The 55,231-nt window shown below is 61.6% G+C and carries 63 protein-coding genes (1 of these 63 cut by a window edge); 53 read left to right on the plus strand and 10 right to left on the minus strand.

Annotated features, from left to right (window positions below; translation table 11 throughout):
• Nucleotides 1-111: 111 nt before the first annotated feature.
• The 42 genes from rplK (at nt 112) to FB597_RS15795 (ending at nt 34,263) form a co-directional block, all read left to right on the plus strand.
• Nucleotides 112-543: a 50S ribosomal protein L11 gene (gene rplK / locus FB597_RS15590; RefSeq protein WP_007875265.1), complete on the plus strand. Its 432-nt coding sequence runs from the start codon at nt 112-114 to the stop codon at nt 541-543.
• Entirely contained in the window at nt 543-1,238 is a 696-nt protein-coding gene (gene rplA, locus FB597_RS15595) for a 50S ribosomal protein L1 (protein WP_141917760.1), read from the plus strand. Before rplK ends, rplA begins: the two co-directional genes overlap by 1 nt.
• 322 nt (nt 1,239-1,560) lie before the next feature.
• A complete protein-coding gene (rplJ, locus tag FB597_RS15600) occupies nt 1,561-2,058 on the plus strand; it encodes a 50S ribosomal protein L10 (RefSeq protein ID WP_141917763.1) in 498 nt (165 codons plus the stop codon).
• 95 nt (nt 2,059-2,153) lie between these two features.
• Nucleotides 2,154-2,534, plus strand: a complete 381-nt coding sequence (rplL, locus tag FB597_RS15605) for a 50S ribosomal protein L7/L12 (protein ID WP_141917766.1) — start codon at nt 2,154-2,156, stop codon at nt 2,532-2,534.
• A 274-nt stretch (nt 2,535-2,808) separates the two neighbouring features.
• Nucleotides 2,809-6,912, plus strand: a complete 4,104-nt coding sequence (gene rpoB / locus FB597_RS15610; protein ID WP_141917769.1) for a DNA-directed RNA polymerase subunit beta — start codon at nt 2,809-2,811, stop codon at nt 6,910-6,912.
• 249 nt (nt 6,913-7,161) lie between these two features.
• Nucleotides 7,162-11,409 (plus strand): DNA-directed RNA polymerase subunit beta', encoded by a 4,248-nt coding sequence (gene rpoC / locus FB597_RS15615; protein WP_144770025.1) that lies wholly within the window; start codon nt 7,162-7,164, stop codon nt 11,407-11,409.
• Nucleotides 11,410-11,828: 419 nt separating this feature from the next.
• Nucleotides 11,829-12,212 carry a 30S ribosomal protein S12 gene (gene rpsL / locus FB597_RS15620; RefSeq protein WP_008113040.1) on the plus strand — a complete coding sequence of 128 codons (384 nt, stop codon included), beginning with the start codon at nt 11,829-11,831 and terminating at the stop codon, nt 12,210-12,212.
• A gap of 155 nt (nt 12,213-12,367) precedes the next feature.
• On the plus strand, nt 12,368-12,838 hold the full coding sequence (rpsG, locus tag FB597_RS15625) for a 30S ribosomal protein S7 (RefSeq protein WP_079217283.1): 471 nt from the start codon (nt 12,368-12,370) through the stop codon (nt 12,836-12,838).
• A gap of 126 nt (nt 12,839-12,964) precedes the next feature.
• Nucleotides 12,965-15,070 carry an elongation factor G gene (fusA, locus tag FB597_RS15630; protein ID WP_141917775.1) on the plus strand — a complete coding sequence of 702 codons (2,106 nt, stop codon included), beginning with the start codon at nt 12,965-12,967 and terminating at the stop codon, nt 15,068-15,070.
• A gap of 94 nt (nt 15,071-15,164) precedes the next feature.
• The gene (gene tuf / locus FB597_RS15635; RefSeq protein ID WP_141917755.1) at nt 15,165-16,355 is read left to right on the plus strand and encodes an elongation factor Tu; all 1,191 of its coding nucleotides are present in this window, start codon (nt 15,165-15,167) and stop codon (nt 16,353-16,355) included.
• Between the two features lie 81 nt (nt 16,356-16,436).
• Entirely contained in the window at nt 16,437-16,754 is a 318-nt protein-coding gene (gene rpsJ, locus FB597_RS15640; RefSeq protein WP_006464935.1) for a 30S ribosomal protein S10, read from the plus strand.
• A 151-nt stretch (nt 16,755-16,905) separates the two neighbouring features.
• Complete coding sequence (rplC, locus tag FB597_RS15645) at nt 16,906-17,574, plus strand: 50S ribosomal protein L3 (RefSeq protein ID WP_186442796.1); 669 nt, start codon at nt 16,906-16,908, stop codon at nt 17,572-17,574.
• A gap of 3 nt (nt 17,575-17,577) precedes the next feature.
• Entirely contained in the window at nt 17,578-18,198 is a 621-nt protein-coding gene (rplD, locus tag FB597_RS15650; protein ID WP_050469959.1) for a 50S ribosomal protein L4, read from the plus strand.
• The gene (gene rplW, locus FB597_RS15655; RefSeq protein ID WP_050469957.1) at nt 18,195-18,512 is read left to right on the plus strand and encodes a 50S ribosomal protein L23; all 318 of its coding nucleotides are present in this window, start codon (nt 18,195-18,197) and stop codon (nt 18,510-18,512) included. The genes rplD and rplW overlap by 4 nt, the downstream gene beginning before the upstream one ends.
• The gene (gene rplB, locus FB597_RS15660) at nt 18,512-19,339 is read left to right on the plus strand and encodes a 50S ribosomal protein L2 (RefSeq protein ID WP_141917780.1); all 828 of its coding nucleotides are present in this window, start codon (nt 18,512-18,514) and stop codon (nt 19,337-19,339) included. Before rplW ends, rplB begins: the two co-directional genes overlap by 1 nt.
• 10 nt (nt 19,340-19,349) lie before the next feature.
• A complete protein-coding gene (gene rpsS, locus FB597_RS15665) occupies nt 19,350-19,625 on the plus strand; it encodes a 30S ribosomal protein S19 (protein ID WP_050461705.1) in 276 nt (91 codons plus the stop codon).
• A 6-nt stretch (nt 19,626-19,631) separates the two neighbouring features.
• Nucleotides 19,632-19,964 (plus strand): 50S ribosomal protein L22, encoded by a 333-nt coding sequence (rplV, locus tag FB597_RS15670; RefSeq protein ID WP_174525383.1) that lies wholly within the window; start codon nt 19,632-19,634, stop codon nt 19,962-19,964.
• Nucleotides 19,965-19,973: 9 nt separating this feature from the next.
• Nucleotides 19,974-20,789 carry a 30S ribosomal protein S3 gene (gene rpsC / locus FB597_RS15675; RefSeq protein ID WP_141917783.1) on the plus strand — a complete coding sequence of 272 codons (816 nt, stop codon included), beginning with the start codon at nt 19,974-19,976 and terminating at the stop codon, nt 20,787-20,789.
• Nucleotides 20,790-20,791: 2 nt separating this feature from the next.
• The gene (rplP, locus tag FB597_RS15680; protein WP_050469952.1) at nt 20,792-21,211 is read left to right on the plus strand and encodes a 50S ribosomal protein L16; all 420 of its coding nucleotides are present in this window, start codon (nt 20,792-20,794) and stop codon (nt 21,209-21,211) included.
• Between the two features lie 13 nt (nt 21,212-21,224).
• The gene (gene rpmC, locus FB597_RS15685) at nt 21,225-21,419 is read left to right on the plus strand and encodes a 50S ribosomal protein L29 (RefSeq protein WP_141917787.1); all 195 of its coding nucleotides are present in this window, start codon (nt 21,225-21,227) and stop codon (nt 21,417-21,419) included.
• Nucleotides 21,416-21,688, plus strand: a complete 273-nt coding sequence (rpsQ, locus tag FB597_RS15690; RefSeq protein WP_141917789.1) for a 30S ribosomal protein S17 — start codon at nt 21,416-21,418, stop codon at nt 21,686-21,688. Before rpmC ends, rpsQ begins: the two co-directional genes overlap by 4 nt.
• A gap of 195 nt (nt 21,689-21,883) precedes the next feature.
• A complete protein-coding gene (rplN, locus tag FB597_RS15695) occupies nt 21,884-22,252 on the plus strand; it encodes a 50S ribosomal protein L14 (RefSeq protein WP_006464924.1) in 369 nt (122 codons plus the stop codon).
• Nucleotides 22,253-22,261: 9 nt separating this feature from the next.
• Complete coding sequence (gene rplX, locus FB597_RS15700) at nt 22,262-22,576, plus strand: 50S ribosomal protein L24 (RefSeq protein WP_050469945.1); 315 nt, start codon at nt 22,262-22,264, stop codon at nt 22,574-22,576.
• Nucleotides 22,577-22,581: 5 nt separating this feature from the next.
• Nucleotides 22,582-23,121: a 50S ribosomal protein L5 gene (rplE, locus tag FB597_RS15705; protein ID WP_141917792.1), complete on the plus strand. Its 540-nt coding sequence runs from the start codon at nt 22,582-22,584 to the stop codon at nt 23,119-23,121.
• 7 nt (nt 23,122-23,128) lie between these two features.
• Entirely contained in the window at nt 23,129-23,434 is a 306-nt protein-coding gene (rpsN, locus tag FB597_RS15710; protein WP_050469942.1) for a 30S ribosomal protein S14, read from the plus strand.
• Between the two features lie 14 nt (nt 23,435-23,448).
• On the plus strand, nt 23,449-23,844 hold the full coding sequence (gene rpsH / locus FB597_RS15715) for a 30S ribosomal protein S8 (protein ID WP_079217272.1): 396 nt from the start codon (nt 23,449-23,451) through the stop codon (nt 23,842-23,844).
• A 10-nt stretch (nt 23,845-23,854) separates the two neighbouring features.
• On the plus strand, nt 23,855-24,388 hold the full coding sequence (gene rplF / locus FB597_RS15720) for a 50S ribosomal protein L6 (protein ID WP_141917794.1): 534 nt from the start codon (nt 23,855-23,857) through the stop codon (nt 24,386-24,388).
• Nucleotides 24,389-24,400: 12 nt separating this feature from the next.
• The gene (rplR, locus tag FB597_RS15725; RefSeq protein ID WP_050469965.1) at nt 24,401-24,763 is read left to right on the plus strand and encodes a 50S ribosomal protein L18; all 363 of its coding nucleotides are present in this window, start codon (nt 24,401-24,403) and stop codon (nt 24,761-24,763) included.
• 11 nt (nt 24,764-24,774) lie between these two features.
• A complete protein-coding gene (rpsE, locus tag FB597_RS15730; RefSeq protein WP_141917796.1) occupies nt 24,775-25,293 on the plus strand; it encodes a 30S ribosomal protein S5 in 519 nt (172 codons plus the stop codon).
• 10 nt (nt 25,294-25,303) lie between these two features.
• Complete coding sequence (gene rpmD, locus FB597_RS15735; RefSeq protein WP_050469963.1) at nt 25,304-25,483, plus strand: 50S ribosomal protein L30; 180 nt, start codon at nt 25,304-25,306, stop codon at nt 25,481-25,483.
• Between the two features lie 26 nt (nt 25,484-25,509).
• Entirely contained in the window at nt 25,510-25,944 is a 435-nt protein-coding gene (gene rplO / locus FB597_RS15740; RefSeq protein ID WP_141917799.1) for a 50S ribosomal protein L15, read from the plus strand.
• A 19-nt stretch (nt 25,945-25,963) separates the two neighbouring features.
• Nucleotides 25,964-27,295, plus strand: a complete 1,332-nt coding sequence (secY, locus tag FB597_RS15745) for a preprotein translocase subunit SecY (RefSeq protein ID WP_144770027.1) — start codon at nt 25,964-25,966, stop codon at nt 27,293-27,295.
• A gap of 31 nt (nt 27,296-27,326) precedes the next feature.
• The gene (infA, locus tag FB597_RS15750) at nt 27,327-27,545 is read left to right on the plus strand and encodes a translation initiation factor IF-1 (RefSeq protein WP_005663428.1); all 219 of its coding nucleotides are present in this window, start codon (nt 27,327-27,329) and stop codon (nt 27,543-27,545) included.
• 39 nt (nt 27,546-27,584) lie between these two features.
• A complete protein-coding gene (gene rpmJ / locus FB597_RS15755; RefSeq protein WP_006464913.1) occupies nt 27,585-27,698 on the plus strand; it encodes a 50S ribosomal protein L36 in 114 nt (37 codons plus the stop codon).
• 28 nt (nt 27,699-27,726) lie between these two features.
• Nucleotides 27,727-28,092, plus strand: coding sequence for a 30S ribosomal protein S13 (rpsM, locus tag FB597_RS15760; RefSeq protein ID WP_040501720.1), 366 nt, complete (start codon nt 27,727-27,729; stop codon nt 28,090-28,092).
• Between the two features lie 43 nt (nt 28,093-28,135).
• A complete protein-coding gene (gene rpsK / locus FB597_RS15765) occupies nt 28,136-28,540 on the plus strand; it encodes a 30S ribosomal protein S11 (protein WP_050469922.1) in 405 nt (134 codons plus the stop codon).
• Nucleotides 28,541-28,740: 200 nt separating this feature from the next.
• Complete coding sequence (gene rpsD, locus FB597_RS15770) at nt 28,741-29,364, plus strand: 30S ribosomal protein S4 (protein ID WP_141917803.1); 624 nt, start codon at nt 28,741-28,743, stop codon at nt 29,362-29,364.
• 105 nt (nt 29,365-29,469) lie between these two features.
• A complete protein-coding gene (gene rpoA, locus FB597_RS15775) occupies nt 29,470-30,447 on the plus strand; it encodes a DNA-directed RNA polymerase subunit alpha (RefSeq protein WP_050469919.1) in 978 nt (325 codons plus the stop codon).
• Nucleotides 30,448-30,621: 174 nt separating this feature from the next.
• Nucleotides 30,622-31,017 (plus strand): 50S ribosomal protein L17, encoded by a 396-nt coding sequence (rplQ, locus tag FB597_RS15780; RefSeq protein ID WP_050469917.1) that lies wholly within the window; start codon nt 30,622-30,624, stop codon nt 31,015-31,017.
• Between the two features lie 259 nt (nt 31,018-31,276).
• Entirely contained in the window at nt 31,277-31,624 is a 348-nt protein-coding gene (cutA, locus tag FB597_RS15785; protein ID WP_144770028.1) for a divalent-cation tolerance protein CutA, read from the plus strand.
• 60 nt (nt 31,625-31,684) lie between these two features.
• Nucleotides 31,685-33,490 (plus strand): protein-disulfide reductase DsbD, encoded by a 1,806-nt coding sequence (dsbD, locus tag FB597_RS15790; protein WP_144770029.1) that lies wholly within the window; start codon nt 31,685-31,687, stop codon nt 33,488-33,490.
• 134 nt (nt 33,491-33,624) lie between these two features.
• Nucleotides 33,625-34,263 carry a peroxiredoxin gene (locus FB597_RS15795; protein WP_144770030.1) on the plus strand — a complete coding sequence of 213 codons (639 nt, stop codon included), beginning with the start codon at nt 33,625-33,627 and terminating at the stop codon, nt 34,261-34,263.
• Nucleotides 34,264-34,561: 298 nt separating this feature from the next.
• On the opposite strand, the gene FB597_RS15800 is transcribed toward FB597_RS15795, so the two are convergent.
• Nucleotides 34,562-35,512, minus strand: a complete 951-nt coding sequence (locus FB597_RS15800; protein WP_141917809.1) for a LysR family transcriptional regulator — start codon at nt 35,510-35,512, stop codon at nt 34,562-34,564.
• 209 nt (nt 35,513-35,721) lie between these two features.
• Between FB597_RS15800 and FB597_RS15805 the strand changes: the two genes are divergently transcribed.
• The 3 genes from FB597_RS15805 to FB597_RS15815 all read left to right on the plus strand — a co-directional run bounded on the left by FB597_RS15805 (nt 35,722) and on the right by FB597_RS15815 (nt 39,945).
• A complete protein-coding gene (locus tag FB597_RS15805) occupies nt 35,722-36,861 on the plus strand; it encodes an iron-containing alcohol dehydrogenase (RefSeq protein WP_144770031.1) in 1,140 nt (379 codons plus the stop codon).
• A gap of 139 nt (nt 36,862-37,000) precedes the next feature.
• Complete coding sequence (locus FB597_RS15810; protein ID WP_144770032.1) at nt 37,001-38,590, plus strand: aldehyde dehydrogenase (NADP(+)); 1,590 nt, start codon at nt 37,001-37,003, stop codon at nt 38,588-38,590.
• Nucleotides 38,591-38,736: 146 nt separating this feature from the next.
• Nucleotides 38,737-39,945, plus strand: coding sequence for an ABC transporter substrate-binding protein (locus tag FB597_RS15815; protein WP_144770033.1), 1,209 nt, complete (start codon nt 38,737-38,739; stop codon nt 39,943-39,945).
• A gap of 144 nt (nt 39,946-40,089) precedes the next feature.
• Here FB597_RS15815 and FB597_RS15820 read toward each other — a convergent pair whose 3' ends face one another.
• The 4 genes from FB597_RS15820 to yihA form a co-directional block, all read right to left on the minus strand.
• The gene (locus tag FB597_RS15820; RefSeq protein ID WP_141917821.1) at nt 40,090-40,551 is read right to left on the minus strand and encodes a carboxymuconolactone decarboxylase family protein; all 462 of its coding nucleotides are present in this window, start codon (nt 40,549-40,551) and stop codon (nt 40,090-40,092) included.
• Between the two features lie 117 nt (nt 40,552-40,668).
• Entirely contained in the window at nt 40,669-41,643 is a 975-nt protein-coding gene (sigJ, locus tag FB597_RS15825) for an RNA polymerase sigma factor SigJ (RefSeq protein ID WP_144770034.1), read from the minus strand.
• 16 nt (nt 41,644-41,659) lie between these two features.
• Nucleotides 41,660-42,685 (minus strand): porphobilinogen synthase, encoded by a 1,026-nt coding sequence (hemB, locus tag FB597_RS15830; RefSeq protein WP_144770035.1) that lies wholly within the window; start codon nt 42,683-42,685, stop codon nt 41,660-41,662.
• Nucleotides 42,686-43,001: 316 nt separating this feature from the next.
• On the minus strand, nt 43,002-43,706 hold the full coding sequence (gene yihA / locus FB597_RS15835) for a ribosome biogenesis GTP-binding protein YihA/YsxC (protein WP_144770036.1): 705 nt from the start codon (nt 43,704-43,706) through the stop codon (nt 43,002-43,004).
• Nucleotides 43,707-43,918: 212 nt separating this feature from the next.
• Between yihA and FB597_RS15840 the strand changes: the two genes are divergently transcribed.
• From FB597_RS15840 to FB597_RS15865, 6 genes are all read left to right on the plus strand, one after another.
• Nucleotides 43,919-44,581, plus strand: coding sequence for a cytochrome c (locus FB597_RS15840; RefSeq protein WP_141917832.1), 663 nt, complete (start codon nt 43,919-43,921; stop codon nt 44,579-44,581).
• Between the two features lie 378 nt (nt 44,582-44,959).
• Entirely contained in the window at nt 44,960-47,110 is a 2,151-nt protein-coding gene (locus tag FB597_RS15845) for a cytochrome c biogenesis protein ResB (RefSeq protein ID WP_144770037.1), read from the plus strand.
• Between the two features lie 152 nt (nt 47,111-47,262).
• The gene (gene ccsB, locus FB597_RS15850; RefSeq protein ID WP_141917838.1) at nt 47,263-48,420 is read left to right on the plus strand and encodes a c-type cytochrome biogenesis protein CcsB; all 1,158 of its coding nucleotides are present in this window, start codon (nt 47,263-47,265) and stop codon (nt 48,418-48,420) included.
• Nucleotide 48,421: 1 nt separating this feature from the next.
• Complete coding sequence (locus FB597_RS15855) at nt 48,422-49,072, plus strand: HAD family phosphatase (protein ID WP_141917841.1); 651 nt, start codon at nt 48,422-48,424, stop codon at nt 49,070-49,072.
• A gap of 88 nt (nt 49,073-49,160) precedes the next feature.
• Nucleotides 49,161-49,751 (plus strand): GNAT family N-acetyltransferase, encoded by a 591-nt coding sequence (locus FB597_RS15860; protein ID WP_144770038.1) that lies wholly within the window; start codon nt 49,161-49,163, stop codon nt 49,749-49,751.
• A gap of 441 nt (nt 49,752-50,192) precedes the next feature.
• On the plus strand, nt 50,193-50,453 hold the full coding sequence (locus FB597_RS15865) for a hypothetical protein (protein ID WP_141917846.1): 261 nt from the start codon (nt 50,193-50,195) through the stop codon (nt 50,451-50,453).
• A gap of 67 nt (nt 50,454-50,520) precedes the next feature.
• Here the strand turns inward: FB597_RS15865 and FB597_RS15870 are convergent, their stop codons facing one another.
• From FB597_RS15870 to FB597_RS15890, 5 genes are all read right to left on the minus strand, one after another.
• Entirely contained in the window at nt 50,521-51,525 is a 1,005-nt protein-coding gene (locus tag FB597_RS15870; protein WP_144770039.1) for an NAD(P)H-dependent glycerol-3-phosphate dehydrogenase, read from the minus strand.
• A gap of 65 nt (nt 51,526-51,590) precedes the next feature.
• On the minus strand, nt 51,591-52,043 hold the full coding sequence (locus tag FB597_RS15875; RefSeq protein WP_144770040.1) for an SH3 domain-containing protein: 453 nt from the start codon (nt 52,041-52,043) through the stop codon (nt 51,591-51,593).
• A 103-nt stretch (nt 52,044-52,146) separates the two neighbouring features.
• Nucleotides 52,147-52,641, minus strand: a complete 495-nt coding sequence (secB, locus tag FB597_RS15880) for a protein-export chaperone SecB (RefSeq protein ID WP_144770041.1) — start codon at nt 52,639-52,641, stop codon at nt 52,147-52,149.
• 53 nt (nt 52,642-52,694) lie between these two features.
• Nucleotides 52,695-52,955, minus strand: coding sequence for a glutaredoxin 3 (grxC, locus tag FB597_RS15885; protein WP_144770042.1), 261 nt, complete (start codon nt 52,953-52,955; stop codon nt 52,695-52,697).
• A complete protein-coding gene (locus tag FB597_RS15890) occupies nt 52,952-53,365 on the minus strand; it encodes a rhodanese-like domain-containing protein (RefSeq protein WP_144770043.1) in 414 nt (137 codons plus the stop codon). The genes grxC and FB597_RS15890 overlap by 4 nt, the downstream gene beginning before the upstream one ends.
• A gap of 177 nt (nt 53,366-53,542) precedes the next feature.
• On the opposite strand from FB597_RS15890, the gene gpmA reads away from it, so the two are divergent.
• A complete protein-coding gene (gene gpmA, locus FB597_RS15895) occupies nt 53,543-54,289 on the plus strand; it encodes a 2,3-diphosphoglycerate-dependent phosphoglycerate mutase (protein WP_144770044.1) in 747 nt (248 codons plus the stop codon).
• 89 nt (nt 54,290-54,378) lie between these two features.
• Nucleotides 54,379-55,231, plus strand: partial view of a murein hydrolase activator EnvC gene (locus FB597_RS15900; RefSeq protein ID WP_370454706.1) — the 5' portion only. The gene runs 533 nt beyond the window's last position; only the first 853 of its 1,386 coding nucleotides appear in the window; the start codon lies at nt 54,379-54,381; its stop codon lies off the right edge, out of view.

Here is a 55,231-nt window from a genome sequence, read left to right on the forward strand (position 1 = left end):
GCGCGTCGCACGGGTATCCCCGTTCGGCCAATCCGGCAAGCCGAGGAGCCACAGTAAAGAGCCGCAAGGCGAATGAACAGGCGCTAAAACTCAATCAACACAGGAGCCGTCATGGCAAAGAAGATTATCGGTTTTATCAAGCTGCAAGTGCCAGCTGGTAAAGCAAACCCCTCCCCCCCGATCGGTCCGGCGCTGGGTCAGCGCGGTCTGAACATCATGGAATTCTGCAAGGCGTTCAACGCGCAGACGCAAGGCGTCGAGCCGGGCCTGCCGATTCCGGTCGTGATCACCGCCTTCGCGGACAAGTCCTTCACTTTCGTGATGAAGACGCCGCCGGCGACCATCCTGATCAAGAAGGCTGCCGGTATCCAGAAGGGTTCGGCCAAGCCGCACACCGACAAGGTCGGCAAGATCACCCGCAAGCAAGCGGAAGAGATCGCAACCCAGAAGAAGCCGGATCTGACCGCTGCTGATCTGGAAGCTGCAGTGCGTACCATCGCTGGTTCCGCACGTTCGATGGGCATCACGGTGGAGGGTCTGTAATGGCTAAGGTATCCAAGCGCGTCAAGGCGATCAAGGACAAGATCGATCGCACCAAGGCTTATCCGTTCGATAACGCCGTTTCCCTGATCAAGGAATTCGCCACTGCGAAATTCAATGAATCGATCGACGTTTCCGTCCAGCTGGGCGTGGACGCCAAGAAGTCGGACCAAGTCGTTCGCGGTTCCGTCGTTCTGCCTGCCGGCACCGGCAAGACCGTGCGCGTGGCCGTGTTCGCCTCGGGCGACAAGGCTGAGGCCGCCAAGGCCGCCGGCGCTGACGTGGTCGGCATGGAAGATCTGGCAGAGCGCGTGAAGGCCGGCGACATGCCGTTCGACATCGTGATCGCTTCGCCCGACACCATGCGTATCGTCGGTACCCTGGGCCAGATCCTGGGCCCGCGCGGCCTGATGCCGAACCCGAAGGTCGGCACCGTGACCCCGGACGTCGCCACCGCCGTCAAGAACGCCAAGGCTGGTCAAGTGCAATACCGTACCGACAAGGCTGGCATCATCCACGCCACTATCGGCCGCAAGTCGTTCTCCGACGCCGATCTGAAGGCCAACCTGCTGGCCCTGATCGATGCGCTGAACAAGGCCAAGCCGGCCAGCAGCAAGGGTATCTACCTGCGCAAGATCGCTCTGTCGTCCACCATGGGCGCCGGCGTGCGCGTTGACCAGGCTTCCCTGGCTGCTTAAGAAGGAATCAAGTCCCCGTTTCCGTCAGGGAGCGGGGCGCATCTTTGGGCTGTAGCGGTTGAAGTCTGGCCGCTGCAGGCAATCAAAGACCGTTGGGCGGACGCCGGGCTGGATTGCCGGAAGAAGTTAAACAGAGCGCATGCGAATGCAATCGACCCAGCGCAGATGGTGAACCCGAACAAGTTTTGTAGTCTCAGGCCGCATTTTCTTCGCACTATGCTGCAATGAACTCCTAAACCTCGGACGCCGTGTTCGAACCGGTGTAAGGCAAGCAGGCATCTCCGCCTGTGTCATGGCCGAGCACTATTTTTGGAGGTTGATCTTGAGTCTCAATCTGAATGACAAGAAGGCCGTCGTCGCCGAAGTTTCCGCAAAGGTTGCAACTGCGCAAACTATCGTCGTGGCCGAATACCGTGGCATCCAGGTTGGTTCCTTGACGCAACTGCGCGCACAAGCGCGTGCCCAAGGCGTGTACCTGCGCGTGTTGAAAAACACGCTGGCTCGTCGCGCCGTTGAAGGCACTCAGTTTGCCGACCTCGCCCCACAACTGACCGGTCCGCTGATCTATTCGATCTCGGAAGATGCCGTTGCCGCTGCCAAAGTCGTCGCCGACTTTGCCAAGTCCAACGACAAGCTGGTTGTGAAGGCGGGTAACTACGCAGGCAAGCAGCTCGACAAGGCTGCCGTGACCGCGTTGGCAAACATCCCAAGCCGCGAAGTTCTGCTGGCCCAGTTGCTGGGCATGATGCAGGCTCCGGTGTCGGGCTTCGCGCGTGGCCTGGCTGCCCTGGCAGCCAAGAAGGAAGCCGAAGCCGCATGATGCGCGGCCGCCTGATGGCGGCTGTCTCTGCAGTTTCGACGTTCCGCGTCACTACCAATCTGATGTTATTACCGAAATAAATTTAGGAGTTTCAAATGGCAATTAGCAAAGAAGATATCCTGGAAGCCGTAGGCGCGCTGTCCGTGATGGAACTGAATGACCTGGTCAAGGCATTCGAAGAGAAGTTTGGTGTTTCCGCTGCGGCGATGGCCGTTGCCGGTCCTGCTGGCGGCGCTGCTGGCGGCGCTGCTGCTGCTGAAGAGCAAACCGAGTTCACCGTTGTTCTGGCCGAAGTCGGCGCGAACAAGGTTGGCGTCATCAAGGCAGTCCGCGAAATCACCGGTCTGGGCCTGAAGGAAGCCAAGGACCTGGTCGACGGCGCACCGAAGCCGCTGAAGGAAGGCATCGCCAAGGCCGACGCCGAAGCAGCCAAGAAGAAGCTGGAAGAAGCTGGCGCCAAGGCAGAACTGAAGTAATTTCTGCTTGCCAACCAAGGCGAGTTGTTACGCCGGAGTCAAAGTGCAGAATCCCTTGAAAAAGGGATTCGGCTTTGGCTCCTTTGTCGTTTCTTATTTTTGTTCGATTTTGATGCGCTGCAATCTTCCGTTGCCCGGAATATTAAGCGCGATTCGGGCAAAAACCAAGGGTTGACACTTGAAGATTTGAGATACCGGTTTCCAGTGCCTCCGGGCCGCACGGTGCGAATCGAGTCTTGAACTATCTATCCTTCCTGTCACTCACGGAGTGTCCATGCACTACTCATTTACTGAGAAGAAGCGCATTCGCAAGTCCTTCGCGAAGCGCGCAAACGTCCACAACGTTCCGTTTCTGCTTGCGACTCAAATCGAGTCGTACCAGACGTTCCTGCAGTCCGACGCTTTACCGTCGAGCCGTAAGAACGAAGGCCTGCAATCTGCCTTCACCTCGATTTTCCCCATCGTTTCGCACAATGGTTTTGCGCGTCTTGAATTCCTGTCGTATGTGCTGGGCGCTCCCCCGTTCGACGTCAAGGAATGCCAGCAGCGCGGCCTGACGTTCGCTTCGCCGTTGCGTGCCAAGGTGCGCCTGGTGATCCTGGACCGTGAATCGCCGACCAAGCCGGTCGTCAAGGAAATGAAGGAACAGGAAGTCTACATGGGCGAACTGCCCCTGATGACCACCACCGGTTCCTTCGTCATCAACGGCACCGAGCGCGTGATCGTGTCCCAGCTGCACCGTTCGCCGGGCGTGTTCTTCGAACACGACCGCGGCAAGACGCACTCGTCGGGCAAGCTGCTGTTCTCGGCGCGCATCATTCCTTACCGCGGCTCCTGGCTGGACTTCGAATTCGATCCGAAGGACATCCTGTTCTTCCGCGTCGACCGTCGCCGCAAGATGCCGGTCACGATCCTGCTCAAGGCCATCGGCATGACGTCCGAGCAGATCCTGGCGAACTTCTTCGTGTTCGACAACTTCAACCTGCACGCCGAAGGCGCCGACATGGAGTTCGTCTCCGAGCGCCTGCGCGGTGAAGTCGCGCGTTTCGACATCACCGACAAGTCGGGCAAGGTGATGGTGGCCAAGGACAAGCGCATCAATGCCAAGCATGTGCGCGACATCGAAGCCGCCGGCATCAAGCACATCTCGGTTCCCGAGGACTACCTGCTGGGCCGCGTGCTGGCCAAGAACATCGTCGACGGCGACACCGGCGAAGTCATCGCCAGCGCCAATGACGAACTGACCGAAGAACTGCTGGCCAAGCTGCGCGAAGCCAACATCTCGGCCATCCAGACGCTGTACACCAACGACCTCGACCAGGGCGGCTACATCTCGCAGACCCTGCGCACCGACGACACCGCCGACCAGACCGCTGCCCGTGTTGCGATCTATCGCATGATGCGTCCTGGCGAACCGCCGACCGAAGAATCGGTGGAAGCGCTGTTCAACGGCCTGTTCTACAGCGAAGACCGCTACGACCTGTCGGCCGTGGGCCGCATGAAGTTCAACCGTCGCGTCGGCCGCGACGAGCTGACCGGCACCATGACCCTGTCCAACGAGGACATCCTGGCGGTCATCAAGATCCTGGTCGAACTGCGTAACGGCCGCGGCGAAGTCGACGACATCGATCACCTGGGCAACCGCCGCGTGCGTTGCGTGGGCGAACTGGCGGAAAACCAGTTCCGCGCCGGCCTGGTGCGCGTCGAGCGCGCCGTCAAGGAACGCCTCGGCCAGGCCGAAGCGGACAACCTGATGCCGCACGACCTGATCAACTCCAAGCCGATTTCGGCCGCGATCCGCGAATTCTTCGGTTCGTCGCAGCTGTCGCAGTTCATGGACCAGACCAACCCGCTGTCGGAAATCACGCACAAGCGCCGCGTTTCCGCCCTGGGCCCTGGCGGCCTGACCCGCGAACGCGCCGGCTTCGAAGTGCGCGACGTGCACCCGACCCACTACGGCCGCGTGTGCCCGATCGAAACGCCGGAAGGCCCGAACATCGGCCTGATCAACTCGCTGGCGCTGTACGCCCGCCTGAACGAATACGGCTTCCTGGAAACCCCGTACCGCAAGGTCGAGAACAGCCAGGTGACCAACCAGATCGACTACCTGTCGGCCATCGAAGAAGGCCGTTATGTGATCGCCCAGGCCAACGCCACCATCACCGACGGCAAGCTGTCCGACGAACTGGTGTCGGCGCGTGAAGCCGGCGAAACCATCCTGGTCTCGCCGGAACGCGTGCAGTACATGGACGTGGCCCCGGGCCAGGTGGTGTCGGTGGCGGCCTCGCTGATCCCGTTCCTCGAGCACGACGATGCGAACCGCGCGCTGATGGGCGCCAACATGCAGCGCCAGGCCGTGCCTTGCCTGCGTCCGGAAAAGCCGCTGGTCGGCACCGGCATCGAGCGTACCGTGGCGGTTGACTCGGGCACGACCGTGCAGGCGCTGCGCGGCGGCGTGGTCGACTACGTCGACGCCGGCCGTGTGGTGATCCGCGTCAACGACGACGAGGCGCAAGCCGGCGAAGTCGGCGTGGACATCTACAACCTGATCAAGTACACCCGTTCCAACCAGAACACCAACATCAACCAGCGTCCGATCGTCAAGGTCGGCGACCGCGTCGCCAAGCACGACGTCATCGCCGACGGCGCATCGACCGACCTGGGCGAACTGGCGCTGGGCCAGAACATGCTGGTGGCGTTCATGCCGTGGAACGGCTACAACTTCGAAGACTCGATCCTGATCTCCGAGAAGGTCGTGGCCGATGACCGCTACACCTCGATCCACATCGAGGAACTGTCGGTAGTCGCGCGCGACACCAAGCTGGGCGCGGAAGAAATCACCCGCGACATCTCGAACCTGGCCGAGAACCAGCTGGCGCGCCTGGACGAGTCCGGCATCACCTACATCGGCGCTGAAGTCGAGGCGGGCGATACCCTGGTCGGCAAGGTCACCCCGAAGGGCGAGACCCAGCTGACGCCGGAAGAGAAGCTGCTGCGCGCGATCTTCGGCGAAAAGGCTTCGGACGTGAAGGACACCTCGCTGCGCGTGCCCTCGGGCATGGTCGGCACCGTCATCGACGTGCAGGTGTTCACCCGCGAAGGCATCCAGCGCGACAAGCGCGCCCAGCAGATCATCGACGATGAACTCAAGCGCTACCGCCTGGACCTGAACGACCAGCTGCGTATCGTGGAAGGCGACGCCTTCCAGCGTCTGGAGCGCCTGCTGATCGGCAAGGTCGCCAACGGCGGCCCGAAGAAGCTGGTCAAGGGCACCAAGCTGACCAAGGAATACCTGGACGACCTGGACAAGTACCACTGGTTCGACATCCGTCCGGCCGACGATGACCTGGCCAACGCGCTGGAAGCGATCAAGGAATCGATCGCCGAGAAGCGCCACCAGTTCGACCTGGCCTTCGAAGAGAAGCGCAAGAAGCTGACCCAGGGCGACGAACTGCCGCCAGGCGTGCAGAAGATGGTCAAGGTCTACCTGGCCGTGAAGCGTCGCCTGCAGCCCGGCGACAAGATGGCGGGCCGTCACGGCAACAAGGGTGTGGTGTCGCGCATCCTGCCGATCGAAGACATGCCGCACATGGCCGACGGTACTCCCGCCGACATCGTGCTCAACCCGCTGGGCGTGCCGTCGCGTATGAACGTCGGCCAGGTGCTGGAAGTGCACCTGGGCTGGGCAGCCAAGGGCCTGGGCCTGCGCCTGGGCGAGATGGTGCAGGCGCAAGCCAAGGTCGCGGAACTGCGCAAGTTCCTGACCACCATCTACAACGAGTCGGGCAAGAAGGAAGAGCTGGACAAGTTCAGCGACGATGAAATCCTGGAGCTGGTGTCCAACCTGAAGAAGGGCGTTCCGTTCGCCACGCCGGTGTTCGACGGCGCGCACGAGAAGGAAACCCGCCGCATGCTCGATCTGGCCTATCCGGACCCGATCGCCAAGCAGCTGGGCATGACGCCGTCGAAGAACCAGGTCACCATGTACGACGGCCGTACCGGCGAAGCTTTCGAGCGCACCGTCACCGTCGGCTACATGCACTACCTGAAGCTGCACCACCTGGTCGACGACAAGATGCACGCCCGTTCCACCGGCCCGTACTCGCTGGTGACCCAGCAGCCGCTGGGCGGCAAGGCGCAGTTCGGCGGCCAGCGTTTCGGCGAAATGGAAGTGTGGGCGCTGGAAGCCTACGGCGCGTCCTACGTGCTGCAGGAAATGCTGACCGTGAAGTCCGACGACGTGAACGGCCGTACCAAGGTCTACGAGAACCTGGTCAAGGGCGACCACGTGATCGACGCCGGCATGCCGGAATCCTTCAACGTGCTGGTGAAGGAAATCCGCTCGCTGGGTATCGACATCGACCTGGAACGCGAATGACCTGATGCGCAGGAGGGGCGCCGCGGCTGATGCCGTCGCGCCCCGCCGGTGCGTCGGCAGGCAGTCAAGAATTCAAGCAATACCAGTAATCCAAGAAGTCTCAGTTGTAGGCCGTGGACGCCTGTCCCGGTATCGGTGGAACCGCAGGGCGCAAGGCCCGCCGGCTCGCCCGCCGATGCGAACAGGGTTAAGCAGGACGAAACGGCCAATCGATGGACTAGCGTTTTTCACGCCAACCTGGAGTGATACATGAAAGCACTGCTCGATCTATTCAAGCAAGTTCAGCAAAACGAACAATTCGACGCCATCAAGATCGGCCTGGCGTCGCCCGAGAAAATCCGTTCGTGGTCCTACGGCGAAGTCAAGAAGCCGGAAACCATCAACTACCGTACCTTCAAGCCGGAGCGCGACGGCCTGTTCTGCGCCAAGATCTTTGGCCCGATCAAGGACTACGAATGCCTGTGCGGCAAGTACAAGCGCCTCAAGCACCGCGGCGTCATCTGCGAAAAGTGCGGCGTTGAAGTCACGCTGGCCAAGGTGCGCCGTGAGCGCATGGGCCACATCGAGCTGGCCTCGCCGACCGCCCACATCTGGTTCCTGAAGTCGCTGCCGTCCCGCCTGGGTATGGTGCTGGACATGACCCTGCGCGACATCGAACGCGTGCTGTACTTCGAAGCCTACGTCGTGACCGATCCCGGCATGACCCCGCTGAAGAAGTGCCAGATCATGTCCGAAGACGACTACGCCGCCAAGTACGAAGAGTACGGCGACGATTTCGTCGCGTTCATGGGCGCCGAAGGCATCCGCGAACTGTTGCGCTCGATCGATATCGACCGCGACGCGGAAACCCTGCGCCAGGAACTGAAGGAATCCAAGTCCGAAGCCAAGATCAAGAAGTACGCCAAGCGCCTGAAGGTGCTGGAGGCGTTCCAGCGCTCGGGCATCAAGCCCGACTGGATGATCATGGAAGTGCTGCCGGTGCTGCCGCCGGAACTGCGTCCGCTGGTGCCACTGGACGGCGGCCGCTTCGCGACCTCCGACCTGAACGACCTGTACCGCCGCGTCATCAACCGTAACAACCGCCTCAAGCGCCTGATGGAACTGCGCGCACCTGAAATCATTACGCGCAACGAAAAGCGCATGCTGCAGGAAGCGGTCGATTCGCTGCTGGACAACGGCCGTCGCGGCAAGGCGATGACCGGCGCCAACAAGCGTCCGCTGAAGTCGCTGGCTGAAATGATCAAGGGCAAGGGCGGCCGTTTCCGTCAAAACCTGCTGGGCAAGCGCGTCGACTACTCGGGCCGTTCGGTCATCGTGGTGGGTCCGCAACTGAAGCTGCACCAGTGCGGCCTGCCCAAGCTGATGGCGCTGGAACTGTTCAAGCCGTTCATCTTCAACAAGCTGGAACTGATGGGTCTGTCGACCACCATCAAGGCCGCCAAGAAGCTGGTGGAAGCGCAAGAGCCGGTGGTCTGGGACATCCTGGAAGAAGTCATCCGCGAACACCCGGTCATGCTCAACCGCGCGCCGACGCTGCACCGCCTGGGCATCCAGGCGTTCGAGCCGGTGCTGATCGAAGGCAAGGCGATCCAGCTGCACCCGCTGGTTTGCGCGGCGTTCAACGCCGACTTCGACGGCGACCAGATGGCCGTCCACGTGCCGCTGTCGATCGAAGCGCAGATGGAAGCCCGCACCCTGATGCTGGCCTCCAACAACATCCTGTTCCCGTCCAACGGCGAACCGTCGATCGTGCCGTCGCAGGATATCGTGCTGGGTCTGTATTACGCGACCCGCGAAGCCATCAACGGCAAGAACGAAGGCATGATGTTCCCGGACGTGTCGGAAGTCATCCGCGCGTACGACAACAAGGAAGTCGAGCTGGCCACCCGCATCACCGTGCGTATCGTCGAGCATCCGAAGGATCCGGCGACCGGCGAGTTCGTCAAGACCATCAAGCGCTACGAGACCACCGTCGGCCGCGCCATCCTGTCCGAGATCCTGCCCAAGGGCCTGCCGTTCTCGGTGCTCAACCGCGCGCTGAAGAAGAAGGAAATCTCGAAGCTGATCAACACGTCGTTCCGCAAGTGCGGCCTGCGCGCCACCGTGGTGTTCGCCGACCAGCTGATGCAGTCGGGCTTCCGCCTGGCGACCCGCGCCGGTATCTCGATCTGCGTGGACGACATGCTGGTGCCGCCGCAAAAGGCGACCCTGATCGCGGCTGCCGAAAGCGAAGTCAAGCAGATCGAGCAGCAGTACGCCTCCGGTCTGGTGACCGCCGGCGAGCGCTACAACAAGGTGGTGGACATCTGGGGCAAGGCCGGCGACGAAGTCGGCAAGGCCATGATGGACCAGCTGAAGGTGGAAGACGTCGTCACCCGCGAAGGCAAGAAGACCACGCAGGAATCGTTCAACGCGATTTACATGATGGCCGACTCCGGTGCCCGCGGTTCGGCGGCGCAGATTCGCCAGCTGGCCGGTATGCGTGGCCTGATGGCCAAGCCTGACGGCTCCATCATCGAAACGCCGATTACCGCGAACTTCCGCGAAGGCCTGAACGTGTTGCAGTACTTCATCTCGACGCACGGCGCCCGTAAGGGTCTGGCCGACACCGCGCTGAAGACCGCGAACTCGGGTTACCTGACCCGCCGTCTGGTGGACGTGACCCAGGATCTGGTGGTGATCGAAGACGATTGCGGCACCTCCAACGGCGCGTCGATGAAGGCGCTGGTCGAAGGCGGTGAAGTCATCGAAGCGCTGCGCGACCGTATCCTCGGCCGCGTCGCCGCTACTGACATCATCAATCCGGAAGACCAGGCGACCCTGTACGAAGCCGGCACCCTGATGGACGAAGACGCGGTCGAAGAGATCGAACGCCTGGGTATCGATGAAGTGAAGGTTCGTACTCCGCTGACTTGCGACACCCGCTATGGCCTGTGCGCCAAGTGCTACGGCCGCGACCTGGGCCGCGGCCTGCTGGTCAACGCCGGCGAAGCCGTGGGCGTGATCGCCGCGCAGTCGATCGGCGAACCGGGCACCCAGCTGACCATGCGTACCTTCCACATCGGCGGCGCGGCATCGCGTGCGGCGGTGGCATCGTCGGTGGAAGCCAAGTCCAACGGCACCGTGCGCTTCACCGCGGCGATGCGTTACGTGACCAACGGCAAGGGCGAGCTGATCGTCATTTCGCGTTCCGGCGAAGTGCTGATCACCGACGACCTGGGCCGTGAGCGCGAGCGCCACAAAGTGCCGTACGGCGCCACCCTGATCGTCAAGGACGGCCTGGTGATCAAGGCCGGCACCGCACTGGCGACCTGGGATCCGCTGACCCGTCCTATCATCACCGAGTACACCGGTACCGTGAAGTTCGAGAACGTGGAAGAAGGCTCCACCGTTGCCAAGCAGATCGACGAAGTCACCGGCTTGTCGACCCTGGTGGTGATCGACGCCAAGCGCCGCGGTTCGTCGGCTGCCAAGGTCATGCGCCCGCAGGTCAAGCTGTTGAACGAGCAAGGCGAAGAAGTCAAGATCGCCGGCACCGAGCACGCCGTGACCATCGGCTTCCAGGTCGGCGCGCTGATCACCGTCAAGGATGGCCAGCAGGTGCACGTCGGTGAAGTGCTGGCGCGTATCCCGACCGAGTCGCAGAAGACCCGTGACATTACCGGCGGTCTGCCGCGCGTGGCCGAACTGTTCGAAGCGCGTTCGCCGAAGGACGCCGGCATGCTGGCCGAAGTCACCGGCACGGTGGCGTTCGGCAAGGAAACCAAGGGCAAGCAGCGCCTGGAAATCACCGACATGGAAGGCACCAAGCACGAGTTCCTGATCACCAAGGACAAGCAAGTGCTGGTGCACGACGGCCAGGTGGTGAACAAGGGCGAAATGATCGTGGACGGCCCGGCCGATCCGCAGGACATCCTGCGTCTCCTGGGTATCGAAGCGCTGGCGCGTTACATCGTCGACGAAGTGCAGGACGTGTACCGCCTGCAAGGCGTGAAGATCAACGACAAGCACATCGAAGTGATCGTGCGCCAGATGCTGCGCCGCGTGCAAGTGGTGGAGCCGGGCGATACCAGCTACATCACCGGTGAGCAGGTCGAGCGTTCGGAACTGCTGGACGAGAACGACCGCGTGACCGCCGAAGGCAAGCTGCCGGCGACTTACGAGAACGTCCTGCTGGGTATTACCAAGGCATCGCTGTCGACCGACTCCTTCATCTCGGCGGCATCGTTCCAGGAAACCACCCGCGTGCTGACCGAAGCGGCCATCATGGGCAAGAAGGACGGCCTGCGCGGCCTGAAGGAAAACGTGATCGTCGGCCGCCTGATCCCGGCGGGCACCGGCCTGGCCTTCCACCGCGCTCGCAAGGAAAAGGATGTCTGGGAAGCCGAAGAGCGCGCAGCGTTGCTCGAAGCCGAACGCGCATCCCACGCGGATGTGTTCAACGAAGAAGCGCCGTCGGCCGAAGCCATTGGCGGCGGCAACGAAGGCGAAGCTTGAGTTGCCTGAGGCGGCCGGAAGCATCGGCCGCCTTAGCCTCCGAGTGAGCGTCATGCAAGACAGAAGCGGCACCGGAATAGCTTCCGGTGCCGTTTTTTTATCTGGGGCGGCAGACTGTCCAATGTTGCTTGATTGACATATGCCAAACGTCGTAATTTGGCGTCAGAAAGCCTGCCAACAGGGTAAAAGGCCCGACCGGGTTGACCAAATGGCCTTTCAGGCATATACTCGCGAGTTCTCGAATTTAGGCTCGCCCGGGCTTATGCGTTCTTTGGTCTGAAGTTTCGCTGTTGCGACGCTTATCTCCCTCCCGGTCTTAAATCGAAACGCGCGGTTTCTCTCGCGCAAGTTTCTTGTGTGGTTCCGGGCAACCGTTTCCGGAACCTGTTTTCAATGTCGTACTTTGTTGGATTAAAACGATGCCAACCATCAATCAACTGATTCGCAAACCACGCGTCTCCGCGATCGTGAAGAGCAAATCGCCGGCGCTGGAAAACAGCCCGCAGAAGCGCGGCGTTTGCACCCGCGTTTACACCACCACCCCGAAGAAGCCGAACTCCGCGCTGCGTAAGGTCGCCAAGGTGCGCCTGACCAACGGTTTCGAAGTCATTTCGTACATCGGCGGCGAAGGCCACAACCTGCAAGAACACAGCGTCGTGCTGATCCGCGGCGGCCGTGTGAAGGACTTGCCGGGTGTGCGTTACCACATGGTTCGCGGTGCACTGGATACCCAGGGCGTCAAGGATCGTAAGCAAGCCCGCTCGAAGTACGGCGCCAAGCGCGCCAAGGCAGCGAAGAAGTAATAATTGGTCTTTATCATGGCGCTAGTCGCCTGGTAAAAGTGTCGGTCCGGATGGGCCGAGTAAGTGGAGATCATGATGGTCTCCGCGAGTGCAGGCGATGTTGAAAGCGAAGTCTCAGGGTTCGCCCACTCAACTGAAGATTGAAAGGAATTGAAATGCCACGTCGTCGTGAAGTCCCCAAGCGGGAAATTCTGCCGGATCCGAAGTTCGGCAATGTTGATGTCGCCAAGTTCGTCAACGTCCTGATGCTGTCGGGCAAGAAGTCGGTTGCCGAAAACATCATCTATGGCGCGTTTGACCACATCCAGCAAAAGTCCGGCAAGGACCCGCTGGAAGTGTTCGCCGCCGCGCTGGCCAACTGCAAGCCGATGGTTGAAGTCAAGTCGCGCCGCGTTGGCGGCGCCAACTACCAGGTGCCTGTTGAAGTGCGTCCGGTGCGCCGTATGGCCCTGTCGATGCGTTGGCTGCGTGAAGCCGCCAACAAGCGCAGCGAGAAGTCCATGCCGCAACGCCTGGGCGGCGAATTGATGGAAGCGGCCGAAGGCCGCGGCGGCGCAATGAAGAAGCGGGATGAAGTTCACCGTATGGCTGAAGCGAACAAGGCGTTCTCGCACTTCCGCTTCTAACAAAGACAGGACGGGGCCCTCGTTGCATCGGCAGGGCCCTTGTCTATATCTGAATTGGTTCGAGCCGAGCGTTTATTTGAAAAAATTGACGCTCGGTTTCGTGCATTAAAGACTTAGGAATAAATCATGGCTCGCAAGACCCCCATTGAGCGCTACCGCAATATCGGTATTTCCGCGCACATCGATGCAGGTAAAACCACCACGACCGAGCGCGTGCTGTTTTACACAGGCGTGAACCACAAGATCGGTGAAGTGCACGATGGCGCCGCCACCATGGACTGGATGGAGCAGGAGCAAGAGCGCGGCATCACGATTACGTCGGCTGCCACCACCTGTTACTGGAAGGGCATGGCGAACAATTTCCCGGCCCACCACATCAACATCATCGATACCCCGGGCCACGTCGACTTCACCATTGAAGTCGAGCGCTCGATGCGCGTCCTGGACGGCGCCTGCATGGTCTACTGTGCAGTCGGCGGCGTGCAGCCGCAGTCGGAAACCGTGTGGCGCCAGGCCAACAAGTACAAGGTTCCCCGTCTGGCATTCGTCAACAAGATGGACCGTACCGGCGCCAACTTCTTCAAGGTGTACGAGCAGATGCGCGCTCGCCTGAAGGCCAACCCGATCCCGATGCAAGTGCCTATCGGCGCCGAAGAAAACTTCGAAGGCGTGATCGACCTGGTCAAGATGCGCGCGATCTACTGGGACGACGCCAGCCAGGGCATGAAGTTCGACTACCGCGACATTCCGGAAGGCCTGAAGGCTGAAGCCCAGAAGTGGCGTGAAAACCTGGTCGAGACCGCCGCCGAAGCGTCGGAAGACCTGATGAACAAGTACCTGGAAGAAGGCGACCTGACCGAAGCCGAAATCAAGGGCGCGATCCGCCAGCGCACCATCTCGGGCGAAATCGTCCCGATGATGTGCGGCACCGCATTCAAGAACAAGGGCGTGCAGGCCATGCTGGACGGCGTGATCGAATACCTGCCGTCGCCGGTCGACATCCCGCCGGTTCCGGGCCTCAACGAAGACGACGAGCCGGTCGTGCGCGAAGCCAAGGACGACGAGAAGTTCTCCGCCCTGGCGTTCAAGATCGCTACCGACCCGTTCGTCGGCCAGCTGTGCTTCATCCGCTGCTACTCGGGCACCCTGAACTCGGGCGACACCGTGTTGAACTCGGTGAAGTCGAAGAAGGAACGCATTGGCCGTATCGTCCAGATGCACGCCAACCAGCGCGAAGAAATCAAGGAAATGCTGGCAGGCGACATCGCCGCTGTCGTGGGTCTGAAGGACACCACCACCGGCGACACCCTGTGCGACGACAAGTCCGTGGTCGTGCTCGAGCGCATGGTCTTCCCTGAGCCGGTGATCTCGCAGGCCGTCGAGCCCAAGACCAAGGCCGACCAGGAAAAGATGGGCCTGGCCCTGAACCGCCTGGCCGCAGAAGATCCGTCGTTCCGCGTGCGTACCGACGAAGAATCGGGCCAGACCATCATCGCCGGTATGGGCGAGCTGCACCTGGACATCATCGTCGACCGCATGAAGCGCGAATTCAACGTTGAAGCCACCGTCGGCAAGCCGCAGGTTGCCTACCGCGAAACCATCCGCAAGACCTGCGAAGAGTCCGAAGGCAAGTTCGTCAAGCAGTCGGGCGGCCGCGGCCAATACGGCCACGTCGTGCTGAAGATCGAGCCGCAAGAAGCCGGCAAGGGCTTCGAGTTCGTCGACGCGATCAAGGGCGGCACCGTCCCCCGCGAATTCATCCCGGCGGTGGAAAAGGGTGTTCGCGAAACCCTGAACACCGGCGTGCTGGCCGGTTATCCGGTGGTTGACGTCAAGGTCACGCTGTTCTTCGGTTCGTACCACGATGTGGACTCGAACGAAAACGCGTTCCGCATGGCCGGTTCGATGGCGTTCAAGGAAGGTTGCCGTCGCGCCAGCCCGGTGATCCTGGAGCCGATGATGGCGGTCGAAGTGGAAACGCCGGAAGATTACGCCGGTACCGTGATGGGCGACCTGTCGTCCCGCCGCGGCATGGTGCAGGGCATGGATGAAATCGCCGGCGGTGGCGGCAAGATCATCAAGGCTGAAGTCCCGCTGTCGGAAATGTTCGGTTACTCGACGACGCTGCGTTCGGCCACGCAAGGCCGCGCAACCTACTCGATGGAATTCAAGCACTACTCCGAAGCGCCCAAGAACGTGATCGACGCGATCGTCACTTCGAAGGCCAAGTAAGGTCAAGTAAGTCGAGAAAGTATCGATCCGTCCCGTGTGGGGCGGATCACTGTTTAACGTTAAGCAAACATTCGTTCCTTGAAGGAAATCTAAAATGGCAAAAGGCAAGTTTGAGCGGACCAAGCCGCACGTGAACGTGGGCACGATTGGCCACGTTGACCACGGCAAGACCACGCTGACCGCAGCGATTGCGACCGTCCTGTCGAAGAAGTTCGGCGGCGAAGCGAAGGCATATGACCAGATCGACGCGGCGCCGGAAGAAAAGGCGCGCGGCATCACGATCAACACCGCGCACGTCGAATACGAAACTGCAAACCGCCACTACGCGCACGTTGACTGCCCCGGCCACGCCGACTACGTCAAGAACATGATTACCGGTGCAGCGCAGATGGACGGCGCGATCCTGGTGTGCTCGGCCGCAGACGGCCCGATGCCGCAGACGCGCGAACACATCCTGCTGTCGCGCCAGGTTGGCGTTCCTTACATCATCGTGTTCCTGAACAAGGCCGACATGGTGGACGACGCCGAGCTGCTGGAGCTGGTGGAAATGGAAGTGCGCGAACTGCTGTCGAAGTACGAGTTCCCGGGCGACGACCTGCCAATCGTGAAGGGTTCGGCCAAGCTGGCGCTGGAAGGCGACACGGGTCCGCTGGGCGAGCAGGCGATCATGGCGTTGGCCGAAGCGCTGGACAGCTACATTCCGACGCCGGAACGTGCCGTTGACGGTACCTTCCTGATGCCGGTGGAAGACGTGTTCTCGATCTCGGGCCGCGGCACCGTGGTGACCGGTCGTGTCGAGCGCGGCATCGTCAAGGTTGGCGAAGAAATCGAAATCGTCGGTATCCGCGACACCCAGAAGACCACCTGCACCGGCGTGGAAATGTTCCGCAAGCTGCTGGACCAGGGTCAAGCTGGCGACAACGTTGGCGTGCTGCTGCGCGGCACCAAGCGTGAAGACGTGGAGCGTGGCCAGGTGTTGGCCAAGCCGGGTTCGATCAAGCCGCACAAGCACTTCACCGGCGAGATCTATGTCCTGTCGAAGGACGAAGGCGGCCGTCACACCCCGTTCTTCAACAACTACCGTCCGCAGTTCTACTTCCGTACCACGGACGTGACCGGCGCGATCGAACTGCCGAAGGACAAGGAAATGGTCATGCCGGGCGACAACGTGTCGATCACCGTGCAACTGATCAACCCGATCGCGATGGAAGAAGGCCTGCGTTTCGCTATCCGTGAAGGCGGTCGTACCGTCGGCGCCGGCGTCGTCGCCAAGATCTTCGACTGATTGTCGGATCGCAATACCTGTAGCAATTTTCACCATCGCCGGGGATGATCCCATCCCCGGTTCGTTCTTTAAAGGAAAATCATGTCGGTTCCTAGCCAAAAAATCCGTATCCGTCTCAAAGCATTCGACTATCGTCTGATCGACCAGTCCGCACTGGAAATCGTCGACACCGCCAAGCGTACCGGCGCCGTCGTCAAGGGCCCGGTTCCTCTGCCGACCCGCATCCAGCGTTTTGACGTCCTGCGTTCCCCGCACGTCAACAAGACTTCGCGCGACCAGTTCGAAATCCGTACCCATCAGCGCCTGATGGATATCGTCGATCCGACCGACAAGACGGTTGACGCATTGATGAAGCTGGACCTGCCCGCTGGCGTTGATGTAGAAATCAAGCTGCAATAAAAGCAGGCAATGTGTTGGAAAAGCGCACAACCTATGGTTGTGCGCTTTTTTATTCCGGGCTATAATGCTCGGCTTCGATGTGGGTTTTGCGTCTGCGGAGCCCGCAATTATTGGTAGTACGAACATCAGCCCCGCCCAATCGCAGGCGGGAATGGAGAAAACAATGAGCCTGGGCCTTGTTGGTCGCAAGGTTGGTATGATGCGCATCTTCACGGAAGATGGGGATTCGATCCCTGTGACCGTGCTGGACGTGTCCAACAACCGCGTGACACAAATCAAAACGCCTGAAGTGGATGGTTATTCCGCTGTTCAGGTGACCTTCGGTCAGCGTCGCGCTTCCCGCGTGACCAAAGCCGCTGCCGGCCACTACGCCAAAGCTGGCGTTGAAGCTGGTACCGTTCTCAAAGAATTCCGTGTTGACGCCGCCAAGGTTGCCGAATTGAAGGCAGGCGAGGTCGTGGGCATCGGCATGTTCGAAGTCGGTCAGAAAGTGGACGTCCAGGGCGTCTCGATCGGTAAGGGCTACGCCGGTACCATCAAGCGTTACAACTTCTCGTCGGGTCGCGCGACCCACGGTAACTCCCGTTCGCACAACGTTCCTGGCTCCATCGGTATGGCGCAGGATCCGGGCCGCGTGTTCCCGGGCAAGCGCATGACCGGCCATCTGGGCGATGTTACCACCACGGTGCAGAACCTGGAAATCGCCCGTGTCGACGCCGAACGTCAGCTGCTGCTGGTCAAGGGCGCCGTTCCCGGCGCCAAGAACGGTCAAGTGATCGTTTCGCCCGCAGTCAAAGTCAAAGCGAAGAAGGGGGCCTGATCAATGGAACTGAAGCTCCTGAATGACCAAGGTCAAGCTGCTTCGAACGTCGCCGCACCGGATACCATTTTCGGCCGCGACTACAACGAAGCCCTGATCCACCAGGTCGTGGTTGCCTACCAAGCGAATGCTCGCAGCGGCAACCGCAAGCAAAAGGATCGTGAAGAAGTCAGTCACACCACCAAGAAGCCCTGGCGCCAAAAGGGTACCGGCCGCGCACGCGCCGGTATGTCCTCGTCGCCGTTGTGGCGCGGTGGTGGTCGCATCTTCCCGAACTCGCCCGACGAAAACTTCACGCACAAGGTCAACAAGAAGATGTATCGCGCAGGCGTCTGCTCGATCCTGTCTCAGTTGGCACGCGAAGGCCGCCTGTCGGTCGTTGAGAATTTCGCCGTCGAAGCGCCGAAGACAAAGCTGTTGTCCCAGAAGCTGAAGGGCATGGGCCTGGATTCGGTGCTCGTGATCACCGACAGCCTGGACGAGAACCTGCTGCTGGCATCCCGCAATCTGCCGGGCGTGCTGGTGGTTGAGCCGCGTCAGGCTGATCCCGTGTCGCTGGTGTACTTCAAGAATATCTTGATCACCAAGTCGGCTCTGGCAAAGATTGAGGAGTTGCTGGCATGAACGCAATCGTGAAACATAGCGAAGAGCGCCTGATGAAGGTGCTGCTGGCGCCGGTCATCTCTGAAAAGGCAACCTTCGTGGCCGAGAAGAACGAGCAAGTCGTTTTCCTGGTCGCCAAGGATGCAACCAAGCTGGAAGTCAAGGCCGCTGTCGAACTGCTGTTCAAGGTGGAAGTCGAGTCCGTGCAAGTGGCAAACCGCCAGGGCAAGCAAAAGCGCTCCGGCAAGACCATGGGCCGTCGCAACCACACCCGTCGCGCCTTCGTCAGCCTGAAGCCGGGTCAAGAGATCAACTTCACCGAGGAGGCTAAATAATGGCACTCGTAAAAGTTAAGCCGACCTCGCCCGGCCGGCGCGGTATGGTCAAGGTCGTTAATCCCGACCTGTACAAGGGCCGTCCGCTGGCATCGCTGGTCGAAAAGAAGTCCAAGACCGCTGGCCGCAACAACAACGGTCACATCACCACCCGCCACATCGGCGGTGGCCACAAGCAGCATTACCGCGTTGTCGACTTCCGTCGCAACAAGGACGGTATTCCTGCCAAGGTCGAGCGTATCGAATACGACCCGAACCGTACCGCGCACATCGCATTGCTGTGCTACGCGGACGGCGAGCGCAAGTACATCATCGCTCCCAAGGGCCTGACCGTGGGTGATTCGCTGATCAGCGGCTCGGAAGCGCCGATCAAGTCGGGCAACACCCTGCCGATCCGCAACATTCCGGTCGGCACCACCATCCACTGCGTGGAAATGCTGCCGGGCAAGGGCGCACAGATCGCCCGTACCGCCGGCGCTGCCGTGGTACTGATGGCGCGTGAAGGCACCTACGCCCAGGTTCGCCTGCGTTCCGGTGAAGTGCGTCGCGTTCACATCGAATGTCGCGCCACCATCGGCGAAGTCGGCAACGGCGAGCACAACCTGCGCAAGATCGGCAAGGCCGGTGCGACGCGTTGGCGCGGTATCCGCCCGACCGTTCGCGGTGTGGTCATGAACCCGGTCGACCACCCGCACGGTGGTGGTGAAGGTAAGACTGCGGCTGGCCGTCACCCGGTTTCGCCGTGGGGTCAGCAGACCAAGGGCAAGAAGACTCGTAGCAACAAGCGTACGACTTCGATGATTGTCTCGCGTCGCGGCAAGAAATAAGGGATAAAACATGACACGTTCATTGAAAAAAGGTCCGTTCTGCGACGCGCATCTGGTGAAGAAGGTGGAAACCGCCCAGGCGACAAAGGACAAGAAGCCGATCAAGACCTGGTCGCGTCGTTCGACGATCATGCCGGACTTCATCGGCCTGACGATCGCGGTGCATAACGGCAAGCAGCACGTGCCGGTCTATGTGTCGGAAAACATGGTTGGTCACAAGCTCGGCGAATTCGCGCTGACCCGTACGTTCAAGGGTCACGCTGCCGATAAGAAGGCTAAGAAATAAGGTCCTATGATGGAAACTAAAGCTACTCTGCGCGGTGTGCACCTGTCGGCCCAGAAGGGCCGCCTGGTTGCAGACCTGATCCGCGGTAAACAAGTTGATCAGGCACTGAATATCTTGGCTTTCAGCCCCAAAAAGGGCGCGGCGATCATCAAGAAGGTTCTGGAGTCCGCAATTGCGAACGCCGAACACAATGATGGCGCTGACATTGACGAGCTGAAGGTCAAGACCATTTATGTGGAAAAGGGTGCGGTCCTCAAGCGCTTCACAGCGCGTGCGAAGGGCCGTGGTGATCGTATTTCCAAGCAATCGTGTCACATCTACGTGACCGTCGGAAACTAAGGAGTCACGATGGGACAGAAGATTCATCCAACCGGTTTCCGTCTGGCGGTTACACGTAACTGGGGCTCGCGTTGGTATGCAGGCAATAACAACTTTGCCGACATGCTCAACGAGGACCTGAAGGTCCGTGCTTACCTGAAGAAGAAACTGAAGAACGCTTCGGTTGGCCGCGTCGTGATCGAGCGTCCGGCGAAGAACGCCCGCATCACCATTTACAGCTCCCGTCCGGGCGTTGTGATCGGCAAGAAGGGCGAGGACATCGAAGTGCTGAAGACCGCACTGGCCAAGCTGATGGGCGTGCCCGTGCACGTCAACATCGAGGAAATCCGCAAGCCGGAAGCCGATGCCCAACTGATCGCCGATTCGATCTGCCAGCAGCTGGAAAAGCGCATCATGTTCCGTCGCGCCATGAAGCGTGCGATGCAGAACGCCATGCGCCTGGGTGCACAAGGCATCAAGATCATGTCGTCGGGTCGCCTGAACGGCATCGAAATCGCCCGTACCGAATGGTACCGCGAAGGCCGTGTGCCCCTGCACACCCTGCGTGCCGATATCGACTACGGTTTTGGCGAAGCTGAAACCACCTACGGCATCATCGGCGTCAAGGTGTGGGTCTACAAGGGCGATCGCCTGGCAAACGGCGAAGCTCCGGTGCTGGTCGGCGAACTGGACGACGACAAGAAGCGTCGTGGTCCGCGTCGTGACGACGGCAAGCCGGGTGCTCGTCCCCGCTCGAAGACTGGCGCTCCTGGCGCCGGCGCGAAGCGCGGTGGACGTCCTCAAGCTGCCGATGCCGGTGTGTCGGCTGAGAAAGCAGGAGAATAATCATGCTGCAACCAGCACGTAGAAAATATCGTAAAGAACAAAAGGGTCGTAATACCGGCATTTCGCACACCCGCGGAACCGCCGTGTCGTTCGGCGACTTTGGTCTGAAGGCAGTCGGCCGTGGCCGTCTTACCGCCCGTCAGATCGAAGCCGCACGTCGCGCGATGACCCGTCACATCAAGCGCGGTGGCCGTATCTGGATCCGCGTGTTCCCGGACAAGCCGATCTCCCAGAAGCCTGCTGAAGTGCGTATGGGTAACGGCAAGGGCAACCCGGAGTACTACGTGGCTGAAATCCAGCCAGGCAAGGTACTGTACGAGATGGACGGTGTTGACGAAACTCTGGCGCGCGAGGCGTTCCGTTTGGCTGCTGCCAAATTGCCGCTGTCGACGACTTTCGTTGTTCGTCAAGTCGGTCAATAATTAGGAGCGGAACATGAAAGCATCTGAACTCCGCGGTAAGGACAAGGCATCGTTGGAAAAGGAACTGGGCGAGTTGTTGAAGGCCCAGTTCAGCCTGCGCATGCAAATTGCAACCCAGCAACTGAACAATACCGCACAGCTGAAGAAAGTACGTCGCGACATCGCGCGTGTGAAAACTGTGATCAACTCGAAGGATGGTCAACAATGAACGATCAAGTGAAACAAGCGCTCAAGCGCACGCTGATTGGCAAAGTTGTGTCCGACAAGATGGACAAGACTGTTACCGTCCTGATCGAGCGTCACGTCAAGCACCCGCTGTACGGCAAGATCATCGTGCGCACCAAGAAGTACCATGCGCATGACGAGTCGAACACGGCCAAGGCCGGCGACACTGTCGAGATCCAGGAGGGCCGTCCGGTCTCCAAGACCAAAGCCTGGACCGTGACACGTGTTGTACAAGAAGCACAAATCGTATAAGTAGTTAAGTAGTCCTTGCGCGCTCGATATTATGCTGCCATAATATCGAGCTCTCTTCTTGCTGCGCCCTGCCTGCAGGAAGAGTCAAAAAAGTAGCTAAATTCGTCCCCTAACTAGCGAGTTCGCTTGCTAACAGGGCCAAGACTGACCGCTTCTGCATTGTGCGCGGCGGATTAAGTTGGGAAAGAAAATATCATGATTCAAACTGAAAGCCGGCTCGAAGTGGCCGACAACACTGGTGCGCGCGAAGTCCTGTGCATCAAGGTCTTGGGTGGTTCCAAGCGCCGCTATGCGGGCATTGGCGACGTGATCAAGGTTACTGTTAAGAGCGCAGCTCCGCGTGGTCGCGTCAAAAAAGGTGAAATTTATAACGCTGTCGTCGTGCGCACCGCAAAGGGTGTCCGTCGTCAGGATGGTTCTCTGGTCAAGTTCGATGGTAATGCAGCTGTCCTGCTGAACGCTAAGCTCGAGCCGATCGGCACCCGTATCTTTGGGCCGGTGACTCGTGAGCTGCGTACGGAGCGCTTCATGAAGATCGTCTCCCTGGCGCCTGAAGTTCTGTAAGGAGTGGTCATGACAAAGATTCGTAAAAACGATGAAGTCATCGTGTTGACCGGCAAAGACAAGGGCAAGCGCGGTGTCGTGGCTGCTCGCGTCAGCGCCGATTATGTCATTGTGGAAGGCGTCAACGTCGCTAAGAAGGCAACCCGCCCGAACCCGATGACTGGTGCAACTGGCGGCATCGTCGATAAGCTGATGCCAATTCATGTGTCCAACGTTGCGTTGTTCAACGCAGCTAGCGGCAAGGCAGATCGTGTGGCTTACAAGGAAGTGGACGGCAAGAAAGTCCGCGCCTACAAGTCGAGCGGCGAAGTCGTTAAGGTTTAATCATCATGGCACGTCTTCAACAGTTCTATAAAGATAAAGTCGTTGCTGACCTGACTGCGAAGTATTCGTATAAGTCGGCAATGGAAGTTCCGCGCATCCTGAAGATCACCCTGAACATGGGTCTGTCGGAAGCGGTAGCGGACAAGAAAATCATCGAGCACGCAGTGGGCGATCTGACCAAGATCGCCGGCCAGAAGCCGGTGGTGACCAAGGCGCGTAAGGCGATCGCGGGTTTCAAGATCCGTGAAGGTTACCCCATCGGTTGCATGGTGACCCTGCGTGGCGCGCGCATGTACGAATTCCTGGATCGTCTGATCACCGTGGCCCTGCCGCGCGTGCGTGACTTCCGTGGCGTGTCGGGTCGTGCGTTCGACGGTCGTGGCAACTACAACATCGGCGTGAAAGAGCAGATCATTTTCCCCGAAATCGAGTACGACAAGATCGATGCGCTGCGTGGCATGAATATCAGCATTACCACGACTGCGAAGACCGACGACGAAGCGAAAGCGCTCCTCGCCGCATTTAAATTCCCGTTCAGAAACTGAGGATGCCATGGCAAAACTGGCACTGATTAACCGTGAACAAAAGCGCGCTGCACTGGTGAAGAAGTACGCCGCCAAGCGCGCCGAGTTGAAGGCTGTTATCGACGACCAATCGAAGTCGGAAGAAGAGCGTTACGAAGCTCGCCTGAAGCTGCAGGCGCTGCCGCGCAATTCGGCTCCGACCCGTCAGCGCAATCGTTGCGCACTGACAGGCCGTCCCCGTGGTACTTTCCGCAAGTTCGGATTGGGCCGTATCAAGGTCCGTGAAATCGCCATGCGCGGCGAAATCCCGGGTTTGACCAAAGCTAGCTGGTAATAGGAGAAGAAGCAATGAGTATGAGCGATCCTATCGCCGATATGCTGACCCGTATCCGCAATGCGCAAGGCGTGAACAAGACTACCGTCGTCATGCCGTCTTCCAAAGTGAAGGTAGCCATTGCCAACGTCCTCAAGGACGAGGGTTATATCGAAGATTTCGCCGTTGTTGCCGCTGAAGGCAAGGCTGAATTGAAAATCGGTTTGAAGTATTACGCCGGCCGTCCGGTTATCGAGCGCCTGGAGCGCGTGTCCCGTCCGGGTCTGCGCATCTACAAGGGCAAGGACGATATCCCGAACGTCATGAATGGCCTGGGCGTGGCGATTGTGTCCACCCCGCGCGGCGTGATGACTGACCGCAAAGCACGCGCAACCGGTGTCGGTGGCGAAGTGATTTGCTACGTGGCCTAAGGAGTGCAAGATGTCTCGTGTAGGTAAAATGCCTGTTGCACTGCCGAATGGCGCGGAAGCGACCATCACTGCAGCGCACATCACCGTCAAGGGCCCGCTGGGCTCGCTGACGCAGCCGCTGACCAACAAGGTCAAGGTGGCAAACAACAATGGCTCGCTGAGCTTCGAAGTGGCTGATGACAGCCGTGAAGCGAATGCGATGTCCGGCACCCTGCGTGCCCTGGTCAACAACATGGTCAACGGCGTCACCAAGGGCTTCGAAAAGAAGCTGACGCTGGTTGGCGTGGGCTTCCGTGCACAGGCGCAAGGCGACAAGCTGAACCTGTCGCTGGGCTTCTCGCACCCCATCGTTCACCAGATGCCTGCAGGTATCAAGGTTGAGACCCCGACCCAGACCGAAATCCTGATCAAGGGTATCGATCGCCAGGTGGTTGGCCAGGTCGCCGCAGAAATTCGCGCGTACCGCGAACCCGAACCCTATAAGGGCAAGGGTGTTCGCTACGCTGACGAAGTGGTGACGCTCAAAGAAACCAAGAAGAAGTAATAGGGGTTGATGATGGATAAGAAACAATCTCGTCTGCGCCGCGCGACGCAAACTCGTGCCAAGATCGCAGAACTGAAGGTCAATCGCCTGGCCGTGCATCGTACCAATACGCACATTTACGCCAGCGTCATCGGTCCTGATGCAAACGTGCTGGCTTCGGCCTCCACCCTGGAAGCGGAAGTTCGCGCCCAGCTGGCTGGCCAGTCGGGCAAGGGCGGCAACGCCGCTGCCGCGGCACTGATCGGCAAGCGCGTTGCGGAAAAGGCCCTGAAGGCGGGTGTGACCGAAGTCGCATTCGACCGTTCCGGTTTCCGTTATCACGGTCGCGTCAAGGCGTTGGCTGAAGCTGCGCGTGAAGCCGGCCTGAAGTTCTAAGGATAATCATCATGGCAAAAATGCAATCGAAAACGCAAAGCGACAAGCCTGATGACGGCATGCGCGAAAAGATGATCGCGGTCAACCGCGTCACCAAGGTGGTGAAGGGCGGCCGTATTATGGGTTTCGCTGCGCTGGCAGTGGTTGGTGACGGCGATGGCCGCATCGGCATGGGCAAGGGCAAATCGAAGGAAGTGCCTGTCGCCGTGCAGAAGGCAATGGAAGAAGCCCGCCGCAAGATGATCAAGGTCACCTTGAAGAACGGCACCCTGCATCACACCGTGATCGGCAAGCACGGCGCATCGTCGGTTCTGATGTCGCCGGCCAAGGACGGTACCGGCGTGATCGCCGGCGGCCCGATGCGCGCGATCTTCGAAGTGATGGGCGTGACCAACGTGGTGGCTAAGTCGACCGGTTCGACCAACCCCTACAACATGGTGCGTGCTACCCTCGACGGTCTGTCGAAGATGAACACTCCGGCTGAAGTTGCTGCCAAGCGCGGCAAGTCGGTCGAAGAAATCCTGGGCTAAGGTGATTCAGATGGCTAACACAATCAAAGTCAAGCTGGTCAAGGGTCTGATCGGTACTCGTCAGGATCACCGCGCAACCGTGCGCGGTCTGGGTCTGCGTCGCGTCAACTCGGTTGCCGAGCTGGAAGACACCCCATCGGTGCGCGGCATGATCAACAAAGTGTCCTATCTTGTGAAAGTGGTGTCGTAAGCGTCAGCTTGCGAACGGAGCGAATCATGCAATTAAACACAATCCAACCCGCAGAAGGCGCAAAGCACTACAAGCGTCGCGTCGGTCGTGGTATCGGTTCGGGCCTGGGCAAGACTGCCGGCCGCGGCCACAAGGGTCAGAAATCGCGTTCGGGCGGTTTCCACAAGGTCGGTTTCGAAGGCGGCCAGATGCCTTTGCAACGTCGTCTGCCCAAGCGCGGCTTCAAGTCGCTGGCAACGCCGTACAAGGCTGAAGTGCGCCTGTCGGACCTGGAAAAACTGCCCGTCGCCGAGATCGATGTGCTGGCACTCAAGCAAGCCGGCCTCGTGTCGGAACTGGCTCGTGTCGTGCGTATCATCAAGGCTGGCGAATTGACCAAGAAGGTAACCGTCAAGGGCCTGATCGCTACCAAGGGTGCCAAGGCTGCAATCGAAGCCGCTGGCGGTTCTGTTGGCGAGTGATCCGGGCTCGGAGCATTAATTGGCAACTACTCCTCAAATAGCGAAAGGCGCCGCCAAAGGCTTCCCATGGGGCCGTTTGTGGTTCCTGCTGGGAGCGTTGGTCGTCTATCGCATCGGTGCGCATATCCCGGTTCCGGGTATCGACCCGACGCAGCTGGCCCAATTGTTCAAGCAGAACCAGGGCGGCATCCTGGGCATGTTCAACATGTTCTCCGGTGGTGCTCTGTCGCGTTTCACGATCTTCGCACTGGGGATCATGCCGTACATCTCGGCATCGATCATCATGCAGCTGCTGTCGGTAGTTTCGCCGCAGCTGGAGGCGTTGAAGAAAGAGGGTGAAGCCGGTCGTCGCAAGATCACGCAGTACACGCGTTACGGCACCCTGGTGCTGGCGACGTTCCAGGCGCTGGGCATTGCAGTGGCGCTGGAGTCGCAAGCCGGCCTGGTGCTGGATCCGGGCCTGGCGTTTCGCCTGACTACCGTGGTGACGCTGGTTACCGGCACGATGTTCCTGATGTGGCTGGGTGAGCAGATTACCGAACGTGGTCTGGGCAACGGCATCTCGATCATCATCTTCGCTGGTATCGCGGCTGGTTTGCCGAATGCTCTGGGTGGTTTGTTCGAACTGGTCCGTACGGGTTCGATGAGCGCCTTGTCGGCGATCCTGATTTGCGTGATCGTGGCGCTGGTGACCTTCCTGGTGGTGTTCATCGAACGCGGCCAGCGCAAGATCCTGGTCAATTATGCCAAGCGTCAGGTCGGCAACAAGATCTACGGCGGCCAAAGCAGCCATTTGCCGCTGAAGCTGAACATGGCAGGCGTGATCCCGCCGATCTTCGCATCGTCGATCATCCTGTTCCCGGCGACGATCACCAGCTGGTTTACGTCGGGCGACACGTCGAATCCCTTCATTCGTTTCCTGAAGGATCTGGCGGCATCGATGGCGCCGGGCGAGCCGATCCATGCTCTGTTGTATGCGGCGGCCATTGTGTTCTTCTGCTTTTTCTATACCGCGCTGGTGTTCAACAGCAAGGAAACGGCAGATAACCTGAAGAAGAGTGGTGCATTTGTTCCGGGTATCCGCCCGGGCGACCAGACGGCGCGTTACATCGACAAGATCCTGACGCGTCTGACACTGGCTGGTGCGGTCTATATCACGCTGGTCTGTCTGTTGCCCGAGTTCCTGATTGCCCGCTGGAAAGTGCCGTTCTACTTCGGTGGCACATCGCTCTTGATCATCGTGGTCGTGACCATGGACTTCATGGCTCAGGTGCAGAATTATGTAATGTCGCAGCAGTACGAATCGTTGCTTCGCAAGGCTAATTTCAAAGGCGGCATGACTCCGCGTTAAGCGGACCCGGTTCCAATGGAAGAAGACGGGAATGGCAAAAGACGATGTTATTCAGATGCAAGGCGAGATTCTGGAAAATCTCCCTAACGCGACATTCAGGGTTAAGTTGGAAAACGGGCATGTTGTACTCGGCCATATTTCCGGGAAGATGCGGATGAACTATATCCGCATCCTGCCAGGCGATAAGGTAACGGTGGAACTGACGCCTTACGATTTGAGCCGGGCACGTATCGTGTTCCGTACCAAGTAACAGTGAATCGAACCTAGTATTGAAAGAAAGAGGGCCACAATGAAAGTGCTCGCATCAGTGAAGCGGATCTGCCGCAACTGCAAAATCATCAAGCGCAATGGCGTCGTTCGTGTGATCTGCACCGAACCCCGCCACAAGCAGCGCCAAGGTTAACTTAACGTTATTGATCGAGGAATAACGCATGGCACGTATTGCAGGGGTCAACATCCCCAACCATCAGCACACCGTGATCGGCCTGACCGCCATCTATGGTATTGGCCGTCCGCGCGCAGAAGACATCTGTGTCGCAACCGGCGTTCCGACCAACAAGAAGGTCAAGGACCTGGACGATAACGAGCTGGAAAAGCTGCGTGACGAAATCGCCAAGTTCGTCGTGGAAGGCGATCTGCGCCGTGAGTTGTCCATGAACATCAAGCGTTTGATGGACCTGGGCTGCTACCGTGGCCTGCGTCACCGTCGCGGTCTGCCGGTGCGTGGCCAACGTACCCGTACCAATGCCCGCACTCGCAAGGGTCCGCGCAAGGCCGCTCAATCGCTGAAGAAATAATCCCGGCAGGCGCTAGTCACTGGTCGGATTCAAGGAAATCATTATGGCAAAGTCCCCCAACAACGCAGCAGCATCGCGTGTTCGTAAGAAAGTAAAGAAGAACGTTGCTGAAGGTATCGCGCACGTTCACGCTTCGTTCAACAACACCATCATCACGATCACCGACCGCCAGGGCAATGCCCTGTCGTGGGCGACTTCGGGTGGTGCTGGCTTCAAGGGTTCGCGCAAGTCGACTCCGTTCGCTGCCCAGGTCGCTGCTGAAACAGCCGGCAAGGTTGCGATCGAATGCGGCATCAAGAACCTGGAAGTGCGTATCAAGGGTCCGGGCCCTGGCCGTGAATCCGCCGTGCGCGCCCTGAACAACCTGGGCATCAAGATCACCCAGATCCAGGACGTGACTCCGGTTCCGCACAACGGCTGCCGTCCGCCGAAGCGCCGTCGCATCTAAGTTGTACGCATTTATGTAGTATAATCTTGCGCTTTGCGGGATTCGGCTGAAAAGCCCCCCCACGAAACGCCGGAAACCACCCGCCAATGACCTTGGCGGGTTTTGTTCTTAAGACCACTGTCTGATCCTGCGCATTTTTTGCGTATGCAGATCAGACTAGCGTCCGGCTGTACGGGACGTCATTCAATAAAGGAAATACTGTGGCACGTTATATCGGACCCAAAGCAAAACTCTCCCGCCGCGAAGGCACCGACCTGTTCCTGAAGAGCGCACGCCGCTCGCTGGATTCCAAGTGCAAGCTGGATTCCAAGCCAGGCCAGCACGGCCGCACTTCGGGCGCCCGCACCTCCGACTACGGCAACCAGCTGCGCGAAAAGCAGAAGGTCAAGCGCATGTACGGCGTCCTCGAGCGTCAGTTCCGCCGCTACTTCGCTGAAGCCGACCGCCGCAAGGGCAACACCGGCGAAAACCTGCTCAAGTTGCTGGAATCGCGCCTGGACAACGTCGTCTACCGCATGGGCTTCGGCTCGACCCGCGCTGAAGCGCGTCAGCTGGTCTCGCACAAGGCGCTGACCGTCAACGGTATCGTCGTCAACATCGCTTCCTACTCGGTCAAGGCCGGCGACGTCATCGCCATCCGCGAAAAGGCCAAGAAGCAAGTGCGTATCGCTGAAGCCCTGTCGCTGGCTGAGCAATCCGGTTTCCCGTCGTGGGTTGCCGTCGATGCCAAGAAGCTGGAAGCGACCTTCAAGTCGTCGCCGGACCGCAGCGAAATCGCCAATGACGTCAACGAATCGCTGATCGTCGAATTGTATTCGCGTTAATCCGTAGCACTCAGTATCTCCGTGCCCACCATCAGGTGGGCATTTTTCCGAACTGCCATCAGCCTTATCGGCGTAACGAGCCGAGGGTATTGAAAAGGACATTTCATGCAAAACAGTTTGTTGAAGCCCCGCATCATCGAAGTGGAAGCAATCGCTCCCGGTCACGCCAAGGTCGTGATGGAGCCGTTCGAGCGCGGTTACGGTCACACCCTGGGCAATGCGCTGCGTCGCGTGCTGCTGTCGACCATGACCGGCTATGCGCCGACCGAAGTCACCATCGCCGGCGTGGTCCACGAGTATTCCTCGCTGGACGGCGTGCAAGAAGACGTGGTCGACATCCTGCTGAACCTGAAGGGCGTGGTTTTCAAGCTGCACAACCGTGACGAAGTCACCCTGACCCTGAAGAAAGAAGGCGAAGGCGTGGTGCTGGCATCGGATATCGACCTGCCGCACGATGTCGAGCTGATCAATCCGGATCACGTGATCGCCAATCTGACCGCCGGCGGCAAGCTGGACATGCAGATCAAGGTCGAGAAGGGCCGCGGCTATGTGCCGGGCAACGTTCGCCGCCTGTCGGAAGATACCAACAAGACCATCGGTCGCATCATCCTGGACGCATCGTTCTCGCCAGTGCGCCGCGTTTCCTACGCCGTCGAATCGGCGCGTGTGGAACAGCGTACCGACCTGGATAAGCTGGTCATGAACATCGAGACCAACGGCGTCATCACTCCGGAAGAAGCGATCCGCCAGTCGGCCCGCGTGCTGGTTGACCAGCTCAACGTGTTTGCCGCCCTGGAAGGCACCGAAGCGACCGCCGAAGCGCCGTCGCGCGCACCGCAGGTCGATCCGATCCTGCTGCGTCCGGTCGACGACCTGGAGCTGACCGTGCGTTCGGCAAACTGCCTGAAGGCCGAGAACATCTACTACATCGGCGACCTGATCCAGCGCAGCGAAAACGAATTGCTCAAGACCCCGAACCTGGGTCGCAAGTCGTTGAACGAAATCAAGGAAGTCCTGGCTTCGCGTGGCCTGACCCTGGGCATGAAGCTGGAAAACTGGCCGCCTGCCGGCCTGGAGAAGTAATTCTGATGCTAACGGCCGGCGAGTATTTCAGCCGGCCGTAGCGGCAAGAAATAAAGCAGTACCTGTTGTTCATTCGTTTGTTTTTCGTCATTTACCGGTCCGCGAGCGGGTCAGCCAAGCTGGCTTTGCCGATAGAAGAACTGGATCAAAACTGTTATCTGAAAGGAAATCATCATGCGTCACCGTCACGGTCTCCGTAAACTGAACCGTACTTCGTCCCACCGTCTGGCAATGCTGCGCAACATGACCGTTTCGCTGCTGCGCCACGAAGCCATCAAGACCACCCTGCCGAAGGCCAAGGAACTGCGCCGCGTCGTCGAGCCGATCCTGACCCTGGGCAAGACCGACACCCTGGCCAACAAGCGCCTGGCATTCAACCGCCTGCGCGACCGCGAAATCGTCGGCAAGCTGTTCTCCGAACTGGGCCCGCGCTACGCTACCCGCAATGGCGGCTACCTGCGCATCCTGAAGATGGGTTTCCGTCAAGGCGACAACGCCCCGATGGCATTCGTCGAACTGGTTGACCGTCCGGAAGTCAGCGACGATGCAGAAGTCCAGACCGCCGAATAATTCCGGTTGTCACAATTAAAAAAGCCAGGCATTGCCTGGCTTTTTTGTTTCTGCGGCCGGCGGGCGGATGAGTGTGCCGCCCGCCGATGCGCTGCAACTGTTCTTGACTTGAGCGGAGTGGCGGCACGCCCGCCGCAGATGTGGTTGAATATGGGACCGCATCTGCCGCGCAGCCCCACGTTCCCGCAGAGGCCGCCCATTTCATCCGCAGCCGCCATGCCTGGGCATCGCCGGGCCAGCATGGCAAAGGACCGCAGACATGACATCATCCTTATTGAACCAGCCGCTGCTGGTGTTGACCAATGTACCTGAGCAGGAGCTGGCGCAATCCCTGGCGCGCGCGCTGGTGGACGGGGGGCTGGCCGCCTGCGTCAACATCCTGGCGCCGGTGGCGTCGGTGTACCGCTGGCAAGGCCGGGTGGAACACGCGGTCGAGATTCCGCTGCTGATCAAGACCACGCAGGCGCGCTATGGGGAAGTCGAGCAGGCGATCTGCCGGGCCCATCCTTACGATGTGCCGGAAATCGTCGCGCTGCCGGTCGCGGCCGGCTTGCCGGCGTATCTGGGGTGGATAAGGGAAGAGACCGGCCAGCCCCTGCGCACCTAGAGCGCGTTTCTCGCCTGTCGATGTAACGCGTTCCACGATGAAGAATCCAATTTGAGCCGCATGAACAAAACCGAGAACCGTTTTTACCGTAGCATGCATCGCCTGCTGCTGAACATCCTTTGCCTGTTGCCGCTGGCGGCACTGCTGTCATTGAGCCCGGCCCGTGCCGCCGATGACTACCTGCCGCCGGAACAGGCCTTCCAGCTCAGCGCGCGCATGCTGGATGCCGCCACGCTGGAGCTGAGCTACCGGATCGCGGACGGCTATTACATGTACCGTGACCGCTTCCATTTCAGCGCCGAGGGGGCGACGCTGGGCGAGCCGCAATTCCCGCATGGTGTGACCAAGTACGACGAGAATTTCCAGAAAGAGGTTGAGACCTATCACCAGGCGGTGACGGCGCGCATCCCGGTGGCGGACGCGGCCGGCCCGTTCACCGTCAATGCGGTGTCGCAGGGCTGCGCCGACAAGGGCTTGTGCTATCCGCCGATGACGTTGAAAGTGAACCTGTCGCCGCAGGCAATCGGCACCGTGGTGCGGGCCGGCAGCGCGAGCGGGGCAGGCGATGAGGCGGCGTCGGCCGGCGGCGCCGATGTCGATGGCATCGCCGCGGTGCTCAAGGGCGGCAAGCTGTGGAGCATTCTCTCGCTGTTCTTCATCCTCGGCATCGGCTTGTCGTTCACGCCCTGCGTGTTGCCGATGGTGCCCATCCTGTCTTCCATCATCGTCGGCCAGCAAGGAACGGCCTCGGGCCAGGGACGCACCCGCAGCTTCCTGCTGTCGGTCGATTACGCGCTGGGCATGGCGCTGGTCTATACGGCGCTGGGCGTGGCCGCGGGCATGCTGGGAGAAGGCTTGTCGGCATATCTGCAGAATCCCTGGATCCTGGGCGCCTTCGCACTGCTGATGGCCGGCCTGGCCTTGTCCATGTTCGATGTCTATCAGCTGCAGGTGCCGGCCGCGCTGCAGTCGAAACTGTCGAGCGCTTCCGGCGGCGGCAGCGGCACATGGGTGGGCGTATTCCTGATGGGCGCCATTTCCGCATTGATCGTAGGCCCTTGCGTGGCCGCTCCCCTGGCCGGCGCATTGCTGTATATCAGCCAGAGCGGCAACGTGGTGCTGGGCGGCAGTGCATTGTTCGCCATGGCGCTGGGCATGAGCGTGCCGTTGTTGCTGATCGGCGCCTCCGCCGGCGCCTTGCTGCCGCGCGCCGGCGCCTGGATGGATGCCGTCAAGCGTTTCTTCGGCGTACTGATGCTGGGTACCGCGCTGTGGATGGTGGCGCCGGTGATCCCGGCCTGGCTGCAGGTCGCCGGTTGGGCCGCGCTCGGCATTGGGTATGGCGCCTACCTGCTGTGGTCGCGTCCGGCCGGCTGGCTGGCGCGCGCCTTCGGCCTGGCGTTCGCCGCGCTGGGATTGCTGCAGCTGGTCAGCGTGGCCACCGGCGGGCGCGATCCGCTGGCGCCATTGGCGCATCTGGCCGCGCCAGGGGCAACTGCCGCGCACACGGAGTTCGTGCGGGTGCGCTCATCGGCCGAGCTGGACGCCGCGCTGGCGCAAAATGCCCGCGGCGAGCGCCGGCCGGTGATGCTGGATTTCTATGCCGACTGGTGCGTCTCCTGCAAGGAGATGGAACGCTTCACCTTCACCGACGCCCGCGTGAAGGAACGCTTTAGCCGGATGCTGTTGCTGCAGATCGATGTCACCGCCAATAACGCCGACGACCGCGCCATGCTCAGGCGCTTCAACCTGTTCGGGCCGCCGGGCATCATGTTCTTCAGTGCCGACGGCAAGGAACAGGTTGGCAAGCGCGTCATCGGCTACCAGGACGCCGACCGTTTCCTGGCGGTATTGCAGGGCTTGTAAGGAAGTTTCGGGCTTAGGTAGATCATCATTGCGTCACGTTATTTGGTTACGTCTTAATAATTGTTGGACGAAGCCATCGCGCGAGCTATAGTCAATCTTCTGTTTTACCCTCACCCTCGAACAAGGAGACCGTTATGACACTGCGTCTGGGCGATACCGCGCCGGATTTCGAGCAAGAATCCTCGATCGGCAAGATCAAATTCCACGACTGGGCGGGCGATTCCTGGGTCGTGCTGTTTTCCCATCCGGCCGATTTCACGCCGGTCTGCACCACCGAACTGGGCCTGACCGCCAAGCTCAAGCCGGAGTTCGACAAGCGCAACGTCAAGGCCATCGCGCTGTCGGTGGACGGCGCCGAAGCCCACCAGCAATGGATCAAGGACATCGAGGAAACCCAGCAGACCGTGGTCGGTTTCCCCATCGTGGCCGACGTCGACAAGAAGGTTGCCGGCCTGTACGACATGATCCACCCGAACCAGTCCGAGACCGCCACCGTGCGCTCGCTGTTCGTGATCGACCCGAAGAAGAAAGTGCGCCTGATCATCACCTACCCGATGAGCACCGGCCGCAATTTCGATGAAGTACTGCGCGTGATCGATGCCCTGCAGTTGACCGACGGCTACACCGTGGCCACCCCGGGCAACTGGAAGGACGGCGACGACGTGATCATCCCGCTGACGGTCAAGGATGAGGAAGTGATCAAGCAGAAGTACCCGAAGGGCTACAAGGCGCCGCGCCCTTACCTGCGCATCACGCCGCAGCCGAACAAGTAAGCCGCTCGCTTCACGCGGACAAGAAAACGCTCCTTCGGGAGAAATGCCGTTCAGTTAAGTACTGAACGGCATTTTTGTTTGTGGAGTCCAGACTCCGTTCGCCCTGAGTAGCTGCGCAGCAGCGTATCGAAGGGCAGGCAAGGCCGCTGACGCTGGTGCGCTGGCTTCGATACGGCCCTGGCGGGCCTACTCAGCCCGAACGGACTCGGTGATGAGCGGTTCAGAATTGGCTTTAACGGGACGGCATTTCTCCATCGGGAGCGTTTTTTCATTGGAGGATGCATGCGTCCCAGGCAGCTCATGCGTCCGGGGACGGGGCGAGCGCCTGCGCGAAATCCTCGATGAACAGCCGCGCCACCGGCGACAGCTGGGTGCCGTGGCGCGTCACCAGCTGGTAGGGTTCGCTGCGCGTGTGCAACTGCAGCGGCAGGATGCAGGTCATGCCGAAGCGGGTGCAGAACTGCGCCACGTCCACCGACAGCAGTGCTACGAAGTGCGGATTCTTTTGCAGCAGCGAGAGCGTGGTGAAGGCCGAGGTGGTTTCCATCAGGTGCAGCGGAAAGCGCAGGTCGGCGTCGTGGAATTCGCGCTCCAGCGAGACCCGCATCGGCATGTTGGCCGAATACACCACCCAGCGCGAATCGGCCAGGTCGGACAGCTGCAACTCTTGCGCCTGCGCCAGCGGATGGTTGACGCTGGCCACGACCGCCAGCTGTTCATCGTGGATATTGAAGGCGTCGTACAGGTGCGGGCGCTGGCTGATGCTGGTGCGGCAGATCGCCATGTCCAGCCGGCCCTGGTCCAGCAGGCGCAGCAGGCGCGCGCTGGTGTCTTCGACGATTTCCACCGACAGCGAGGGCCGTTTTTCCAGCAGGCGCGTCAGCGCATCGGTCAACAGCGGCACCGCGCCCATGATGGTGCCCACCGCCAGCCGCCCGCCATTGCCTTGCATGATCGACAGCATTTCCTCGCGCAGGTGGGTCAGGTCGGTCTGGATCAGCCGCGCATAGCGGATCACGCAATGGCCCAGCTCGGTCGGTTCCAGCCCGCGGTTGGTGCGCACGAACAGTTGCGCGCCGAGGGTGCTTTCGATTTCCTGCAAGGCCTTGCTGGCGCCCGGTTGGGTCAGGGCGACCTGTTCGGCGGCCTTGAGCAGCGAACCGTGGTCGGACAAGGCGATCAGCAGGCGCAGCTGGCGCAGGTGCAGACGCGAGGTGATCGAAGCGAGCGAGGGCAGGGAAGTTTGCATGGCGGCGGGCCGTGGCGTCGGAAAATCCTCAGTATGACTGTTGGTTATGCCCATATCAACACCTCTCATTAGTCAAAGCGCCCGCATTGGCTTAGAGTCTGGCTTTCCAAACCAAGGCAGTAACGGGGAAAGCGGATCAATGTCCGGCTCCCCGCCAGGCCGGGCGCGAATCGGCCCTTGGTCTGACATCTATAAATCAAGGCTATGTGATGGCACTCATCAATTACATTACCCAGGTCCAGTTCGACTACGGCGTGCTGTCGCTCCTGCAGCAGGAATGCGAGCGCATCGGCATCAAGAAGCCGCTGGTGGTCACCGACATGGGCATCCGCAACGCCGGTATCCTCGACAAGGTACTGGGCCAGTTGAAGGACGGCGCGGCCGTCCCGGTGTTCGACCAGACGCCGCCCAACCCGAACGAAGGCGCGGTGCGCGCGGCCGTGGCGATGTTCCGCGCAGCCGGCTGCGACGGCATCGTGGCCGTGGGCGGCGGCTCCTCGATCGACCTGGCCAAGGGCGTGGCGGTATGCGGTACCCACGAAGGCACGTTGAAATCCTTCGCGCTGATCGAAGGCGGCCTGGCCAACATCACCGCCAAGACCACGCCGGTGATCGCCATCCCGACGACCGCCGGCACCGGCAGCGAAGTCGGCCGCGGCGCCATCCTGATCCTGGACGACGGCCGCAAGGTCGGCGTGCTGTCGCCGTTCATCGTGCCCAAGGTCGCCATCTGCGACCCGGAACTGACGCTCGGCCTGCCGCCGCTGATGACCGCCGCCACCGGCATGGACGCCATCGCCCACTGCCTGGAAACATTCATGGCGCCGGCGTTCAATCCGCCCGCCGACGGCATCGCGCTCGATGGCCTGTGGCGCGCTTGGGCGCATATCGAACGCGCCACCAAGGAGCCGGGCGACCGCGAAGCGCGCCTGAACATGATGAGCGCCTCGATGCAGGGCGCGATGGCATTCCAGAAAGGGCTGGGCTGCGTGCACAGCCTGTCGCACTCGCTGGGCGGCATCAATCCCAAGCTGCACCACGGCACCCTGAACGCCATCTTCCTGCCGGCCATCATCGCTTTCAACGAAAGCGCCGAGACCATGGTCAAGGACAACAAGATGGCGCGCATGGCGCATGCCATGGGGTTGAAGGACGGCGCCGCGATCGGTCCGGCCATCAAGGAGATGAGCCGTCGTCTCGGTTTGCCTGCCGGCCTGGGCGAGCTGGGCGTGAGCGCCGACATGTTCCCCAAGATCATCCAGGGCGCATTGGCCGACCACAGCCACAAGACCAATCCGCGCGTGGCCTCGGCGCAGGATTACGAACGCATGCTGCAGCAATCCATGTGATGCAACACAATAGACCCGTGCGGCACACGCCGTGCGGGAAGCTTAACCGGAACCAACCGGCCGTCCTCGCCAACACGAGGTGCGGCCCTTCGCGCGTGACCCGTCAGGGCAGCGCCAACGCACAGAGCAGGAGTACATCGTGAGCTTGAACATCCTCGGACACAACTACATCGGCGGTCAGCGCAGCGGCGAAGGCGACCTCCATCTGCACAGCATCGACGCCACCAGCGGCGCGATTTTCGAGATTCCCTTCGTGACTGCGACCGAGAAGGAAGTGGCGGCCGCCGTCCACGCGGCGGAGCAGGCCTACCCGGCGTTTCGCGCGACCACCTCGGAGCAGCGCGCCGCCTTCCTGGACGCGATCGCCGATGAGATCGACGCGCTGGGCGACGACTTCCTCGCCGCCGTCTCGCGCGAAACCGCGCTGCCGGCTACGCCCCGCCTGGCTGGCGAACGCGCCCGCACCAGCGGCCAGATGCGCCTGTTCGCCAAGGTCCTGCGCCGCGGCGACTTCTACGGCGCCCGTATCGACACCGCGCTGCCCGAGCGCAAGCCGATGGCGCGTCCCGATATCCGCCAGTACAAGATCGGCGTCGGCCCGGTGGCCGTGTTCGGCGCCAGCAACTTCCCGCTGGCCTTCTCGGTGGCCGGCGGCGATACCGCGGCCGCGCTGGCGGCCGGCTGCCCGGTAGTGTTCAAGGCCCACACCGGCCACCTGGTCACCTCTGAAATCGTGGCCGACGCCATCGAGCGCGCCGTCAAGAAGACCGGCATGCCGGCCGGCACCTTCAACATGATCTACGGCGACCGCGTCGGCGCCCAGCTGGTCAAGAGCGCCGCCATCCAGGCGGTCGGCTTCACCGGTTCGCTGCGCGGCGGCCGTGCGCTGTGCGACATGGCGGCGGCGCGTCCGCAACCGATCCCGGTGTTCGCGGAAATGTCGAGCATCAACCCCATCATCCTGATGCCCGAGGCGCTCAAGGGGCGCGGCGACGCCATCGCCAAGGATCTGGCCGGTTCCGTCACGATGGGCTGCGGCCAGCTGTGCACCAGCCCGGGCCTGCTGCTGGGCGTGAAGTCGCCTGAATTGACCGCCTTCATCGAGAAGCTGTCGGCCGCCTTCGGCGGCACCGCGCCGGCCACCATGTTGAACAGCGGCGGCCTGTCGCACTACAACAGCGGCGTGGCGCGCCTGACCCAACTGCCCGGCGTGAAGGTCATCGCCACCGGCGGCAGCAGCTACACCCAGGCCGTGCCGCACCTGTTCAAGGCCGAGGCTTCGCTGCTGTTCTCCAAGGAAGCGCCGCTGGAAGAAGAAGTGTTCGGCCCCTCGACCGTGATCGTCGAGCTGGAAAGCCGCGAACAGCTCATCGACTTCGCCGCCAACATGCATGGCCAACTGACCGCCACGCTGCAAGCCGAGATCGGCGACCTGCAAGGCAACCAGGACCTGATCGCGCTGCTGGAACAGAAGGCCGGCCGGCTGCTGCTCAACGGTTACCCGACCGGCGTCGAAGTGTGCGACGCGATGGTCCACGGCGGCCCGTACCCGGCCACCTCGGATGCGCGCGGCACTTCGGTCGGCACGCTGGCCATCGAGCGCTTCCTGCGCCCGGTGTGCTACCAGAACTACCCGGACGCGATGCTGCCGGCGCCGCTGAAGAACGCCAACCCGCTGGGCATTACGCGCCTGGTCGATGGCGAACTGACGCGCGCCGTCCTCGGCTGATTGTCGCAAGCATGATGGCATGCGCCTCGGCGCATGCCGGCAACACCTTCTCCGCACTCGCTTGCGGAGTCGCAACAAGAACACCACGCGAGAAATCCAAACGAACCGCGGCACGACGCCGTGGCGTTCACCCAGAGGAGGAGACTTTGAGGAAAAGCATCAAGCGCGCGGCGCTGTCCGCTGCCGTCTGCGCCCTGTTCGGCGCATCCCTGCCGGCGCAGGCCGCCGGCGATACCATCAAGATCGGTTTCATCACTGACCTGTCCGGCACTTACGCCGACATGGACGGCCAGGGCGGCGTCGAAGCCATCAAGATGGCCATTGCCGATGCCGGCGGCGCCATCAACGGCAAGAAGATCGAATTCGTGTTTGCCGACCACCAGAACAAGGCCGACATCGCCGCCAACAAGGCGCGTGAATGGTTCGACCGCGACGGCGTCGACATGCTGGTCGGCGGCGTGAACTCGGCCGCCAGCCTGGCCATGGGCAAGGTCGCCGGCGAAAAGAAAAAGGTCTTCATCTCGGTCGGCGCCGGCACCACGCGCCAGACCAACGAGGAATGCAACGCCTACACCATCCAGTACGCCTACGACACCACTGCGCTGGCGCGCGGCACGGGCGCGGCCATCACCAAGCAGGGCGGCAAGTCGTGGTATTTCGTGACGGCCGATTATGCGTTCGGCACTTCGCTTGAAAAAGACACCAGCGATGTGGTCAAGGCCGGTGGCGGCACCGTCGTGGGCCAGATCCGCGCGCCGCTGGCGACGTCGGACTTCTCCTCCTTCCTGCTGCAGGCGCAAGCCTCCAAGGCCCAGATCCTGGGCCTGGCGGTGGCCGGCGGCGACGTCATCAATGCCATCAAGGCGGCCAATGAATTCGGCGTGAACAAGACGATGAAGCTGGCCGGTCTCCTGATCTTCATCACCGATACGCATTCGCTGGGCCTGCAAGTCACGCAAGGCATGTACCTGACCGACGGCTGGTACTGGGACATGAACGACCAGTCGCGCGCATGGGGCAACCGCTACTTCGGCAAGATGAAGAAGATGCCGACGATGTTCCAGGCCGGCAATGCATCGGCCGTGGGCCAGTACCTGAAGGCGGTCAAGGCCGTGGGCAGCACCGACGCCGACAAGGTGATGGATTACCTGCGCAAGAACAAGATCAACGACTTCTTCACCTCTAACGGCGTAGTCCGTCCGGACGGCCGCATGGTGCACGACATGTACCTGATGGAAGTGAAAAAGCCGTCGGAATCCAAGCGTCCGTGGGATTACTACAAGCTGGTGCAGACCATTCCCGGCGAGCAGGCCTACATGACCAAGGCCGAGTCCAAGTGCGCGCTGTGGAAGTAAGGCAGCAATAGGTTCAGCCGGCGCTTCCGAGGAAGCGCCGGGCAGGTTTTGAGCAGAAAGTCTGATGTGGATCGGACCATGTTCGACGCATCCCGGGCGACCGGGGTGCGTTTTTTTTCGTCCTTGTCCTGTGCGGTACGCCGATCAGCTGCGGCGCGGCACCTGCGGGCGCATCGACACGCCCAGGCGGTTCCAGGCATTGATGATGGCGACCGCGAAGGTGATGTTGGCGATCTCGGTTTCAGTGAAGTGCTGCTTCATCAGCGCGAACGCGGCGTCTTCCTTGTCGGCGTCCGGGTTCTTCAGGTCGGTGAAGCGCTCTGCCCAGTTCAGCGCGGCGCGCTCCTGTTCGGTGAAGAAGGGGATTTCGCGCCAGGCGGCCAGGGTGTTGAGGCGCTGCTGGTTTTCGCCGGCCTTGAGCAGGTCGTGCGAATGCATGTCGGCGCAGAAGGCGCAGCCGTTGATTTGCGACACGCGCAGGAACACCAGTTCCAGCAGCTTGGGATCGACGCCGCTGGTGTGCACGGCCTCGCTGGCCTTGAGCAGGGCATTGAAGGCGGGGGCTGCGAGCTTGGTGTGTTGCAGGCGTTGCTTGAAGTCGGACATGGCAATTCTCCTGTGGGTTTGGAATCGACGCCGGCGCAAATCGCCGGCGTTCATCCATAAGACGGAGCGCCATGTCGGCTTGTGACAGTTTTTTTGAAAAAGCGGAAAAAGATTTTTTCAGGCGGCCAGGGTCTGGCGCGCGATCGCCGCCAGCTTGTCCGGATTGCGCACCACGTAGATTTCGCGGATGAGGCCGTTGTCGGTCTCCAGCACCTGGGCCGACTCCAGCTGGCCATCCACATAACGCAGCAAGCCCGGGCCGCCGTTGATCCAGGCCGGGCGATAGGCGATGCGCGCGCCGAAGCGGCGGATATTGGCGTAGTACAGCCAGGAAATGCGCGCGCCGGAGAACAGCGGATGCGGGAACGAGGACACCTTGCCGCCGCCGTCGCCGATCAGGCGCGCGTCTTCCGCCAGCAGACCCAGCATGGCCTCGCGCTCGCCGCTTTGCACCGCCTGCATGAATTTCTGCAGCAGGGTTTCATGCGCGGCACGGGAGATGGGGCTGGAGGCGGCGCGCAACGGCTTGCGCGGGGCGCCGCCGCGCTGGCCGGTATCTTCGTGCCGGGCCAGCCGCTCGCGCGCGCGATGCACCAACTGGCGGCAATTGGCTTCGCTTTTTTGCAGGATGGCGGCGATGTCGGGATAGTCGTTGTCGAACACTTCGCGCAGCAGGAAGGCGGCGCGCTCTTCCGGGTTCAGGCGTTCGAGCAGCAGCAGGTAGGCGAAGGAAACGTCGCTGTGCTGCTCCAGCAGCGCCTCGGGCGAAGGCGCCAGCATGGCGCTGCCGAACAGGTCGATCTCGGGCGCGGCGTCGGCCAGGTCGACCAGCGGTTCCGGCAGCCAGTGGCCGACGTAGGACAGGCGTTCCTGCCGGGCCTGGCGCAGGCGGTCGATGCACAGCCGTGTGACCACCGTGACCAGCCAGGCCTCGGCCGATGCCAGCGTCGCCGTGTCTTGCCCATGCCAGCGCAGCCAGGCGTCCTGCAAGACGTCGTCGGCGTCGCTGCGCGAGCCCAGCATGCGATAGGCCACGCCGAACAGGCGCGGCCGATGGCGGGTGAAGATATCGGTGTCGGCGCTGGCGCCCATGGCTGGCCGGGGCGGATCAGGCCTGCTTGAGCTTGCGCGCGATATCCAGCGCGAAGTAGGTCAGCACGCCGTCGGCGCCGGCGCGCTTGAAGGCCATCATGGCTTCCATCATGGTCTTGTCATGGTCGAGCCAGCCGTTCTGGGCGGCGGCCTTGATCATGGCGTATTCGCCGCTGACCTGGTAGGCGAAGGTCGGCACCTTGAACTCGTCCTTCACGCGGCGCACGATGTCCAGGTAAGGCATGCCGGGCTTGACCATCACCATGTCGGCGCCTTCCTGCAAATCCAGCGCCACTTCGCGCAGCGCTTCGTCGCTGTTGGCCGGGTCCATCTGGTAGGTGGCCTTGCTGCCCTTGCCGAGGTTGGCGGCCGAGCCGACCGCGTCGCGGAAAGGGCCGTAGAAGGCCGAGGCGTACTTGGCCGAGTACGCCATGATGCGGGTGTAGATGTGGCCGCGCTCTTCCAGCATGGCGCGGATGGCGCCGATGCGGCCGTCCATCATGTCGGATGGCGCAACGATATCGACGCCGGCATCGGCCTGGGTTTGCGCTTGCCTGACCAGCAGGGCGATGGTCTCGTCGTTGAGGATGTAGCCGCTCTCGTTGAGCACGCCGTCCTGGCCGTGGCTGGTGTAGGGGTCCAGCGCGACGTCGCACAGCACGCCCAGTTCGGGGAAGCGTTCCTTGAGCGCGCGCACCACGCGCGGGATCAGGCCGTCCGGGTTGGTGGCTTCGATGCCGTCGGGGGTCTTCAGCGCGGGATCGATCGCCGGGAACAGCGCCAGCACCGGCACGCCCAGCTTCACGCATTCTTCGGCCACCGGCAGCAGCGTATCGAGCGACAGGCGCTCCACGCCCGGCAGCGAAGGCACGGGCGTACGCAGCTTCTGGCCTTCCTGGACGAACACCGGATAGATCAGGTCGGCGGCGGTGATGACATTCTCGGCCATCAGGGCGCGCGAGAAGGCGTCGCGGCGCATGCGGCGCATGCGCAGGGCGGGGTAGGCGGCGGTAGTTTGCAGAGGGGTGGTGGAAACTGGCATGGCTTTCTTTCCGTTCAATGTGCTTCTAACTCACGTCAACTTGGAATAATTTCTAGGTAAATGTCGCTATGTTCTGAAAATTGAGGCTCTCGATGGGAGTTTCGAAACTTCCCATGGAGCGCCCAATCCTATGTGCAGGCAATTCGTTGCCTCCCGCTTCCCCTTCCCTCCCTGAGCGGGGCCGATCGCGCAAGCGAAAGGCGTTGGGCCTTGGAGATTGTTCCCCTTTCTCCAAGGCTTTTTTTTATGGCCGATGGCCTGCCTGTGTTTCGTCTCTTCCGTCTCTTGCTTCCTGTTTTTCGCCACGTTCCCGGGCTTATTCCGCAGCCGGGGGGATCTCTTCGCCCTGCTCGTCGGCGCCGGCCAATCCTGCCAGTTGCAGGATCCGGTCATTGGCTTCATCCAGGCCGGTACGCTTGAGCGCCGAGAACAACTGGGCCGTGAACGGGAACGGGTCGCCATTCGCATCGACATAGCTGGACAGGTAGGTCTGGGCCTGGCGCAAGGCATTGGTGGCGTCGTTGCGGTTGAGCTTGTCGGCCTTGCTGAGAATGCAATGGATGGGCTTGCCGGTCGGCGCGAACCACTCGATCATCTGGATATCGAGGTCGGTGAAGGGGCGGCGCGAGTCGACGATCATCACCAGCGCGGCCAGTTGCTGGCGCTGGCGCACATAGTCGCCCAGCAACGCTTGCCAATGGTGCTTGGCCGAGCCGGAAACCTCGGCGTAGCCGTAGCCGGGCAGGTCGACCAGCATGGCGCGGATCTCGTCGGCGCGCACTTCGTCATGGCGATGCTGGCCGACGTGGGCGCCGCCGATGGAAAAGTAATTGATATGCTGGGTGCGGCCCGGCGTCTTGGACGCGAAGGCCAGGCGTTTCTGGTTGCACAGCACATTGATGGCGGTGGATTTGCCTGCGTTGGAGCGGCCGGCGAAGGCCACTTCCGGCACATCGGTCTTGGGCAGATCCCGCAAATGATTGACGGTGGTGAAAAAGCGGGCTTGCCAAAGTTGCGACATAGGTGGGGCAGAAATCCGAAAGAGGGGCAAAAATGCAGAGAAGCTATTGTACAATGGGGCGCTACCTATTGCCGTGTTGACGTCAAGCAAACAAAAAAATGGCGGCCATCGGAGACAGGTCAAAAGACCGGCATTGGGTATGGGGGCCGCTAGCCGCCAGACGGGCAGAATCTCTGAATTTCACAACCACAATAAGTAAATTAGGGTGACGAATGAACCGTGCCTTTTCCCGAGTGTTGCAGACCGTGTTTGTTGCATTGCTGGCAGTTTCTTCCCAGGCATATGCAGCCGAAGAAAAGAAAGCAGTCGTCAAGGCCGATCCGGCCAAAGGTGAAGCGCTTTATACCAATGGCGACAATGCCCGCAATATCGTGGCTTGCGTCTCCTGCCACGGCGCAGCCGGCAATTCGACCATCACGCAAAACCCCAAGCTGGCCGGCCAGCATGAAGCCTACATCGCCAAGCAGCTGATGAATTTCCGCACGCCGGAGCGCAACAACCCGGTGATGTCGCCGCTGGCCAAGGCCTTGTCCGACGAGGACATCAAGAATGTCGCAGCCTACCTGGCAGCGCAGTCGCCCAAGCCGGGCGCGGCCAAAAACAAGGATACGCTCGAGCTCGGCAAGCACATCTGGCGCGGCGGCATCGCCTCCAAGAACGTGCCTGCCTGCGCCGGTTGCCACAGCCCGAACGGCGCCGGCATTCCGGCCCAGTATCCGCGCCTGGCAGGCCAGCATCAGGATTACACGGTGGCGGAGCTGACCAATTTCCGCGGCGGCAGCCGCAACAACAGCCCGCAGATGACGGCCATCGCCGAACGTTTGTCGGACAAGGAAATCAAGGCCGTGGCGGATTACATCGCCGGCCTCAAATAAGAATCAAGACCCTGTTGGCGATCCGGTACCAAAGAGGCGGCCCGCGTGCCGCCTCTTTTTTTGTGCACGGGCTGGATCGGGTTTGACGTAGCGCCGGCGTGTTCCCCGGGCTCGCATCGCCATGTGGCCATGCGCGGCCCCGGAAGGACTGGCGCATCCGGAAGCGGCGTGCGGAGGATGTCTTCCGGTCCGGCAGGTTCGCATTTCCCGGGGTGCAGGCTGCGCCAGATATGCGGTCTCAGATACCGGTGCTGCGCCGGTACGTATCACGGAGTTTCACCGGGAGCGGTAGAATCCGGGGTTGGCGATGCTTTGCTGTCCGGCAAGGCAATTGAAATGGATGCGGGACCGGCAAGCCGGATCCGGTAAGGCAGGAATATGACGACGGGCAGCAGTACCGAAGGGATTTTGATCAGGACCAGGCAGCGCTGGGTCAGCGATGCGGTCGAACTGGTGTCATCGATGCGCTTTGCGATCAGCTTGCTGACGTTGATCGCGGTCGCCTCGGTGATCGGCACCGTGATGAAGCAGAACGAGCCGATGCCGAACTACGTCAACCAGTTCGGGCCGTTCTGGTTCGAGGTCTTCAACAAGCTGGGCCTGTATGCGGTGTATTCGGCCTGGTGGTTCCTGCTGATCATGGGCTTCCTGGTGCTGTCGACCTCGCTGTGCATCGCGCGCAATGCGCCCAAGATGCTGCGCGACGTCAAGAGCTGGCGCGACAACGTGCGCGAGCAGTCGCTGCGCAACTTCCACCACAAGGCCGAATGGCGCAGCGCCGAACAGCCGGCGCAGGCCGCCGCGCGCCTGGCCCGGCAAGTCGGCGCGCGCGGCTACAAGGTCAAGCTGGTCGACAAGGATGGCGGCACGCTCCTGGCCGCCAAGCAGGGTGCGGCCAACAAATGGGGCTATATCTTCGCGCACGCGGCCATCGTCATCATCTGCCTGGGCGGCCTGCTCGACTCCGACTTGCCGATCCGTTTCCAGCAGTGGTTCTACGGCAAGCAGGCCTTCTCCGGCAACGGCATCATCTCGCAGATCCCGGAGCGCTACCGCCTGGGCATCGGCAACCCGACCTTCCGCGGCAACACGCTCATTCCCGAGGGCGCCAGCAGCAGTACGGCGATCATCCCCCAGCAGGACGGCGTGATGATCCAGGACCTGCCCTTCACCATCCAGCTCAAGCGTTTCATCATCGATTTCTATTCCACCGGCATGCCCAAGCTGTTCGCCAGCGAAGTGGTGGTGCGCGACCATGAGACCGGCCACGAGATCGCCGCCACCATCAAGGTCAACGAACCGCTGATCTACAAGAACGTGGCGATCTACCAATCCAGCTTCGAGGATGGCGGCACCAGGCTCAAGCTGGTCGGCTACCCGATGCGCGGCGCCGAGAACAACCGCTTCGACTTCGCCGGCGAAGTCAACGGCAGCACGCCGCTGGCCCAGGCGGCCGGAGACTACACCGTGGAGTGGACCGGCTTTCGCCCCTTCAACGTGGAAAACATGAACAGCGCCGGCAACGGCGCGGGCGGCGCTGCCGGCGGCGATGCGCGCGCGGTCAACATCGGCAAGACGGTGAACCAGGGCTTCATGGGCAGCCTCGACAAGCATCTCGGCTCCGGCGCCAAGAATGCCAACAACAAGGATTTCAAGAACGTCGGCCCCAGCATCCAGTACAAGCTGCGCGACAAGACCGGCCAGGCGCGCGAGTACTTCAACTACATGCAATCGATGCAGATCGACGGCGCCTACGTGTTCCTAGCCGGCATGCGCGAGCAGCCCGACCAGCCGTTCCGCTACCTGCGCATCCCGGCCGACGACAACGACAGCGTGGTTGAATGGATGCGCCTGCGCGCTGCGCTGGCCAATCCGGCATTGCGTGAAGAAGCGGCGCGCCGCTACGCCCGCCAGGCCATTTCCGGCGGCCGCGATACCCCGGCCGCGCTGCGCGAGCAACTGCAGCAATCGGCCCAGCGCGGGCTGGATATCTTCGCCGGCGATGGCAAGACCTCGGGTTTCATCGCCGTCACCCGGTTCCTGGAAAAGCTGCCGGCCGCCGAGCAGGAGAAGGCCGCCGATATCTTCATGAAGATCCTCAATGGCAGCATGTGGGAACTGTGGCAAGCCGCGCGGGCCAAGGATGGCTTGGCCCCGGTCGCCAGCGACGAGGCGCATGGCCGCTATCTGCAACTGGCGATCAACGCGCTGGCCGACGCGGCTTTCTATCCGGCGCCGGTGTTCCTGCAGCTTTCCGGCTTCGAGGAAATCAAGGCGTCGGTGCTGCAGGTGACGCGCTCGCCGGGCAAGAAGGTGGTCTACCTGGGCTGCCTGTTGCTGGTGCTGGGCGTGTTCGCGATGCTGTATATCCGCGAACGCCGCCTGTGGATCTGGATCAAGCCGCAAGAGGGCGGCCGGGGCAGCCATGCGCTGCTGGCCATGAGCACCCAGCGCAAGACGCTGGATTTTGAAAAGGAATTCGAGCAGATGAAAGCGGGGCTCGCGCCGGCCGCCGATTCTGCCTCCTGACGTTGCACAAAGCCGGCGCTGGCGTAGACAATAAGCCGGTTCATGACATGACGGAGACCGTGCCGCCGGAATATGGCGGTTATCATCCTGCACATATAAACGCTGGGCGGCGCCGCCGCTAGCATGGCCGCAGGAATGCAGTGGAGATCGGAATGGAACTGACAGAAGCAACCACCCCAGGCTACCCCCAGGAACAGGGCTTCTTTCGCCGCCTGAGTGCGGTGGACTGGATTTACGCCGCCGCGCTGGTGGCCGGCTCGCTGTATGCGCTCATGCGTTTCGGCAGCTATATGGATTACTACGAGAAGGCGGTGCTGCTGCTGGCCGCACCGACCTTCGCCTGGCTGGGCTGGCACTGGAAACAGGTGCGCTGGCTGATCCCCCTGCTGGCGCTGCTGTCGCTGGGCGCCATCGGCATGTACGGCGGCTCGCTGGACATGGCGGAGAAGAAATTCTTCCTCAAGTACATGCTCTCCAGCCAGTCGGCCATCCTCTGGATGAGCGCGCTGTTCGCCCTGTCCACGCTGTTCTACTGGGGCGGGCTGGCCACGCGCGCCGGCACCGGCGCGGCGCTCGGCTCCAAGCTGTGCTGGGCGGCGGTGGTGCTGGGATTTACCGGCATGATGGTGCGCTGGTACGAGTCCTACCTGATCGGCCCCGACGTCGGCCACATTCCCATCTCCAACCTGTATGAAGTGTTCATCCTGTTCTGCATGATCACGGCGCTGTTCTACCTGTATTACGAAGAGCGCTATGCCACCCGCCAGCTGGGCGCCTTCGTGCTGACGGTGATCTCGGCGGCGGTCGGCTTCCTGATGTGGTACACCGTGTCGCGCGATGCGGCCGAGATCCAGCCGCTGGTGCCGGCGTTGCAGAGCTGGTGGATGAAGATCCACGTGCCGGCCAACTTCATCGGCTACGGCACCTTCGCGCTGGCGGCCATGGTGGCGGTGGCCTACCTGTTCAAGTCCAAGGGCATCCTGGCAGATCGCCTGCCGTCGCTGGAAGTGCTGGACGACGTGATGTACAAGGCGATCGCGGTCGGCTTCGCCTTCTTTACCATCGCCACCATCCTCGGCGCCCTGTGGGCGGCCGAAGCCTGGGGCGGCTACTGGTCGTGGGACCCGAAGGAAACCTGGGCGCTGATCGTCTGGCTCAACTACGCGGCCTGGCTGCACATGCGGCTGATGAAGGGCCTGCGCGGCCGGGTGGCGGCATGGTGGGCGCTGGTCGGTTTGCTGGTGACGACCTTCGCCTTCCTGGGCGTGAACATGTTCCTCTCCGGCCTGCATTCTTACGGAGAGCTTTGACATGAAGGATCCCGGCAACGCGATCGACCTGGTCATCTTCGATTGCGACGGAACCCTGGTTGACAGTGAAGTGGTCGCTGCCGAAGCCTGGTCCGAATATGTCGCCCGCTACGGCGTCGACCTCACGGCCCGGGAGGCGCTGGCGCAGTTCCGCGGGGTGAGCATGAAGCTGTGCGTGGCGCGCATCGAGGAGTTGCGCGGCGCGCCGTTGCCGGCCGTTTTCGAACAGGAATTGCGCGACATGATGGCCGGCATGCTGGAACAGCGACTGCAGCCGATCAATGGCGCGCTGGAGATGGTGCAGGCGCTGTCGATTCCCTATGCGCTGGCCTCCAACGCGCCGCATCCCAAGATCGAGCTGTGCCTGCGCGTGACCGGCTTGTTGCCGTATTTCGCCGGCCGCATCTTCAGCGCCTACGATGTGCAGCGCTGGAAGCCCGACCCGGCGTTGTTCCTGTTCGCCGCCAGCAGCCTGGGCGTGGCGCCGGCGCGCTGCGCGGTGGTGGAAGACAGCCTGCCCGGCATCAAGGCCGGCATCGCGGCCGGCATGAAGGTGATCGCGCTGCAGGAGCATGGCGTGCATCCCGAGATGCCCAAGGAGGTATCGGTCATTACCCGGCTGGCCGAACTGCATCCGCATCTGGCATCCTGACGGCGATGCGCTGCAGCGCCGATGAAACGTCCTCGAATGTATGCGCAACAGGCCCCATGTTGCGCTTTTCCCGAGCCAGCGACCGAGCATGAACCACCATCTAGACCGCGACCGGCAAATCATTTACTGCGACCGTGACATCGAGGTGCGCCCGCTGGGTTTGCGGGAAGCGCCGGCGCTCTACGACGCGATCCGCCAATCGGTGCGCGCCATCAGCGAATGGGAAGCCTGGTGCACGCTCGATTACGCGCTGGCCGATGCCCGGCAGTTCCTGCAGCGCAGTATCGAACAATGGGAGATGCGCGCTGCGTATGACTTCAACGTCATCGAGCGCGTTTCCGGCCTGGTGGTGGGTTCCGTGGCGATCAACCAGATCAGCCAGCTTAACCAGCTGGCCAACCTGGGTTACTGGGTGCGCGACGGCTACACCGGCCGCGGCATTGCCGTGACAGCCGCGCGCGCGGCGGCCGCTTTCGCGTTCGGCAAGACCGGCCTGACCCGGCTGGAGATCGTGGCCCAGGCCGGCAACCTGCGCAGCCAGCGCGTGGCCGAAAAAACCGGCGCCACGCTGGAGTGCCTGGCGCGCAACCGCCTGGTGTTCCATGGCGAACCGCGCGACGCCAAGGTGTTTTCACTGGTGCCGGCCGATCTCGGCGTGCCGGCGCCGGTGGAGGCCTGAAACCTTTTCCTCCCGGTAATTCCCCCCTGTTCCGGGAAAATTGCCTTCATGGAATTTTCTTGCCTTGGCGACAGCGTTTCGTATTCCACGCGCCGGATCGATACGTTTAGAAACAGTTGTTTCATCTTTGCACCGCCCCGGGAAAGTGCACAATCACCCTTTTGTTGGGCAAGGAAAAACCTATTGTTTTCAATCACTTGAATCAATATTGCAAAGCATCATGAAAATGCTGCCCAAAAATAAATGAAAATTGGCTGACAAAATACTGACTTTTACGTATTCCAAATCGCGCTTGGGACGTTACATAGTTCAAGCGCCTGTCATGGGCGCTTATGTATCTGGAACGGTTGTCGGAGAGCAAACATTCCTCCGGGCCGTTGCCGGTTCTCCGGAACGTCAACCGGGGAACGTTGAGCGTCAAGCGACGTAAGAGGAAATACGATGCAAGCCATACAACGCAACAAGACCAACGCCAGTAACAACCATGCCGGCCGCGCGGCCCAGCAATACGTGACCAACGGTGAGTCCCGCCCGTCCCGCTTCGGCAAGCGCTTCAAGGGGGCCGGCGAAGCGCCGCATCATGACGATGATTGCTCATCGGCCTATGACAAGATCTCCAAGCAGATGGACGATATCGTCGAGGGCGGCTCGCCGCAGCGCTTCAAGCGCCCCAAGATGGAAAGCGACATCATCGCCCGATGATGTCGTGATGCCCCGCGCTGTCGCGGGAGCGGAGATGTCCGGCCGAAGCAAGGCCGGACCCGGAGGCTCACAGAGTTTCTTCGCGCGGATCCCGCGACAGCAGGCGCGCTACCATTTCCTGCACCGACACCCCATCGAACAAGGCCGCCGCCACCGCGTTGGTGATCGGCATGTCGACGCCTTTTTCCTGCGCCAGTTCGCGTACCGCCTTGGCGCAGCGCACCCCTTCGGCCACGTGCCCCAGTTCGGTCACGATATCCTCGAGTTTCTTGTTTTGCGCCAGGCCCAGGCCTACGCGCCGGTTGCGCGAGAGGTCGCCGGTGCAGGTCAGGATGAGGTCGCCCACGCCGGACAGGCCCATGAACGTCTCGGGCCGGCCGCCCAGCGCCACGCCTAGCCGGGTGATTTCGGCCAGCCCGCGGGTGATCAGCGCGGCGCGCGCATTCAGGCCCAGTTGCAGGCCGTCGGCCACGCCGGTGGCAATGGCCAGGATATTCTTCACCGCGCCGCCGATTTCCACCCCGATCAAGTCGTCGCTCGAATAGATGCGGATGTTGCCGCCATGCACGGCGGTGACGACGCGTTCGCACAGTGCGCCATCGGCGCCGGCGATGGTCAGTGCGCAAGGCAGCCCGCGCGCGACCTCCTGGGCGAAGGAAGGGCCCGACAGTGCGCCGGCCGGGATGGCCGGTCCCAGCACCTGCTGCACGATCTGGTGCGGCAACAGCCGGGTGTCTTCTTCCAGGCCCTTGCACAGCCAGACCAGGTTGGGAATGGGATGGCCGCGCAATTGCCCGGCCAAACCGCGCAAGCCCGCTACCGAAGAGGCGACGATCAGCAGCGAGGTCTGCGGTTCGCCGCAGACGTGGCGTACGGCGGCGCTGAAATCGGCCGTGACGGTCAATTCATCGGGCAGCGGGAAGCCCGGCAGGTAACGCCGGTTCTCGCGTTGCCGGCCGGCTTCTTCCATGGCCTGGGGGGTGCGCCCCCAGAGCATGACGTCGTGCTTGCGCGCCAAGGTGATGGCCAGCGCGGTACCCCATGCGCCGGCGCCGAGGATGGTGATTTTCATTAGGGGGCGTGAGAGCGTAAACAGGTTCTAAGCGGGCGATCCCCGGATTGGCGGATCGGGGAGATTCAGTCGCCCCAGACGTCGGCGACCCTGGCAAAGCCGGTCTGGCCGTCGCGGTGGCGAACCTTGACCCAGCCATTGTTGGGGCTCTCGACCATTTCCAGCAGCACGTTCCTGTCGGCGGTAAACACGACCGGGCTGCCCTCGTCGGCCGCATTGAAGATGCGTGCGTTGGCGGCGGAAACCACCAGCATGCGCTTGGGCGTCAGGGCCTTGGACTGTATCCACGACAGCGTGCCGGCGGCGTCGCGCACTTTGCTCCATTCGCCATAGGTCAGCACCACCTCGACCGGCATGCCGCGCGGCGCGACATAGACGCGGCGGCCCTTTTCGGACGGGGCGTCGTACATGACGGAAGGCGAGGCGCCGACCGACTTGAAATCGAGCGCAAAGGCGTTGGGGGCGAATGCGGCAGCGCCCAGGACGGTCGCGCAAAGGATCAGGGGCAGGCGTTTCATCGATGAAGTCTCCGCAGGTTCGGGGGGAAGCGCCGCGGCGGCGGCTGGCCGGCCCCGGCGCGCCGGGGCGATCCGCCGGCGCAGCGCGAGGCTGGACTGCAGGTCAGTTGACGGCGGTGGAGCCGTTGCTGACCAGGGTGGCGCCTTGCTGCTCGGCCAGGGCCTGCAGGCGTTGCTGGTAGAACACTTCGAAGTTGATCTCGGCCAGGTGCACCGGCGGGAAACCGGCGCGGGTGATGGCGTCGGCGATGTTGGCGCGCAGGTACGGGTAGATGATGTTGGGGCAGCCGATGCCCAGCAGCGGATCCAGCTGGTCGGCCGGCACGTTGCGGATTTCGAAGATGCCGGCTTGCTTGCCCTCGACCAAGAAAGCCACCTTGTCGCCGACCTTGGCGGTCACGGTAATGGTCACGGTCGATTCGAACACGCCTTCAGCCAGCGCCTCGGCGCCGACGTCGACCGACACTTCGATCGACGGCGCTTCCTGTTCCAGGAAAATGGCCGGCGAATTCGGCTGTTCCAGCGACAGGTCCTTCAGGTAGACGCGCTGGATCTGGAAAACGGCTTGCTGTTGCTCTTGCTGGTTCTGTTCCGACATGGATCTCTTTCAGGTTCGGTGGGTTATTCAAAAAATGTACGCTGGCACTGGCGTCAGGCTTGCAGCAGCGGGTCCAGCTTGCCGGCGCGGTCCAATGCATTCAGATCGTCGAAGCCGCCGACATGGGTGTCTCCGATATAGATCTGGGGCACCGTGCGGCGGCCGGTTTTCTGCATCATCAGCTCGCGCTGCTGAGGTTCGAGGTCGACGCGGATCTTCTCGATCTGCGTCACGCCCTTGTTGGTAAGCAGGCGCTCGGCCATGACGCAGTACGGGCACACGGCGGTGCAGTACATCACGACCGGCGCGCTCATTTTGCGTCCTTGGTGGTCAGCGGTAGGCCCTGGCCGGCCCAGGCGGCGATGCCGCCGTTCAAGCCGTAGACGTCGGTAAAGCCGGCTTTCTTGAGCGAGGCCTCGGCCTTCATGGCCTGGGTGCCGTTCTGGCACACCACGATGACCGGACGGCCCTTGAGCTTGTCCAGTTCGGCAATGCGCTGCGGCAATTCCTTCAGCGGGATGTTGCGGGCGTCGCGCAGGTGGCCGGCGGCGAACTGGTCGGCATCGCGCACGTCCAGCACCAGTGTCTTGCCCTGGTTGATCATCTGGGTGGCTTGCAGCAAGGTCAGCTTATTGCCGCGCTGCTGCAGGTAAGGAACCAGCAGGGCGCCGCCGGAGACCAAGGCCAGAGCGATCAGGAAAATATTGTCGATGATGAATTTCACGGTTGTCCAATGAGTTTACTGAATCCCGGCATTATAAAATAGAAGCATTCGCGATTTGCATTATCCGACGCTCACGGCCCGCGAGGGCCTGGGAACGTGTTCATGTTCTGAAAGCCGCGGCAGCCATGAGCCCGGACTTTCCGCGCACAGCTTTTCCATCATCAAAAAAAGCCCACTATGTACAAAATCGTATTCATGCGCCACGGCGAATCGACCTGGAACCTGGCCAACCGCTTCACCGGCTGGGTCGACGTCGACCTGACCGAAAAGGGCGTGGCCGAAGCCCGCCAGGCCGGCAAGCTGTTGAAGGAAGCCGGCTTCCAGTTCGACCTGGCCTATACCTCGGTCCTCAAGCGCGCCATCCGCACCCTGTGGACCACGCTGGACGAAATGGACCAGATGTATGTGCCGGTCCAGAACGACTGGCGCCTGAACGAGCGCCACTACGGCGCCCTGCAAGGCCTGAACAAGGCGGAGACCGCCGCCCAGTACGGCGATGCCCAGGTGCTGGTCTGGCGCCGCAGCTACGATACGCCGCCCAATCCGCTGGCCGCGGGCGACGAGCGCGATTCTTTTGGCGACCCGCGTTACGCCGGCCTGTCGCGCGCGCAAGTCCCGCTGACCGAATGCCTGAAGGATACCGTCGCGCGCGTGCTGCCGGCCTGGAACGATGCCATCGCCCCGGCCATCCGCGCCGGCCGGCAGATCATCGTGTCCGCCCACGGCAACAGCCTGCGCGCCCTGATCAAGTACCTCGACGGCATCAGCGACAACGACATCGTCGGCCTGAACATCCCCAATGGCCAGCCGCTGGTGTATGAGCTGGACGCCGACCTGAAGCCGATCAAGAGCTACTATCTGGGCGACCAGTCCGCCATCGAAGCTGCGCTCAAGGCGGTAGCCAACCAAGGGAAGTCGAAATAAAACTGCGTTCCTTCCGTAAGACGTGCGCCGTCCCGCGCACGCCATTCCATTGGATTTTCCGGACAGCCCGGCGGCATGCCGCGCCGCTGCTGCTGGCGGTCGCGGCCGCCAGTGCCGCGGCGTGGACGCCTGCCGCGCAGGCCCAGGCCATCACCGAGCGCACCCGGCAGAAACAGGCCGCCGAAAAGGAAAGGGCCGACCTGCAGCAGCGCCTGACCGCCTTGAAGCGCGACATCGACCAGACCGAGACCGCCAAGGACAATGCCGCCGATGCGCTGGCCGCCTCCGAACAGGCGATTTCCAAGGCCAACCGTTCGCTGCGCGACCTGGCGCAGGAACAGCAGGCCACCGAAAGCCGGCTGGCCCAACTGGTGCGCCAGCTCAACGAGCTGACCGCGCTGGTCAACGCGCAGCAGGCGCAACTGTCCAAGCTGCTGCGCGAGCAATATGTGGCCGGCAACGAAGACCGCATCAAGCTGCTGCTGTCGGGCGACAATCCCAACCGCATCAACCGCGAACTGCAGTACATGGGCTACATCTCGCAAGCCCAGGCCAAGCTGATCGAAACGCTGCGCGCCAATCTGCAGGCGATCCGCAGCAACAAGGCCGACACCCAGAACGCCAAGTTCGAACTGGAAGAAATCGCCCAGGAAGAGAACGAGCAGAAACAGGTGCTGGAGAAGGAAAAGGCGCGGCGTTCGGCGCTGCTGTCGCAGTTGTCGACCAAGCTGAACACGCAGCGCAAGGAAGCCGGGCGCATCGAGCAGGACCAGCAGCGCCTGTCGGCCCTGGTCGACAAGCTGGCGCAGATCATCGAACAGCAGAAGAAGGCCGAGGCCGCAGCGCGCGAGAAGCGGCGCCAGGAACAGCTGGCCAAGGCCAGGGCCGAACGCGAGAAACGCCTGGCGGAGCAGCGCGCGCGGGCGGCCGAGCGGGCGGCGC

This window comes from Herbaspirillum sp. SJZ099, from assembly GCF_007828355.1.
GTDB lineage: Bacteria > Pseudomonadota > Gammaproteobacteria > Burkholderiales > Burkholderiaceae_D > Herbaspirillum.

Excerpts from the sequence above, each read along its gene's own strand:
- rplC (WP_186442796.1), top strand. The coding sequence starts at position 16,906 with ATGGAGAAAACAATGAGCCTGGGCCTTGTTGGTCGCAAGGTTGGTATG.
- rpmD (WP_050469963.1), top strand. The coding sequence starts at position 25,304 with ATGGCTAACACAATCAAAGTCAAGCTGGTCAAGGGTCTGATCGGTACT.
- rpmC (WP_141917787.1), top strand. The coding sequence starts at position 21,225 with ATGAAAGCATCTGAACTCCGCGGTAAGGACAAGGCATCGTTGGAAAAG.
- FB597_RS15800 (WP_141917809.1), bottom strand. The coding sequence starts at position 35,512 with ATGCAAACTTCCCTGCCCTCGCTCGCTTCGATCACCTCGCGTCTGCAC.
- FB597_RS15875 (WP_144770040.1), bottom strand. The coding sequence starts at position 52,043 with ATGAAACGCCTGCCCCTGATCCTTTGCGCGACCGTCCTGGGCGCTGCC.
- rplW (WP_050469957.1), top strand. The coding sequence starts at position 18,195 with ATGAACGCAATCGTGAAACATAGCGAAGAGCGCCTGATGAAGGTGCTG.
- rpsL (WP_008113040.1), top strand. The coding sequence starts at position 11,829 with ATGCCAACCATCAATCAACTGATTCGCAAACCACGCGTCTCCGCGATC.
- FB597_RS15855 (WP_141917841.1), top strand. The coding sequence starts at position 48,422 with ATGAAGGATCCCGGCAACGCGATCGACCTGGTCATCTTCGATTGCGAC.
- rpoB (WP_141917769.1), top strand. The coding sequence starts at position 2,809 with ATGCACTACTCATTTACTGAGAAGAAGCGCATTCGCAAGTCCTTCGCG.
- yihA (WP_144770036.1), bottom strand. The coding sequence starts at position 43,706 with ATGTCGCAACTTTGGCAAGCCCGCTTTTTCACCACCGTCAATCATTTG.
- rplB (WP_141917780.1), top strand. The coding sequence starts at position 18,512 with ATGGCACTCGTAAAAGTTAAGCCGACCTCGCCCGGCCGGCGCGGTATG.
- rplK (WP_007875265.1), top strand. The coding sequence starts at position 112 with ATGGCAAAGAAGATTATCGGTTTTATCAAGCTGCAAGTGCCAGCTGGT.
- rpsE (WP_141917796.1), top strand. The coding sequence starts at position 24,775 with ATGGCAAAAATGCAATCGAAAACGCAAAGCGACAAGCCTGATGACGGC.
- rpoC (WP_144770025.1), top strand. The coding sequence starts at position 7,162 with ATGAAAGCACTGCTCGATCTATTCAAGCAAGTTCAGCAAAACGAACAA.
- secB (WP_144770041.1), bottom strand. The coding sequence starts at position 52,641 with ATGTCGGAACAGAACCAGCAAGAGCAACAGCAAGCCGTTTTCCAGATC.
- rpsQ (WP_141917789.1), top strand. The coding sequence starts at position 21,416 with ATGAACGATCAAGTGAAACAAGCGCTCAAGCGCACGCTGATTGGCAAA.
- rpsS (WP_050461705.1), top strand. The coding sequence starts at position 19,350 with ATGACACGTTCATTGAAAAAAGGTCCGTTCTGCGACGCGCATCTGGTG.
- FB597_RS15845 (WP_144770037.1), top strand. The coding sequence starts at position 44,960 with ATGACGACGGGCAGCAGTACCGAAGGGATTTTGATCAGGACCAGGCAG.
- rpsJ (WP_006464935.1), top strand. The coding sequence starts at position 16,437 with ATGTCGGTTCCTAGCCAAAAAATCCGTATCCGTCTCAAAGCATTCGAC.
- FB597_RS15795 (WP_144770030.1), top strand. The coding sequence starts at position 33,625 with ATGACACTGCGTCTGGGCGATACCGCGCCGGATTTCGAGCAAGAATCC.
- rpsN (WP_050469942.1), top strand. The coding sequence starts at position 23,129 with ATGGCAAAACTGGCACTGATTAACCGTGAACAAAAGCGCGCTGCACTG.
- infA (WP_005663428.1), top strand. The coding sequence starts at position 27,327 with ATGGCAAAAGACGATGTTATTCAGATGCAAGGCGAGATTCTGGAAAAT.
- FB597_RS15840 (WP_141917832.1), top strand. The coding sequence starts at position 43,919 with ATGAACCGTGCCTTTTCCCGAGTGTTGCAGACCGTGTTTGTTGCATTG.
- FB597_RS15870 (WP_144770039.1), bottom strand. The coding sequence starts at position 51,525 with ATGAAAATCACCATCCTCGGCGCCGGCGCATGGGGTACCGCGCTGGCC.
- tuf (WP_141917755.1), top strand. The coding sequence starts at position 15,165 with ATGGCAAAAGGCAAGTTTGAGCGGACCAAGCCGCACGTGAACGTGGGC.
- rplQ (WP_050469917.1), top strand. The coding sequence starts at position 30,622 with ATGCGTCACCGTCACGGTCTCCGTAAACTGAACCGTACTTCGTCCCAC.
- rplP (WP_050469952.1), top strand. The coding sequence starts at position 20,792 with ATGCTGCAACCAGCACGTAGAAAATATCGTAAAGAACAAAAGGGTCGT.
- sigJ (WP_144770034.1), bottom strand. The coding sequence starts at position 41,643 with ATGGGCGCCAGCGCCGACACCGATATCTTCACCCGCCATCGGCCGCGC.
- rplX (WP_050469945.1), top strand. The coding sequence starts at position 22,262 with ATGACAAAGATTCGTAAAAACGATGAAGTCATCGTGTTGACCGGCAAA.
- rplD (WP_050469959.1), top strand. The coding sequence starts at position 17,578 with ATGGAACTGAAGCTCCTGAATGACCAAGGTCAAGCTGCTTCGAACGTC.
- gpmA (WP_144770044.1), top strand. The coding sequence starts at position 53,543 with ATGTACAAAATCGTATTCATGCGCCACGGCGAATCGACCTGGAACCTG.
- rplF (WP_141917794.1), top strand. The coding sequence starts at position 23,855 with ATGTCTCGTGTAGGTAAAATGCCTGTTGCACTGCCGAATGGCGCGGAA.
- rplO (WP_141917799.1), top strand. The coding sequence starts at position 25,510 with ATGCAATTAAACACAATCCAACCCGCAGAAGGCGCAAAGCACTACAAG.
- rpsM (WP_040501720.1), top strand. The coding sequence starts at position 27,727 with ATGGCACGTATTGCAGGGGTCAACATCCCCAACCATCAGCACACCGTG.
- rpsK (WP_050469922.1), top strand. The coding sequence starts at position 28,136 with ATGGCAAAGTCCCCCAACAACGCAGCAGCATCGCGTGTTCGTAAGAAA.
- fusA (WP_141917775.1), top strand. The coding sequence starts at position 12,965 with ATGGCTCGCAAGACCCCCATTGAGCGCTACCGCAATATCGGTATTTCC.
- rplA (WP_141917760.1), top strand. The coding sequence starts at position 543 with ATGGCTAAGGTATCCAAGCGCGTCAAGGCGATCAAGGACAAGATCGAT.
- rpsC (WP_141917783.1), top strand. The coding sequence starts at position 19,974 with ATGGGACAGAAGATTCATCCAACCGGTTTCCGTCTGGCGGTTACACGT.
- FB597_RS15860 (WP_144770038.1), top strand. The coding sequence starts at position 49,161 with ATGAACCACCATCTAGACCGCGACCGGCAAATCATTTACTGCGACCGT.
- rpmJ (WP_006464913.1), top strand. The coding sequence starts at position 27,585 with ATGAAAGTGCTCGCATCAGTGAAGCGGATCTGCCGCAACTGCAAAATC.
- rplL (WP_141917766.1), top strand. The coding sequence starts at position 2,154 with ATGGCAATTAGCAAAGAAGATATCCTGGAAGCCGTAGGCGCGCTGTCC.
- rpsH (WP_079217272.1), top strand. The coding sequence starts at position 23,449 with ATGAGTATGAGCGATCCTATCGCCGATATGCTGACCCGTATCCGCAAT.
- rplN (WP_006464924.1), top strand. The coding sequence starts at position 21,884 with ATGATTCAAACTGAAAGCCGGCTCGAAGTGGCCGACAACACTGGTGCG.
- FB597_RS15805 (WP_144770031.1), top strand. The coding sequence starts at position 35,722 with ATGGCACTCATCAATTACATTACCCAGGTCCAGTTCGACTACGGCGTG.
- rplR (WP_050469965.1), top strand. The coding sequence starts at position 24,401 with ATGGATAAGAAACAATCTCGTCTGCGCCGCGCGACGCAAACTCGTGCC.
- FB597_RS15865 (WP_141917846.1), top strand. The coding sequence starts at position 50,193 with ATGCAAGCCATACAACGCAACAAGACCAACGCCAGTAACAACCATGCC.
- ccsB (WP_141917838.1), top strand. The coding sequence starts at position 47,263 with ATGGAACTGACAGAAGCAACCACCCCAGGCTACCCCCAGGAACAGGGC.
- grxC (WP_144770042.1), bottom strand. The coding sequence starts at position 52,955 with ATGAGCGCGCCGGTCGTGATGTACTGCACCGCCGTGTGCCCGTACTGC.
- rpsG (WP_079217283.1), top strand. The coding sequence starts at position 12,368 with ATGCCACGTCGTCGTGAAGTCCCCAAGCGGGAAATTCTGCCGGATCCG.
- dsbD (WP_144770029.1), top strand. The coding sequence starts at position 31,685 with ATGAACAAAACCGAGAACCGTTTTTACCGTAGCATGCATCGCCTGCTG.
- rplV (WP_174525383.1), top strand. The coding sequence starts at position 19,632 with ATGATGGAAACTAAAGCTACTCTGCGCGGTGTGCACCTGTCGGCCCAG.
- FB597_RS15820 (WP_141917821.1), bottom strand. The coding sequence starts at position 40,551 with ATGTCCGACTTCAAGCAACGCCTGCAACACACCAAGCTCGCAGCCCCC.
- cutA (WP_144770028.1), top strand. The coding sequence starts at position 31,277 with ATGACATCATCCTTATTGAACCAGCCGCTGCTGGTGTTGACCAATGTA.
- rpoA (WP_050469919.1), top strand. The coding sequence starts at position 29,470 with ATGCAAAACAGTTTGTTGAAGCCCCGCATCATCGAAGTGGAAGCAATC.
- hemB (WP_144770035.1), bottom strand. The coding sequence starts at position 42,685 with ATGCCAGTTTCCACCACCCCTCTGCAAACTACCGCCGCCTACCCCGCC.
- rplE (WP_141917792.1), top strand. The coding sequence starts at position 22,582 with ATGGCACGTCTTCAACAGTTCTATAAAGATAAAGTCGTTGCTGACCTG.